40 protein-coding genes and 1 pseudogene (1 of these 41 cut by a window edge) are annotated in these 57,671 nt (G+C 71.1%); 27 read left to right on the forward strand and 14 right to left on the reverse strand.

Annotated elements, in window-relative coordinates; genetic code table 11:
* Positions 1-140: 140 nt before the first annotated feature.
* The gene (locus tag ACFWJX_RS02525; RefSeq protein WP_383235620.1) at positions 141-2,810 is read right to left on the reverse strand and encodes a cellulose binding domain-containing protein; all 2,670 of its coding nucleotides are present in this window, start codon (positions 2,808-2,810) and stop codon (positions 141-143) included.
* A gap of 195 nt (positions 2,811-3,005) precedes the next feature.
* Entirely contained in the window at positions 3,006-5,921 is a 2,916-nt protein-coding gene (locus tag ACFWJX_RS02530; protein ID WP_383235622.1) for a glycoside hydrolase family 48 protein, read from the reverse strand.
* Positions 5,922-6,186: 265 nt separating this feature from the next.
* On the opposite strand from ACFWJX_RS02530, the gene ACFWJX_RS02535 reads away from it, so the two are divergent.
* From ACFWJX_RS02535 to ACFWJX_RS02550, 4 genes are all read left to right on the forward strand, one after another.
* Positions 6,187-7,713 carry a cellulase family glycosylhydrolase gene (locus ACFWJX_RS02535; RefSeq protein WP_383235625.1) on the forward strand — a complete coding sequence of 509 codons (1,527 nt, stop codon included), beginning with the start codon at positions 6,187-6,189 and terminating at the stop codon, positions 7,711-7,713.
* A 136-nt stretch (positions 7,714-7,849) separates the two neighbouring features.
* On the forward strand, positions 7,850-9,574 hold the full coding sequence (locus ACFWJX_RS02540; RefSeq protein ID WP_383235627.1) for a glycoside hydrolase family 6 protein: 1,725 nt from the start codon (positions 7,850-7,852) through the stop codon (positions 9,572-9,574).
* A gap of 194 nt (positions 9,575-9,768) precedes the next feature.
* Positions 9,769-10,698 carry a class I SAM-dependent methyltransferase gene (locus ACFWJX_RS02545; protein ID WP_383235630.1) on the forward strand — a complete coding sequence of 310 codons (930 nt, stop codon included), beginning with the start codon at positions 9,769-9,771 and terminating at the stop codon, positions 10,696-10,698.
* A 73-nt stretch (positions 10,699-10,771) separates the two neighbouring features.
* Positions 10,772-11,509: an SDR family oxidoreductase gene (locus ACFWJX_RS02550; protein ID WP_383235633.1), complete on the forward strand. Its 738-nt coding sequence runs from the start codon at positions 10,772-10,774 to the stop codon at positions 11,507-11,509.
* 90 nt (positions 11,510-11,599) lie between these two features.
* Here the strand turns inward: ACFWJX_RS02550 and ACFWJX_RS02555 are convergent, their stop codons facing one another.
* From ACFWJX_RS02555 to ACFWJX_RS02565, 3 genes are all read right to left on the reverse strand, one after another.
* Complete coding sequence (locus tag ACFWJX_RS02555; protein WP_383235636.1) at positions 11,600-12,436, reverse strand: aldo/keto reductase; 837 nt, start codon at positions 12,434-12,436, stop codon at positions 11,600-11,602.
* A 112-nt stretch (positions 12,437-12,548) separates the two neighbouring features.
* Entirely contained in the window at positions 12,549-14,375 is a 1,827-nt protein-coding gene (locus ACFWJX_RS02560; RefSeq protein WP_383235639.1) for an AMP-dependent synthetase/ligase, read from the reverse strand.
* 336 nt (positions 14,376-14,711) lie between these two features.
* Entirely contained in the window at positions 14,712-15,626 is a 915-nt protein-coding gene (locus ACFWJX_RS02565) for a LysR substrate-binding domain-containing protein (RefSeq protein ID WP_383235642.1), read from the reverse strand.
* A 151-nt stretch (positions 15,627-15,777) separates the two neighbouring features.
* Here ACFWJX_RS02565 and ACFWJX_RS02570 point away from each other — a divergent pair, with 151 nt between their 5' ends.
* Positions 15,778-16,794, forward strand: a complete 1,017-nt coding sequence (locus tag ACFWJX_RS02570; RefSeq protein ID WP_383235645.1) for a bile acid:sodium symporter family protein — start codon at positions 15,778-15,780, stop codon at positions 16,792-16,794.
* Between the two features lie 72 nt (positions 16,795-16,866).
* Here ACFWJX_RS02570 and fdhD read toward each other — a convergent pair whose 3' ends face one another.
* The 5 genes from fdhD to ACFWJX_RS02595 are packed head-to-tail and all read right to left on the reverse strand — an operon-like array spanning position 16,867 to position 23,322.
* Positions 16,867-17,715 carry a formate dehydrogenase accessory sulfurtransferase FdhD gene (gene fdhD / locus ACFWJX_RS02575; protein WP_383235648.1) on the reverse strand — a complete coding sequence of 283 codons (849 nt, stop codon included), beginning with the start codon at positions 17,713-17,715 and terminating at the stop codon, positions 16,867-16,869.
* 4 nt (positions 17,716-17,719) lie between these two features.
* Positions 17,720-18,580 (reverse strand): 2Fe-2S iron-sulfur cluster-binding protein, encoded by an 861-nt coding sequence (locus ACFWJX_RS02580; protein WP_383235651.1) that lies wholly within the window; start codon positions 18,578-18,580, stop codon positions 17,720-17,722.
* Positions 18,577-20,400 (reverse strand): NADH-ubiquinone oxidoreductase-F iron-sulfur binding region domain-containing protein, encoded by a 1,824-nt coding sequence (locus ACFWJX_RS02585; RefSeq protein WP_383235654.1) that lies wholly within the window; start codon positions 20,398-20,400, stop codon positions 18,577-18,579. Before ACFWJX_RS02585 ends, ACFWJX_RS02580 begins: the two co-directional genes overlap by 4 nt.
* Positions 20,401-20,404: 4 nt before the next feature.
* On the reverse strand, positions 20,405-22,354 hold the full coding sequence (locus tag ACFWJX_RS02590; RefSeq protein ID WP_383235657.1) for a molybdopterin oxidoreductase family protein: 1,950 nt from the start codon (positions 22,352-22,354) through the stop codon (positions 20,405-20,407).
* Positions 22,351-23,322, reverse strand: a complete 972-nt coding sequence (locus ACFWJX_RS02595; RefSeq protein WP_383235660.1) for a 2-dehydropantoate 2-reductase — start codon at positions 23,320-23,322, stop codon at positions 22,351-22,353. Before ACFWJX_RS02595 ends, ACFWJX_RS02590 begins: the two co-directional genes overlap by 4 nt.
* Before the next feature lie 218 nt (positions 23,323-23,540).
* Between ACFWJX_RS02595 and ACFWJX_RS02600 the strand changes: the two genes are divergently transcribed.
* The 19 genes and pseudogenes from ACFWJX_RS02600 to ACFWJX_RS02690 all read left to right on the forward strand — a co-directional run bounded on the left by ACFWJX_RS02600 (position 23,541) and on the right by ACFWJX_RS02690 (position 47,928).
* Positions 23,541-24,935: an OFA family MFS transporter gene (locus ACFWJX_RS02600; protein WP_383235663.1), complete on the forward strand. Its 1,395-nt coding sequence runs from the start codon at positions 23,541-23,543 to the stop codon at positions 24,933-24,935.
* Positions 24,936-25,223: 288 nt separating this feature from the next.
* A complete protein-coding gene (locus ACFWJX_RS02605; RefSeq protein WP_383235666.1) occupies positions 25,224-26,171 on the forward strand; it encodes a beta-ketoacyl-ACP synthase III in 948 nt (315 codons plus the stop codon).
* Between the two features lie 150 nt (positions 26,172-26,321).
* Complete coding sequence (locus ACFWJX_RS02610; RefSeq protein WP_383235668.1) at positions 26,322-26,999, forward strand: GntR family transcriptional regulator; 678 nt, start codon at positions 26,322-26,324, stop codon at positions 26,997-26,999.
* Positions 27,000-27,234: 235 nt separating this feature from the next.
* Positions 27,235-28,416, forward strand: coding sequence for an ROK family protein (locus ACFWJX_RS02615; protein WP_383235671.1), 1,182 nt, complete (start codon positions 27,235-27,237; stop codon positions 28,414-28,416).
* Between the two features lie 224 nt (positions 28,417-28,640).
* Positions 28,641-30,167: a sugar ABC transporter ATP-binding protein gene (locus ACFWJX_RS02620; RefSeq protein WP_383235674.1), complete on the forward strand. Its 1,527-nt coding sequence runs from the start codon at positions 28,641-28,643 to the stop codon at positions 30,165-30,167.
* Positions 30,164-31,180 (forward strand): ABC transporter permease, encoded by a 1,017-nt coding sequence (locus ACFWJX_RS02625; RefSeq protein WP_383235677.1) that lies wholly within the window; start codon positions 30,164-30,166, stop codon positions 31,178-31,180. The genes ACFWJX_RS02620 and ACFWJX_RS02625 overlap by 4 nt, the downstream gene beginning before the upstream one ends.
* A gap of 29 nt (positions 31,181-31,209) precedes the next feature.
* Complete coding sequence (locus ACFWJX_RS02630; RefSeq protein WP_383235680.1) at positions 31,210-32,259, forward strand: substrate-binding domain-containing protein; 1,050 nt, start codon at positions 31,210-31,212, stop codon at positions 32,257-32,259.
* Between the two features lie 354 nt (positions 32,260-32,613).
* Positions 32,614-33,849, forward strand: a complete 1,236-nt coding sequence (locus ACFWJX_RS02635; protein WP_383235683.1) for a Gfo/Idh/MocA family protein — start codon at positions 32,614-32,616, stop codon at positions 33,847-33,849.
* A gap of 13 nt (positions 33,850-33,862) precedes the next feature.
* The gene (locus ACFWJX_RS02640; protein WP_383235685.1) at positions 33,863-34,861 is read left to right on the forward strand and encodes a sugar phosphate isomerase/epimerase family protein; all 999 of its coding nucleotides are present in this window, start codon (positions 33,863-33,865) and stop codon (positions 34,859-34,861) included.
* Positions 34,862-34,949: 88 nt separating this feature from the next.
* A complete protein-coding gene (locus ACFWJX_RS02645; protein WP_383235688.1) occupies positions 34,950-37,478 on the forward strand; it encodes a PQQ-dependent sugar dehydrogenase in 2,529 nt (842 codons plus the stop codon).
* 12 nt (positions 37,479-37,490) lie between these two features.
* Entirely contained in the window at positions 37,491-38,834 is a 1,344-nt protein-coding gene (locus tag ACFWJX_RS02650) for a ThuA domain-containing protein (RefSeq protein ID WP_383235691.1), read from the forward strand.
* Positions 38,835-39,009: 175 nt separating this feature from the next.
* A complete protein-coding gene (locus ACFWJX_RS02655) occupies positions 39,010-40,140 on the forward strand; it encodes an inositol-3-phosphate synthase (RefSeq protein ID WP_383235694.1) in 1,131 nt (376 codons plus the stop codon).
* The gene (locus ACFWJX_RS02660) at positions 40,137-41,192 is read left to right on the forward strand and encodes an SCO3242 family prenyltransferase (protein ID WP_383235697.1); all 1,056 of its coding nucleotides are present in this window, start codon (positions 40,137-40,139) and stop codon (positions 41,190-41,192) included. Before ACFWJX_RS02655 ends, ACFWJX_RS02660 begins: the two co-directional genes overlap by 4 nt.
* Positions 41,189-42,124 (forward strand): annotated as a pseudogene (locus ACFWJX_RS02665) (sugar phosphate isomerase/epimerase family protein); the annotation flags it as partial. The gene ACFWJX_RS02660 and the pseudogene ACFWJX_RS02665, both read left to right, overlap by 4 nt.
* A 296-nt stretch (positions 42,125-42,420) precedes the next feature.
* Positions 42,421-43,179: an EboA domain-containing protein gene (locus tag ACFWJX_RS02670; protein ID WP_383235700.1), complete on the forward strand. Its 759-nt coding sequence runs from the start codon at positions 42,421-42,423 to the stop codon at positions 43,177-43,179.
* Positions 43,179-44,027: a TatD family hydrolase gene (locus tag ACFWJX_RS02675; RefSeq protein WP_383235703.1), complete on the forward strand. Its 849-nt coding sequence runs from the start codon at positions 43,179-43,181 to the stop codon at positions 44,025-44,027. The genes ACFWJX_RS02670 and ACFWJX_RS02675 overlap by 1 nt, the downstream gene beginning before the upstream one ends.
* 3 nt (positions 44,028-44,030) lie before the next feature.
* Complete coding sequence (eboE, locus tag ACFWJX_RS02680; RefSeq protein ID WP_383235705.1) at positions 44,031-45,200, forward strand: metabolite traffic protein EboE; 1,170 nt, start codon at positions 44,031-44,033, stop codon at positions 45,198-45,200.
* Positions 45,197-46,633 (forward strand): alkaline phosphatase family protein, encoded by a 1,437-nt coding sequence (locus ACFWJX_RS02685; RefSeq protein ID WP_383235708.1) that lies wholly within the window; start codon positions 45,197-45,199, stop codon positions 46,631-46,633. The genes eboE and ACFWJX_RS02685 overlap by 4 nt, the downstream gene beginning before the upstream one ends.
* Before the next feature lie 101 nt (positions 46,634-46,734).
* Entirely contained in the window at positions 46,735-47,928 is a 1,194-nt protein-coding gene (locus ACFWJX_RS02690; RefSeq protein ID WP_383235711.1) for a sugar phosphate isomerase/epimerase family protein, read from the forward strand.
* 74 nt (positions 47,929-48,002) lie between these two features.
* Here ACFWJX_RS02690 and ACFWJX_RS02695 read toward each other — a convergent pair whose 3' ends face one another.
* The 4 genes from ACFWJX_RS02695 to ACFWJX_RS02710 all read right to left on the reverse strand — a co-directional run bounded on the left by ACFWJX_RS02695 (position 48,003) and on the right by ACFWJX_RS02710 (position 54,586).
* The gene (locus tag ACFWJX_RS02695; protein WP_383235714.1) at positions 48,003-49,391 is read right to left on the reverse strand and encodes an OFA family MFS transporter; all 1,389 of its coding nucleotides are present in this window, start codon (positions 49,389-49,391) and stop codon (positions 48,003-48,005) included.
* Positions 49,392-49,512: 121 nt separating this feature from the next.
* Positions 49,513-51,657 (reverse strand): acetate--CoA ligase family protein, encoded by a 2,145-nt coding sequence (locus ACFWJX_RS02700; protein ID WP_383235717.1) that lies wholly within the window; start codon positions 51,655-51,657, stop codon positions 49,513-49,515.
* Positions 51,658-51,661: 4 nt separating this feature from the next.
* Positions 51,662-52,891 (reverse strand): formyl-CoA transferase, encoded by a 1,230-nt coding sequence (frc, locus tag ACFWJX_RS02705; RefSeq protein WP_383235719.1) that lies wholly within the window; start codon positions 52,889-52,891, stop codon positions 51,662-51,664.
* A 12-nt stretch (positions 52,892-52,903) separates the two neighbouring features.
* Complete coding sequence (locus ACFWJX_RS02710; RefSeq protein WP_383235722.1) at positions 52,904-54,586, reverse strand: thiamine pyrophosphate-binding protein; 1,683 nt, start codon at positions 54,584-54,586, stop codon at positions 52,904-52,906.
* A 176-nt stretch (positions 54,587-54,762) separates the two neighbouring features.
* On the opposite strand from ACFWJX_RS02710, the gene sucC reads away from it, so the two are divergent.
* The 3 genes from sucC to ACFWJX_RS02725 all read left to right on the forward strand — a co-directional run.
* Positions 54,763-55,893 (forward strand): ADP-forming succinate--CoA ligase subunit beta, encoded by a 1,131-nt coding sequence (sucC, locus tag ACFWJX_RS02715; protein WP_383235938.1) that lies wholly within the window; start codon positions 54,763-54,765, stop codon positions 55,891-55,893.
* A gap of 9 nt (positions 55,894-55,902) precedes the next feature.
* The gene (gene sucD, locus ACFWJX_RS02720; RefSeq protein WP_383235725.1) at positions 55,903-56,787 is read left to right on the forward strand and encodes a succinate--CoA ligase subunit alpha; all 885 of its coding nucleotides are present in this window, start codon (positions 55,903-55,905) and stop codon (positions 56,785-56,787) included.
* 90 nt (positions 56,788-56,877) lie between these two features.
* A protein-coding gene (locus tag ACFWJX_RS02725) for an aldehyde dehydrogenase family protein (protein ID WP_383235728.1) crosses the window boundary here: on the forward strand, positions 56,878-57,671 show its 5' portion. The gene runs 748 nt beyond the window's last position; the window shows 794 of its 1,542 coding nt (coding positions 1-794); it begins with the start codon at positions 56,878-56,880; its stop codon lies off the right edge, out of view.

A 57,671-nucleotide genomic window follows, 5' to 3' on the forward strand; every position in this document is an offset into this window, starting at 1 on the left:
GTTGTTTCTTCTTCGCAAAGGGATGGGCGCCGCCCCCCGGCCCCCGGTTAAACCCGCCCTCCCCGGTTAGGGGGCGACGGGGGGGGGCCGCGGGCGCCCCGCGCCCCACGGGGTTCGGTGACTGCTCGGCCCGGGGCCGCTCAGTTCACCGCGCAGTTCTGGTCACCGAGCTTGAACGCGGCCGGTTTCGTGTTGGTGCCCGACCAGTTGCCCGTGAAGCCGAAGCTCACCGAGGAGCCCGCCGCCACATTGCCGTTCCAGCCGATGTTCTTGGCGGTCACCGTGGCACCCGACTGGGTGTGCTCGGCGTTCCACAGCTGGGAGACCGTCTGGCCGTTGGCGAAGGCCCAGTTGAGCGACCATCCCGACCAGGCGCTCGTCCCCGTGTTGGCGAGTCTCACGTCCGCCTGGAAGCCGCCGGACCACTGGTTGGTGATCGTGTACGTCACCGCGCAGGCGCCCGTCGGCGTCGGGTCCGTACCGCCACCGCCGCCCCCGCCGCCCCCGCCTCCGGTGTCCGAGCTGTCGCCGTAGATCACGCCCCGGCCGTTGGTCGAGACGTAGACCCGGCCGTAGACCCGCGGGTCACCCGTGATCGCGGCGCCGGTCCAACCCCACTGGTGGGCGTCGTCGTTGATCCGCGTCCAGGTCGCGCCCTTGTCCGTGGAACGGAAGATGCCCCGCACACCGGCGATCTGCGCGCTGGTGTAGAGCGTCTGGTACGAGGCGCCCGTGGCCGCCTTGCCGAAGCCGATGGTGTCGGCCTGTTCGACGCCGGGCAGCTTGGTGAAGCTCGCGCCGCCGTCCGTCGAGTGCCACAGCCCGTACGCCCCGTCGCTCGCACCGCCCGCCAGCCAGATGTCTCCCTTCGTGCCGGGCAGCGCCTGGAACCGCACGCTGTCCCCGCTGGGCAGTCCGGTCGCCGAGGAGGCGGTGAAGGTCGCGCCGCCGTCCGAACTGACGTAGAACCTGCCCGACTTGAAGCCGTAGAACGTCTTGGCGTCGACACGGTCGGACTCCACGATCGCGCCGGCCGGGATGCCGCTCGACGCCGACCAGGAGGTGCCGAAGCCCGTCGTGTGGTGCACGCCCGCGCCCGCCGGGCTCCACACGAAGCGGCTGCCGTCCGCCGCCGCGGCCACGGTCCCGCCGCCGCTCACCCCCGAAGGATCGGTGCCCGCGAACCAGTTGGCGCCGTTGTCCGTCGAGAACGCCACATGCGGGCCCGAGTCGAGATTGCCGGTCCGCACCACCGTGTTCGGGTTCGACTCGGCGAAGTCCAGGCTCGTCGTCGTGGTGAAGTTCGGCGAACCGAACATCATCGACGGGACCTTGGTCAGATCCGTGTGCCGGAAGCCGCCGATGTCACCGAGGGCGCTGAGCAGCGGGGCGCCGGCCGGTGGAGCGGCCAGGTCGTTGACCGCGGTCTCCTCCAGGCCCTGCACCATCGGCTTGATGGTGAACTGGGTGCCGGAGTCCCAGTTGGTGAGGTTCTCCGTGCCGTAGACCGTCGCGCCCGTGCCGTACATCATCCGGTTCGAGTCGAACGGGTCGATCTCCAGCGACTCCGTCATCCAGCCCAGCTTCGGCGTCTGCTCGGGCGGCGACGGGTTCGCTCCCCAGGTCAGCCAGGGGGAGGACGAGACGTCCATGGTGTACCGGTTCTGGCGGGTGGGATACGACGAGTAGTCCCAGGCCTTCGTCCAGGTGCCGCCGCTGTCCGTGGAGCGGAAGATCTGGGTGTCCGGCCACCAGGAACTGTAGGCGGTGGCCATCACCGTGCCGGGACGCTGCCGGTCGAGCGTCAACCCGCTGAAGCCGTAGTAGGTGTCGGCCTCGGCCACCGGGCTGATGTCCGTCCAGGTGCCGGTCGCCGTCGTGTACCGGTACAGCCGGCCCTTGCCGCCGTCGTACGGGCCGCCCTTGTCGCTGTATGCGATGTACAGCTGGCCGTTGACGGTATCCAGTACACCCTTGTGCGCCAGATATCCCGTCGGCTGTCCGGCCACCCGCGACCAGGTCGCGCCCGCGTCCGTCGAGCGGTACACCGCGTTGCCGGTGTCCGCGACACCGACGTAGATCGTCTTCGTCGCGTTGCCCGACGTGCCCGTGGACTCGTCGAAGGTGACCCAGACGATGCCCTGGTTGTCGGAGGAGTAGCCGCTCGTGTCGCTCGGGTCCTGCACGTAGTTGCCCACGTTGGGGAAGTTCGCCACCTGCGACCAGGTGACACCCGAGTCCGTCGACCGCCACAGCCCCTTGCCGCTCGGTGCGCCCAGATACAGCACACTGTTGCGGTTCGGGTCGACGGCGAGCCGCTCGCCCATGCCCCGGCCGGGCATGTTGCCGCCCAGCTTGAACGGCAGATCCGTCTTCCGCCAGCTCGCGCCCCGGTCCGCGGAGCGCATCACGGCCCCGTTCCCCGGGTCCCAGCTGTTGGTGTACGTGCCCACGGCCGCGTACACCTTGTCCGGGTCGACGGAGTCGGAGGCCAGGCTCACCACGCCCGTGTGCCCCCAGTCCGCCCAGCCCACCGAGTCCAGCAGCGGCGTCCAGGTCTTGCTGTTCTGCTGCCAGCGGTAGGCGCCGCCGATGTCGGTGCGGGCGTAGGCGAGGTCCTTCTCCTTGCGGTTGAAGACGATGCCCGGGACGAAACCGCCGCCGTCGATCCGGGCGTTCTTCCAGGTGTACGACTCCGCCGCCAGGGTCGTCGTGGGGGGAGCGCCGTCGGCGGCCAGTGCGGGCGGGGTGCCGGCGAGCAGGCCGGCCGCGAGTGCCAGCGCGGCCGTGAGGATACGGGTTCTTCGCACGGTGGGGGTCCTTCCTCGCGAAGCCATGTGAGCCCGGATGAGGCCGGGGAGGCCAGGGGGCAGAGGTCAGAGGTCGGGTGAGGGGATCGTGCGGGAGGTGTCCTGTGGGAGGTGTCCTGCGGGAGTGCGACGACCGGGCGGTCCCCTGTGCGGGTGGGGACCGCCCGGCGCGGTACGCGGAGCCTTAGCGGGGGCTTATTCGAGAAGCTCCGCGTACGAGCCCATGGCCATGGCGATGTCCGCCTGGGCCCAGAACCGGTGGTACGTGAACACGGGCGCGGCTCCGCCCGCGAGGTAGCTCTCGATCTTCGACCAGGACGGGTCGTCCTCGTAGAAGGACCTGATCGAGTCGAAGGTCGAGGAGCCGTTGATCGGGTCGCCGTTCGGCATCGTGCCGGTCCAGCCGCTCGGGACGTACACGCCGTCGTCGAAGCGGTTGTAGTCGGCGCGGGTCTCGGGGACCGCGATGCCGAGGGCGTCCTGGTTGTTGTTCCACATGCCGTCCAGGAGCGCCTTGGCCGTCGACTTGGCCTCCGCGTCACCGGACTTGGCGGCGTAGTACGTCAGGGTCCTGGCGTACGCGGCGGCCACACCGACGTCGTTGGTGTAGTCGGCGACGGTGACATGGAGGCCCGTGTTGGCACCGGGACTCGACGCGTTCCAGGTGTCGGGCTGGCCCGACCACTGGAGGGTGGAGGGGATGAGGAAGGAACCGTCCGGGTTGACCGTGGTCTTGGACAGGGCCCAGTCGACCCATTTGTCCAGGACGACCTTGGCGTCGGCGTCACCCGTCTGCTGGTAGTACTCGGCCACCCGCTCCATCGACCACGCCTGGAAGCCGAACCACTGGTTGGACGGCGGGTCGTGGTAGACGGGCTGCTGGTCGTAGTACATGCCGTAGAAGGTCGACTTCCCGGCCGGGGGAGTCGCGTAGCGGCCCGCCCAGCTGTTCGTCGCGCCGCCCGCGATGGCGCCCTCGCTGGACTGGAGCCACCGGTAGAACTCCAGTTGCCGGTCCAGCGACTTGGCCCAGTCCGCCTGTCCCGTCGCCGACTTGGGCTTCAGGTCGGCGTAACTGCTGAGCGCGTAGGCGGCCAGGGGGTTCTGGTAGCCGCCGTGCGCGTGGCTGGAACCGATGCGCCAGGCCCAGCCGGCACTGGTGTCGGTGGCGCCGCCCCACGCGTAGTACCAGGACAGCAGGTAGTGCGAGGAGTCCTTGCCGGTGCCCGCGGGGCAGGCCGACGGACCGACGCAGTTGCCGACCTTCTTGAAGTACTTGTCGTACATCGCGTAGCGCAGGTAGTCGCCCATCTTGGCCGCCTTGGCGAGGGTGGCCGAGACCTGGCTGCCCTTGCCCTGCTGCTCCGCCCAGATGTCCGCCCAGTACGCGGCCTGCACGGCCCGCGCGTCGGCGTCCGGGGCGTTGGTGAACTTCCACTGCTTGGCGTAGGAGGCGTCACCGGTGAACAGGTCCAGGTAACCGTTCTTGCCGCCGTACGTGAAGTTGTCGCAGGTCGGCTGGGGCACCGTCTCCCACACCGACTCCTGCGCACCGCGCTGGAAGGTGTTGATGTACGACGGGCCGGTGTCGGACGGGCCGGCCTCGCACTTGCCGGGGGAGTTGCCGTAGCCGTAGACGTTGTCGACGTCCTGGAGCCAGTGCATGGCGTAGACGTCGTCCGTGCCGTACGCGGACTTCAGTTCACCGGCGATCGGATCCGGCCCCACCGACACCGCGGCGTCCAGCTTCGCCGGATACTCGTTGGGCGTGTCCAGTTCCGGCGCGTACGTCGCCGGCTTGGACGCGTTGTAGAAGGAGTTCGTCGGCTGGTCGGCGTGGGTGGGGATCATGTACTTCTCCATGATCTCCCAGGCGCCGTTGAACTTGGTCCAGTCGCCCGTGACCTTGCCGTACATCGCCTGCAGCCAGAGCAGATAGCTGTAGGCCTCCGAAGTGGTCTCGTGCCCGTGGTCCGGAGCCTCGACGATCAGCGTCTCCACCGAGTGGTACGGAATGCCCTCGGGGGAGAAGTAGCCGTTCGCCGGGTTGGTGATCTTGCCGTACAGCTCCAGGAAGCGCGCGTCGTACGCCTTCGACGCGGCGATCTGGGTGACCGTGACCGCGGCCTTCGCGTGCCCGGTCGCCGACGACTCGAAGGTCGCCGCGCCCGTGCCGGAGCTGTCGCCCGTGACGGTCACCCGCTGTGCGGTGTTCCAGTTGGACGGGGTGAAGGTCAGGCTCGCGCCGCCGGTCACCGTGAGTCCCGTGTTGCCGCTCGTCCGGGCGGTCGTCACGGTCACATTGGCCGACGGCTGGGTGGAAAGCCTTATCTCGTACGTTCCCGTCTTGCCCTGCTGGACGGCGAGCTGGGTGGTGGAGGCCACCACGGCCGGTCCCGAGGCGACCGTGATGCCGACGGGCGTGGACGACGCGGAGGCGCCCAGGCTGTCGTAGGCCTTCGCCACCAGCGAATGACTGCCCACGGTCAATCCCGAGGCGGACAGCGAGTACGGCGCGCTGGTGTCGGTGCCCAGCAGGGCCGTGTCGTCGTAGAACTCGACCTTGGTGATGGTGGCGCTGTCGGCGGCCGCCGCGGTGGCCGCGAGCGGCACCGCGGCACCCTGGGTGTAGACCGCGCCGGCGGCCGGGCTGGTCAGCACCGTGACAGGCGGCTGGTGGGCGCCGGTGCACGGAGTGCCGTTGACCGAGAAACTCGCGGGAGCGGCGTTGCTGCCGCTGTAGGTGAACTGCGCCCCGGTGCTGACCGCCGCGCCGGCGGCGATCGTCCCGTTGTAGGAGGCGTTGGTCACCGTGATCTGCTTGCCCGACTGCGACCAGCTGCCGTTCCAGCCGTTCGACAGCTTCTGGTCACCGGCGTAGGAGTACGCCAGGGTCCAGCCGCTGATCGGGTCCGTGCCGCGGTTGGTGAGGGTCAGATCCGCGGTGAAGCCGGAGCCCCAGTCGTTCGTCCTGTAATCCACGCTGCACTGAAGTGCAGCGGCCTGGGCGGGAGTTGTGCTCGTGCCCAGCATGGTCAGGGGGAGCGCGAGGGCCGCCACGACGGCGGTCCACAGTCGCCGCGCCCTGCGGCGTCTGCGTGAGGGATCCATGGTGCTGGTTCCTCCTTGCGGCTCGGAGAAGGGGGGGAGGAGCAACAAGCCTTGAACCAGTGGGAGCGCTCCCATAGTGGGGACGAGGGTGTGGGCGGTCAAGGTGCTTGAAGAGTCGAAAAGATTCGACAGGCGATGTTGAGGGAAAGTCAGTGACTCCCCTGTTCTTTGCCGACACTTGGCGCTAGCTTCGTTGACACCAGTGGGAGCGGTTCCATCAGTCGACGCGTCCGTACCGACGCGCCCGAGCTGTGAGGAGTCGCTCATGCGACACCCCCCGCGTTCAGTACTTTTAGCCGTCGCCGGCACGGTCGCCCTCGCCCTGGGCGCGACCCTGCCGGTGGTGACGGCACAGGGAGCCACACCCGCTTGCACGGTGGAGTACTCCGTCACCGGGCAGTGGGACGCCGGCTTCCAGGGGGCCGTGAAGGTCACCAACCACACGGTCGCCATGAGTGGTTGGACCCTGAGCTTCGACTTCGCAGCCGGGCAGAAGGTCACGCAGGGCTGGAACGCCAAGTGGTCCCAGTCGGGTACGGCCGTCACCGCGGTGAACGAGAGCTACAACGGCACCCTCGGCACGGGCGCGAGCGTCAGCGCCGGATTCATCGCCACGAAGTCGGGTGCCAACGCCGTACCGACGACGTTCGAGCTGAACGGCACGACGTGCAACGTCGACGCCGACCCGACTTCTCCGCCGACCCCTACCCCTACTCCCACACCCACTCCCACGCCGACGCCGACGCCGACGCCGACCGGACCGTCGGAGCCCGGTGACGAGCCGCCCGCGCTGCGGGTCTCCGGGAACAAGCTCGTGGACGCCGACGGCACCACCCGTCGCCTGCTCGGCGTCAACCGCTCCGGCGGCGAGTTCATGTGCGTGCAGGGCCGCGGCATCTTCGACGGCCCGGTCGACGACGCCGCCGTCCGGGCGATCGCCGACTGGAACGTCAACACGGTCCGCATTCCGCTGAACGAGGAGTGCTGGCTCGGCCTGTCCCACATCCGGCCCGCGTACGGCGGTCCGGACTACGTCGACGCGGTCAAGGATCTGGTGGCACGTGTCGAGGCGCACGGCATGACGCCGATCGTCGAACTGCACTGGACGTACGGCCGGTACACGGGCAACTCGGCCGGCTGCTCCGACGTGCACGCGAGCTGCCAGAAGCCGATGCCGGACATGCAGTACACACCGGCGTTCTGGAAGTCGGTGGCCGACACCTTCAAGAACGACCCGGCCGTGGTGTTCGACCTGTTCAACGAGCCCTACCCGGACCGCGCGACCTCCACGGCCACCCAGGCGTGGCAGTGCTGGCGGGACGGCGGCACCTGCGCCGGCATCGGGTACGAGGTCGCCGGTATGCAGGATCTGGTCGACGCCGTACGGTCCACCGGAGCCAGGAACGTGATCCTCGCCGCCGGGCTCGCCTACTCCAACGACCTCAGCCAGTGGCTGACGTACAAGCCGACCGACCCGACAGGCAACCTCGCCGCCGCCTGGCATGTGTACAACTTCAACTCCTGTGCCAACGAAAACTGTTGGAACTCCACACTCGCCCCCGTCGCCGCCCAGGTTCCGCTGGTGGCAGGGGAGATCGGCGAGAACACCTGCTCGCACGGATTCGTCGACCAGGTCATGAAGTGGTTCGACGACCGCGGACTGTCGTACCTGGGCTGGACCTGGAACACCTGGGACTGCTCCACCGGTCCGTCCCTGATCTCGCACTACGACGGGACACCCACCGCGTACGGCATCGGGCTGCGTGATCATCTGCGCGCCCTGAACGGCTGACACCGGCACCACCGGAACACCCGCCACCACGAGGGAAACGCGCATCACAACGCACCACTGCCACAACTGCACCACTGCCACCACTAGGGAAACGCGCACCAATCGACACCCGCAACCGAGAAGGAAACCCGCACTCATGAGCCGTAGCAGAACAGCGATACTCGCCGCGCTGGCGCTGGTCGCCGGTGCCTCCGGGACGGCCCTCGCCGTCGTCCCCGGTGACGCCGGCATCACCGCCGTGCCGTGCACCGTCGACTACAAGGTGCAGAACGACTGGGGAACCGGTTTCACCGCCAGCGTCACCGTCACCAACAACTCGGCCGCCAAGTCGAGTTGGGCCGTGAAGTGGTCGTACGCCGGGAACCAGAAGGTCACCAACGGCTGGAACGCGAAGGTCACCCAGTCCGGCACGGCAGTCACCGCCGCCAACGAGAGCTACAACGGCGCACTGGCGACCGGCGGTTCGGCCAGCTTCGGGTTCCAGGGCACCTACAGCGGCAGTAACGCGCTCCCGACGACGTTCACCCTCGACGGCGTCACCTGCAACGTCGACGGCGGCGGCCCCACCGGCCCCGGTCCGACGGATCCCGGCCCGACCGGTCCGGGCACCAAGGTCGACAACCCGTACGCCGGCGCCAAGGTGTACGTGAACCCCGAGTGGTCGGCGAAGGCCGCGGCCGAACCGGGCGGCAGCCGCATCTCCAGCCAGCCCACCGGCGTATGGCTCGACCGCATCGCCGCGATCAACGGCGTCAACGGCGGCATGGGCCTGCGCGACCACCTCGACGCGGCGCTGACACAGAAAGGCTCCGGCGAACTCGTCGTCCAGCTGGTCATCTACAACCTGCCCGGCCGTGACTGCGCCGCCCTCGCCTCCAACGGCGAGCTGGGCCCGACGGAGATCGACAAGTACAAGACGCAGTACATCGACCCGATCGCGTCGATCCTCGCCGACTCGAAGTACGCCGGGCTGCGCATCGTCAACACGATCGAGATCGACTCGCTGCCCAACCTCGTCACCAACACCGGCAGCCGGCCCACCGCCACCCCGCAGTGCGACGTGATGAAGGCCAACGGCAACTACCAGAAGGGCGTCGGCTACGCCCTGAACAAGCTCGGTGACGCGCCCAACGTCTACAACTACATCGACGCCGGACACCACGGCTGGATCGGCTGGGACGACAACTTCGCCCCCAGCGCCGCCCTGTTCAAGGAGGCGGCCACCACCGAGGGCGCCACCGTCAACGACGTCCACGGCTTCATCACCAACACGGCCAACTACAGCGCCCTGAAGGAGAACAACTTCACCATCAACGACAACGTGGCCGGCAAGTCGGTCCGCGAGTCGAAGTGGGTCGACTGGAACCGCTACGTCGACGAGCTGTCCTTCGCCCAGGGCTTCCGCAACCAGCTGGTGACGGCCGGCTTCAACTCCGGCATCGGCATGCTGATCGACACCTCCCGCAACGGCTGGGGCGGCACCGCCCGACCCGCCGGACCGGGCGCCACGACCACCGTCGACACCTACATCGACGGCGGCCGCTACGACCGCCGCATCCACATCGGCAACTGGTGCAACCAGGCAGGTGCCGGTCTCGGCGAACGTCCGCAGGCGGCCCCCGCGGCCGGGATCGACGCCTACGTCTGGATGAAGCCGCCGGGCGAGTCCGACGGCTCCAGCAGCGCCATCCCGAACGACGAGGGCAAGGGCTTCGACCGGATGTGCGACCCGACGTACACGGGCAACCCGCGCAACGGCAACAACCTGTCGGGCGCCCTGCCGAACGCGCCGGTCTCCGGGCACTGGTTCTCCGCCCAGTTCCAGCAGCTGATGCAGAACGCCTACCCGCCCCTGTCGTAACCGTCCGGCCCGCCGGGGACCATCGCCCCGCCCCTCCCCGGCGCAGTACCCGGCCGCTCCCGTTCACCGGGAGCGGCCGGGCCGCGTCATCCGGGAAACCGCATACGAATTTTTTGCTGCACCGGCAACAGAGGTGGCCTCCGGCCGGTGCGTCGGCGCACGCTGTCGGCATCCCGGACGAGAGGCTGACCACCATGGCGCACGAACAGCACCAACAGCACGGACAGCACCAGCACGGCGGTCAGGCCCACGAGGGCCACCACGGCCACGGGCACGGCGCCGAGATCGACTGGGCCGCGATGGCCCCGCATCTGGAGGCCCAGGCCGAACTGTTCATGCCCCTGTACGAGAAGGCCTTGTCCTGGCTCGGCAAGGAGGTGACCGAGCCGGGCCTGATCGTCGACGCCGGCAGCGGACCAGGCGTGGTGTCCTGTCTGTTCGCCGAGGTGTTCCCGGGCGCGCGGGTCATGGCCGTCGACGGCTCCGGACCGCTCCTGGAGCGGGCGCAGGCACGGGCCGGCCGGCTCGGACACGGCGACCGTTTCGGCACGCTGACCGGTGAACTCCCCGATGTGCTCGATGAGTTGGACTACCCCGCCGACCTGATCTGGGCCGGCCGCAGTCTGCACCACCTGGGCGACCAGCGCGCCGCCCTCGCGGCGTTCGCCGAGCGGCTGGCGCCCGGCGGCACCCTGGCGATCATGGAGGGCGGCCTGCCGAGCCGGTTCCTGCCGCGCGACCTCGGGTTCGGCCGCCCCGGCCTGGAGGCGCGGCTCGACGCGCTGGAGGCGGAATGGTTCGCCCGGATGCGGGCCGACCTGCCCGGAGTCGTCGGGGAGGCCGAGGACTGGGCCGCGATGCTGAGCGCCGCGGGCCTGAAGCACGCCCGCAGCCGCAGCTTCCTGCTCGATCTGCCGGCCCCCGCCTCCGACCGGGCCCGCGCCTACATCGCCGACTACCTCGGCCGGCTCCGTGACATCTTCGGCGACACCCTCGACCCGGGTGACCGGGCCGTGCTCGACCGGCTGCTCGACCCGCAGGACCCGGCGGGCGTGCACCGCAGGCCGGACGTGTTCGTCCTGGCCGCCCACTCGGTGCACACGGCCGTCAAGCCGCTCCAGTAGCAAGGGACTTGACTTGGAGAGCGCTCCAAGTGATGGACTCCGTGCCGTTCACGCAACGCACAGGGGGTACACCATGAGCAGTTCTCCGGAGACGTCAGGCGCACCGGACGCGACGGCCGCACCCGTCGCCCTCATCACCGGCGGCGGCAGCGGCATCGGCGCCGCCGTCGCGCGGCGCCTGCTGGACGCCGGGTACCGGGTCACCGTCACGGGCCGCGGCGAGGAGCGGCTGCGCGCCTTCGCCGCGGAACTCGGTGAGCCGGAGGGGCTGCTGACGGTCGTGGGCAGCACCTCCGACTACGACCACGTACAGTCGGCGGTCGACCGTACGCTCAAGGAGTTCGGCCGACTGGACACAGTCGTCGCCAACGCCGGCACCGCCACCCACGACTCCGTCGCCGAAGGCGACCCATCCGGCTGGACCGACATGGTCCTGACCAACGTGCTGGGCCCCGCCTTCCTTGTCCGCGCCTCCATCGACGCGCTCAAGGAGACCCGCGGCCGGATCGTTCTGATCGGCAGCGTCGCCGGCTTCGTGCCCACCCCGGGCAACATCTACGGCGCGACGAAGTGGGCGGTGACCGGGCTCGCCGAGAACACCCGCCGGCAGGTCACCGAGTGGGGCGTCGGCGTCACCCTGATCGCCCCCGGCCGGGTGGAGACCCCCTTCTGGGACAGCTACGGCAGCCTGCCGACCGGGCATCTGCTGACCGCCGACCAGACAGCCGACTCCGTCGTGTGGGCGATCCGCCAGCCCGAGGGAGTCGACATCAACACCGTCGTCGTACGCCCCGTCGGACAGCCCAACTGACGTCCGCGGGACAGCCCGACCGGCGCGCGAAGGGGCACCCCTCGGCCGGAGGGGCGCCCTTCGTGTGCTGTCCCGCTGCCGTCCGGGGACTCAGCCGGCGCCGAACGTGGCCGGGTCCGGGCCGATCCGCCGGTCCTCGTTCAGCGCGCTGATCGCGGCCAGGTCCTCGGTGTCCAGGCTGAAGTCGAACACCTCGATGTTCTCCTTGATCCGCGACGGCGTCACGGACTTGGGGATCACGATGTTGCCGAGCTGGAGGTGCCAGCGCAGCACGACCTGGGCCGGGGTGCGGTTGTGCTTTCGCGCGATGGCGACGATCGCCGGCACTTCCAGCAGCCCCTTGCCCTGGCCCAGCGGGGACCAGGCCTCGGTGGCGATGCCCCGCTCCGCGTGGTACTCCCGCGAGGCGTGCTGCTGAAGGTGCGGGTGCAGCTCGATCTGGTTGACCGCGGGGATGACCGAGGTCTCGGCGATCAGCCGCTCCAGGTGCTCCGGCAGGAAGTTGGAGACGCCGATGGCCCGGGTGCGGCCGTCCGCGAGGAGCTTCTCGAACGCCTTGTACGTGTCGACGTAGGCACCGCGGGCCGGCAGCGGCCAGTGGATCAGGTACAGGTCGAGGTAGTCCAGGCCCAGCTTCTCCAGCGAGGCGTCGAACGCGCGGAGCGTCGCGTCGTACCCCTGGTCGCTGTTCCAGAGCTTGGTGGTGACGAAGAGGTCCTCGCGGGCCACGCCCGAGGCGGCGAGAGCCTTGCCGGTGCCCTCCTCGTTGCCGTAGATCGCCGCTGTGTCGATGCTGCGGTACCCGGCCTCCAGCGCGGTGGCCACCGCCTGTTCGGCCTCGTCGTCCGGCACCTGCCAGACACCGAAGCCCAGCTGGGGCATCTCGACGCCGTTGTTCAGGATGATCGGGGGGACCTTGCTGCTCACGAGCTCTTGATCCTTCGGTTGTCCGTCATGTGGTACTCCCATGGTCAACGATCACGGGGCGTGATGCATTCCTGACCCCGGAATCCGCGGCCCGGTATGCCGGGTCCGGGACTCACTTCCGGTACAGCGCGTCGACCTCGTCGGCGTACGTGTTCTCGATGGCCTTGCGCTTCAGTTTCAGGGACGGGGTGAGCAGGCCGTGCTCCTCGGTGAACGGCTGGGCGAGGATGCGGAAGGTGCGGATCGACTCGGCCTGCGAGACGAGCGTGTTCGCCGCCACGACGGCCCGGCGCACCTCGGCCTCCAGGTCCGGGTCGCCTACCAGTTCGGCGGGCGGCAGCTGTGGCTTCCTGCGCATCTGGAGCCAGTGTTCGACGGCTTCCTGGTCGAGGGTGACCAGGGCGGCGACGAACGGCCGGTCGTTGCCGACGAGGATGCACTGGTGCACCAGTGGGTGGTCCCGGACGCGTTCCTCCAGCAGCGCGGGTGAAACGCTCTTGCCGCTCGAGGTGACGAGGATCTCCTTCTTGCGGCCGGTGATGGTGAGGTAGCCGTCCTCGTCGAGGGAGCCGAGGTCGCCGGTGGCGAGCCAGCCCTCGTGCAGGGTCTCGTCGGTGGCCTTGGGGTTGTTGAGGTACCCCTGGAAGACGTTGTCGCCGCGCAGCCAGATCTCGCCGTCGTCCGCGATGTGCACGGTCAGGCCGGGGATGGCCTGGCCGACGGTGCCGTAGCGGGTGCGTCCGGGCGGGTTGGCGGTGGCGGCCGCGGTGGTCTCGGTCAGGCCGTAGCCCTCGTAGATCTGCACGCCCGCGCCGGCGAAGAACAGGCCGAGCCTGCGGTCCATCGCCGAGCCGCCGGACATGGCGTGCCGGACGCGGCCGCCCATGGCCGCGCGCACCTTGGAGTAGACGAGCTTGTCGAACAGCTGGTGCTGCATGCGCAGACCCGCCGTGGGGCCCGGTCCGGTGCCCCACGCCTTCGCTTCCACGGCCTCCGCGTAGTTGACGGCCACCTCGACGGCCTTCTCGAACGGCCCGGCCCTGCCCTCCCGCTCGGCCTTGCGGCGCGCCGCGTTGAAGACCTTCTCGAAGATGTACGGCACCGCGAGGAAGAAGGTCGGCCGGAACGCGGCCAGGTCGGGGAGCAGGGCGGCGGCGTGCAGCTGGGGCTGGTGGCCGAAGCGGACCCGGCCGCGGATCGCGGCGATCTGCACCATCCGGCCGAAGACGTGCGCGAGCGGCAGGAACAGCAGGGTCGCCGCCTCGTCGCCCTTCTTGGAGTGGAACACCGGCTCCCAGCGCTCGATGACGGTGTCCGCCTCGAACATGAAGTTGCCGTGCGAGATGACACAGCCCTTGGGGCGGCCCGTCGTACCGGACGTGTAGATGATCGTCGCGGTCGAGTCCGGGGTGACGGCCTCCCGGTGCCGGTGCACCACCTCGTCCTCGATGTGGGCGCCGGCGTCGTACAGCTCCTGCACACACCCCGCGTCCAGCTGCCACAGCCGGTGCAGCCGGGGGAGGCGGTCGATGACGGTGGCGATCGTCATCGCGTGGTCCTCGTGCTCGACGATCGCGGCGGTGGCCTCGGAGTCGTACAGCATCCAGAGGCACTGCTCGGCCGAGGACGTGGAGTACACGGGGACGACCTGAGCGCCGATGGTCCACAGGGCGAAGTCGAAGAGGGTCCACTCGTAGCGGGTGCGGGACATGATCGCGACGCGGTCGCCGAACCGGATGCCCTGGGCGAGGAGGCCCTTGGCGAGGGCGAGGACCTCGTCGCGGAACTCGGCGGAGGTCACGTCCCGCCACTCGCCCCGCTCGTCCTTGCGGCCCAGCGCGATGTGGCGCGGGTCGTCCTGGGCGTGCTGGAACACGACGTCGGCCAGACCGCCCACCGGCGGTGCCGACGCCAACGGAGGGTTGGTGAACTCGCGCAAACCCCGCACCCCGCTTCTCATGGCCGCACAGCGCCGTGAAAGCTACCCCACCCCCGCGCGGGGCGGGAGGGGTCCGGAAAGCGAGCGATGCTCTCGTCCGCGCCGGTCGGTGCGGGAAAATGGGCTCACATGCGGAAGGGTCGGACAGAAAACTGACCGAAGAGTAAGTTTCGGTGCCGTAATCTCCACCGAATCTGCCCGACCCGCTTACGCTGCCCGACCCCGGCGCGAAAAGTCGGCGGCGCGTCGGTGCCCTCCCTCGGTCCAGCGCCGGAGCAATCGATTCCGTTACGCCGTCGTCCCCGCCGCGCTCCCCACCCCGGCCGGGGTCGATGGTCAGGGCTGCCGGCCGGGGCCGCTCGTCCGGTCCGTGTCCGCCGGGCGCGAGCCGCCCCGGTGCAGCCGGTCGCCGCCCGCCAGGATCGCCGCCGCCAGCGCGTCCGCCGCCCCCTGCGCCGCCGTACGCCGCCGCCCGTGCACCAGGACGAACTCGACCCGGCCCAGCTCGGGCAGGCCCGCCCGTTCCGGGACGCGCACCAGGCCCGGCGGGATCAGGCCGCGCGAGTGCGCCATCACGCCCAGGCCCGCGCGGGCCGCCGCGATGAGCCCGTTCAGGCTGCCGCTCGTGCACACGATCCGCCATGCCCGCCCCTGCCGCTCCAGCGCCTCCAGGGCGAGGGCGCGGGTGATCCCCGGCGGCGGGAAGACGATCAGCGGCACCGGCCGGTCGGCGTGCAGCCGCAGCCGGTCCGCGCCGATCCACACCAGCTCGTCGTGCCGGACCAGCTCGCCGCGCGGGTCCGCGGGGCGCCGCTTGGCCAGCACCAGGTCCAGCTTCCCGGCCGCGAGCTGCTCGTGCAGCGTGCCGGACAGCTCCACGGTCAGTTCCAGGTCGACCTCGGGGTGGTCGTGCCGGAAGCCCTCCAGGATCTCCGGCAGCCGCGTCAGCACGAAGTCCTCGGAGGCGCCGAAGCGCAGCCGGCCGCGCAGCCGGGTACCCGTGAAGAACGCCGTCGCCTGCTCGTGCACCTCCAGGATCCGGCGCGCGAATCCGAGCATCGCCTCGCCGTCCTCGGTCAGCTCCACCGAGTGCGTGTCACGGGTGAACAGCGTCCGCCCGGTGGCGTCCTCCAGCCGGCGTACGTGCTGGCTGACGGTCGACTGGCGCAGCCCGAGCCGCCGGGCGGCCTGCGTGAAGCTCAGGGTCTGGGCGACCGCAAGGAAGGTGCGCAGCTGGGACGGCTCGTACACACCGGCCACCGTACCGGCTATCACGCGGCGCGATGACAGTGAGAGCGGTATACCGGATTCCCGATCACGAGGCCGAGGAGGACGATGGACGGGGGCCCTCCGGCCCCACGGCACATGGACGAACGAGCAAGAACGAGCAAGTGGAGCACCGTTGAAACGCCTGCGCTGGCCGAGCTGGATGCCGATCGACCCCTACATCCTGCTGCTGCTCGGGACGGTCGGTCTCGCGGCGCTCCTGCCGGCCCGCGGCGGCGCCGCCGACGTGGCCTCCGGCGCCTCCACGGCCGCGATCGCCTTCCTGTTCTTCCTGTACGGGGCCCGCCTGTCCACCCGGGAGGCGATGGACGGGCTCAGGCACTGGCGCCTGCACGTCACCGTCCTCGCCTGCACCTTCGTGATCTTCCCGCTGCTGGGCATGGCCACCCGCGGCCTCGTCCCGGTGATCCTCACCGACCCGCTCCACCAGGGACTGCTGTTCCTGACCCTGGTCCCGTCGACCATCCAGTCCTCGATCGCCTTCACCTCGATCGCCCGCGGCAACGTGCCCGCCGCGATCTGCGCCGGCTCCTTCTCCTCGCTGGCCGGCATCGTCGTCACGCCGCTGCTCGCGGCCGCCCTGCTCGGCGGCAGCGGCGGCTTCTCCGCGGACTCCGTCGTCGAGATCGTGCTGCAACTGCTCGTGCCGTTCATGGCGGGGCAGCTGCTGCGCCGCTGGATCGGCGGATTCGTCGCCCGCCACAAGAAGGTCCTCGGCCACGTCGACCGCGGCTCGATCCTCCTCGTCGTCTACACCGCGTTCAGCGAGGGCATGGTCCAGGGCATCTGGCACCAGGTCAGCCCGGCCCGGCTGGCCGGTCTGCTGGCCGTCGAGGCCGTCCTGCTCGCCGTGATGCTCGCGCTGACCTGGTACGGCGCCAAGGCGCTCAGGTTCGACCGGGCGGACCGCATCGCGATCCAGTTCGCCGGCTCCAAGAAGTCACTGGCCTCGGGACTGCCCATGGCCAGCGTCCTGTTCGGCGCGCACGCCTCCCTCGCCGTACTGCCCCTGATGCTGTTCCACCAGATGCAGCTGATGGTGTGCGCGGTCATCGCCAAGCGCCGGTCGCACGACCCGGAGGCGGGGCCGGAGACCGGGGCCAAGGCGGAGACGGAGGCGGCCAGGGTCTGAGGCGGGGCCCCTACGACGCAGGGGGCGCTCCCCGCCGGTCGGAGCCCCGCCGCCGTGCCGCGGGCAGCCGCGTCAGCCCCGCGCGGCCGCGGTCCGCAGGGCGATACGGTCCTCACCCGCGTACACGTTCATGGAAGCGCCCCGCAGGAAACCCACCAGCGTCAGTCCCGTCTCCGCCGCCAGGTCCACCGCCAGCGAGGACGGCGCCGACACCGCCGCGAGCACCGGGATGCCCGCCATCACGGCCTTCTGCGCCAGCTCGAACGAGGCCCGGCCCGACACCAGCAGGATCGCCCGGGACAGCGGCAGGCCGCCGTTCTGCAGGGCACGGCCGACCAGTTTGTCGACCGCGTTGTGCCGGCCGACGTCCTCGCGGACGTCCAGCAGCTCGCCGTCCTCGGAGAACAGGGCCGCCGCGTGCAGACCGCCGGTGCGGTCGAAGACGCGCTGGGACTCGCGCAGCCGGTCGGGAAGGACCGCGAGGAGTTCGGGCGCGATGCGGAGCGGGGGAGTGTCGGCGATGGGCCAGCGGGTCGTCGTACGGACCGCGTCGAGGCTGGCCTTGCCGCACAGCCCGCAGGAGGAGGTCGTGTAGACGTTCCGCTCGAGCGTGATGTCCGGGACGGTGACGCCGGGTGCCGTGCGCACGTCGACGACGTTGTAGGTGTTCGAACCGTCCGCCGTCGCCCCGGCGCAGTAGACGATGTTCTGCAGATCGGATCCCTCGGCCAGTACGCCCTCGCTGACCAGGAATCCGGCGGCGAGCGCGAAGTCGTCACCGGGCGTGCGCATGGTGATGGCGAGGGGCTTGCCGTTGAGCCGGATCTCCAGCGGCTCCTCCGCGACCAGCGTGTCCGGACGGCTGGACACCGCCCCGTCCCGGATGCGGAGCACCTTGCGTCGTTCGGTGACTCGTCCCATGTCGTCAGCCCCGGTTCTGTACGTGCTGGTAGCCGAAACGGCCCTTGATGCAGAGATTGCCGTGGGTCACCGGGTTGTCGTGCGGCGAGGTGACCTTGACGATCTCATTGTCCTGCACGTGCAGGGTCAGGTTGCAGCCCACACCGCAGTACGCGCACACGGTCGTCGTCCGGGTCTGCGCCGACTCGTCCCAGGTACCCGCCGCCCGCCGGTCGAACTCCGACCGGAACGACAGCGCGCCCGTCGGACACACCTCGATGCAGTTCCCGCAGTACACGCAGGCCGAGTCGGTCAGCGGCGCGTCGTGCTCGACGGCGATCCGGGCGTCGAAGCCACGGCCCACGACGGAGATCGCGAAGGTGTTCTGCCACTGGTCACCGCAGGCGTCGACGCACTTGTAGCAGAGGATGCACTTGTCGTAGTCGCGGACGTAGAGGTCGTTGTCGATCCTGGGCTCCTCGTTCACGCGGGCCGCGTCGGGGCCGAAGCGGTCCGGTTTCGCCTCGTACTCCTTGATCCACTCCGCGACCGTCGGTGTCGTGGACAGATCGACCGAGGACGCGAGGAGTTCGAGGACGATCTTGCGGCTGTGCCGGGCGCGTTCGGTGTCGGTGCGGACCTCCATGCCCGGCTCGGCCCTGCGGGAGCAGGCCGGGACGAGCGTGCGCGAGCCCTCGACCTCCACGACGCAGAGGCGGCAGGCGTTCTTCGGGGTGAGCGTGTCGCCCTGGCACAGCGTCGGCACGTCCTTCCCGGCGGCGCGGCAGGCGTCCAGGATCGTCGAGCCCTCCGGCGCGCGCACCGGTTCCCCGTCGATGGTGAACTCCAGCAGACGGCGGGGGATCCCCAGCGGTGTCACGGTCATTCGTACGCCCCCAGACGGTCGATCGCTGACTCCACGGCGTTCCACGCGGTCTGCCCCAGACCGCAGATCGAGGCGTCCCGCATCGCGCGGCCGACCTCTCTGAGCAGGGCGATGTCCTCGGCGGCCGCCGCCCCCGTGCGCTCCGCGATCCGGTACAGCGCCTCCTCCTGACGGACCGTCCCGACCCGGCACGGCACACACTGCCCACAGGACTCGTCGCGGAAGAACTCGGCGATCCGCAGGAGGAGCCGGGGGAGCGGGACGGTGTCGTCGAAGGCCATCACGACCCCCGAACCGAGGGTGGTGCCCGCCTCGCGCGTGCCCTCGAAGGCGAGCGGGAGGTCCAGCTCGTCGGGGCGTACGAAGCCGCCGGCCGCCCCGCCGAGCAGAACCGCGCGCAACCGGTTTCGGACGCCCGCCGACCCGAGCAGTTCGCCCAGCGTCGCGCCGAACGGCAGCTCGTACACGCCGGGCCGCTCGACCGCGCCCGACACGCAGAACAGCTTGGGGCCGGTGGACCTCGCGGTGCCGATCACCGCGTACGCCGGGGCGCCCATCGTCAGGATCGGCAGGACGTTGACCAGCGTCTCCACGTTGTTCTCGACCGTCGGCTTCCCGAACAGGCCCTTCTCCACCGGGAACGGCGGCTTCGAGCGCGGCTCGCCCCGGTAGCCCTCGATCGAGTTGAACAGGGCGGTCTCCTCACCGCAGATGTAGGCGCCCGCGCCGCGCCGGATCTCGATGTCGAAGGAGTAGCCCTGACCGAGGATGTCGTCGCCGAGCAGCCCACGGGCGCGTGCCTGGTCGACGGCATGGTGCATACGGGATATCGCCCGCGGATACTCGCCGCGCAGATACAGATAGCCCCGGTGCGCGCCGACCGCGTACGCCGCGATCGTCATCGCCTCGACGAGCGCGTACGGATCGCCCTCCATCAGCACCCGGTCCTTGAACGTGCCGGGTTCCGACTCGTCCGCGTTGCACACCAGGTAGTGCGGACGGTCGGGCTGGGACGCCGTCGCCTGCCACTTGCGGCCGGTGGGGAAGGCGGCACCGCCCCGCCCGACCAGCCCGGAGTCGGTGACCTCCCGGATCACACCGGCCGGGCCGAGGGCGAAGGCCTCGCGCAGTGCCGTGTAACCGCCGTGGGCCCGGTAGTCGTCGAGCGAGGAGGGGTCCACCACACCCACCCGGCGCAGCAGGACCAGCCCGTCCTCTCCCGCCTGCGGGACCGCCGACACCGCGGGCGGCTCCGCCGCCGCCGAGTCCGGCGCGCTCGCGGCGAGCACGGCCTCGCGCACGGTCGCCGGCGCCGCCACCGCCGTACGCACCGGGTCGCCCGCTCTGACCGCGAGCGCGGCCGGGGCGCGTTCGCACAGGCCGAGACAGGGGCCGCGCTCGACGTGGACGCCGCTGCCGGGGCCCAGCCCCGCCTCGATCCCGGCGGCCAGGTCCTGCGCGCCGGCGGCCGTGCACGCCAGGTCCGTGCAGACGTGCAGGACGGTCGCGGGGCGGGGCCTGACGGAGAACATCGCGTAGAAGGTGGCGACCCCGTACGCCTCCGCAGGCGGCACGGTCAGCCGGCGGCACAGGTAGTCGAGGGCACCCTCGCTGATCCAGCCGACCCGGTCGTTGACCGCGTGCAGCCCCGGCAGCAGCAGGTCGCGCCGGTCCCGCGCCTCGCGTCCGCCGCGCGCCCACCTGAGGTCGGCATCGCTGCGGTCGGCGCCCTCCCAGGAGGACCGCGGGGGGCCCAACAGGGCGTCGACGGCCGCCCGTTCCTCGTCGGTCGGTTTGCTGTCGCCGAAGTGCAGGTCCACACCGTCACCTCACGTAGGTCGGGACGTAGGCCGGGACGGAGGCCGGGGCCGGGAGCTTCTCGATCCGGATCGCCGAGGCCTTGAACTCCGCCGTCCCCGCGATCGGGCAGTTGGCCTCGATCGTCAGCTGGTTGGTGTCCACCTCGTCGGGAAAGTGCATCGTCATGAACGCCAGGCCGGGCCGCAGCGCGGTGTCGATCCACACCGGCGCCGTCACCGACCCGCGCCGGGACGACACCCGTACCTCCTCGCCGACCACCACCCCGAGGTGCTCGGCGTCCTCCGGGCACAGCTCGACGAACTCGCCGCGCCGTAGCGGGGAGGCGTAACCACCGCTCTGCACCCCGGTGTTGTAGGAGTCGAGGCGCCTGCCGGTGGTCAGCCGGATCGGGTACTCCTCATCCGTGAGGTCGACCGGCGGATCGTGCTGCACGATCCCGAACGGCGCCCGAGGGCCCCGCAGTCCCGGCTCCTTCTCCCACAACCGCCCGTGCAGATAGGTGGATTCGATCCGCTCGGTGCTCGGGCATGGCCACTGGATGCCCTGGTGCTCCGCCAGCCGCTCGTACGTCATCCCGTAGTGGTCCGGCGACACCGAGCGCAGCTCGTTCCACACCGACTCGGCGTCGGGGTACTTCCAGTCGTGGCCGAGTCGGGACGCCAGGTCGCAGAGGATGTCGATGTCCTCGCGGGCCTCGCCGGGCGGCGTCACGGCGCGCCGCACGCGCTGAACCCGTCGTTCGCTGTTGGTGGTCGTGCCCTCGGTCTCCGCCCAGCCGGCCGTCGCGGGCAGCACGACATGCGCCAGCTCGGCCGTCTTCGTGAGGAAGATGTCCTGTACGACGAGGAAATCCAGCGACGTCAGCCGCCGTACCGCCTGCTCGCTGTCGGCCTCCGACTGCGCCGGGTTCTCGCCGATGCAGTAGACGGCCTTCAGCCCGCCCTCCTCCATCGCCTCGAACATCTCCGTCAGGTTCATCCCGTGGTGCGGCTGGATGACGGTGTCCCAGGCCGACTCGAACTTCAGCCGGGTGTCCGGGTCGAGGATGTCCTGGAAGCCGGGCAGCCGGTTGGGGATGGCGCCCATGTCGCCGCCGCCCTGCACGTTGTTCTGCCCGCGCAGGGGCTGGAGCCCGGAACCGTACCGGCCGACGTGACCGGTGAGCAGGGAGAGGTTGATCAGTGCGCGCACGTTGTCGGTGCCGTTGTGGTGCTCGGTGATGCCGAGGGTCCAGCAGAGCTGCGCGCGCTCGGCGCGGGCGTAGGCGTGGGCCAGCTCCCGGATGGCGGCGGCCGGTACCCGGGTCACCTTCTCGGCCAGCGACAGCGTCCACGGCTCGACCAGTGCCCGGTACTCCTCGAAGCCGCTGGTCGCCCGCTCGATGAAGGCGTGGTTGGCGAGGCCGGCGTGGATGATCTCGCGGCCGAGGGCGTGGGCCATGGGGATGTCCGTGCCGACGTCGAGGCCGAGCCAGCTCTCCGCCCACTCGGCGGTCGACGTCCGTCGCGGGTCGACCGCATACAGTCGACCGCCGTTGTGGATCCCCTTCAGCACATGCTGGAAGAAGATCGGATGCGCGAACCGGGCGTTGGACCCCCACATCACGATGACGTCCGTGTGCTCGATCTCCTCGTACGACGACGTCCCGCCACCGGAGCCGAACGCCGCCGACAGACCGGCCACGCTCGGGGCGTGACAGGTGCGGTTGCAGGAGTCGACGTTGTTGGTGCCCATGACGACCCGGGCGAACTTCTGTGCCACGTAGTTCATCTCGTTGGTGGCGCGGGCGCAGGAGAACATGCCGAACGCGCCGCGTGCGGCCGCCAGGCCCCGCGCCGTCCGGTCCAGTGCCTCGTCCCAACTCGCCTGGCGGAACGGCTCGTCCAGGGCGTCGCGGACGAGCGGGTGGGTGAGCCGTGTGTAGGTCTTCGGGGTCCGGTCGCGTTTCCTCATGCGGCGCTCCTCAGCGCGAGCAGGTCCGAGATGGCGTGCACGGTGCGCAGGGTGGGCACCTCGACGCCGGTGATCTCCGCCAGTTCGACGACCGCCGCGAGGAGGACGTCGAGTTCCAGTGGCTTGCCACGCTCCAGATCCTGGAGCGTGGAGGTGCGGTGGTCGCCGACCCGCTCGGCGCCCGCGAGGCGGCGCTCGATGGAGACGCCCACCTCGCAGCCGAGGGCCTCGGCGACGGTGAGCGTCTCGCGCATCATCGTCTCGATGACCTGTCGGGTGCCGCCGTGCAGGCACATCTGCCGCATGGTGGCGCGGGCCAGCGCGCTGATCGGGTTGAAGGAGATGTTGCCGAGCAGCTTGAGCCAGATGTCGTTGCGCAGGTCGGCCTCGACCGGGCACTTCAGCCCGCCCGCCCGCATGGCCTCGCCGAGGGCCGTACAGCGCGCGGACACGCTGCGGTCGGGTTCGCCGACCGAGAACCGGGTGCCTTCCAAGTGCCGTACGACGCCCGGCCCTTCGAGTTCGGTGGCCGCGTACACCACACAGCCGACGGCCCGTTCGGGCGCGAGCACCGCGCTGACCGTGCCGCCGGGGTCCACGCTCTCCAGGCGGTGACCGTCGTGGGGGCCGCCGTGCCGGTGGAAGTACCACCAGGGGATGCCGTTCTGGGCGGCGACGACCGCCGTGGTGTCGTGCAGCAGTGGCCCGATCAGCGGCCCGCACGCCGCGTACGAGTGGGCCTTGAGGCCGAGGAAGACGTAGTCGACCGGGCCGATCTCGGCCGGGTCGTCGGTGGCGTGCGCGCGGGCGGTGAAGTCGCCGCGCGGACTGAGCACCCGCACCCCGTCCCGCCTCATGGCCGCCAGGTGCGGTCCACGGGCGACGAGGTGCACATCGGCGCCGGCGCGGTGGAGCGCGGCACCGACATAGGCGCCGATCGCACCGGCGCCGAGAACTGCGACTTTCACAGGAGCACTCCGTTCGGTTTGAGGGATACCGCGGAGGTGGGGAGGCCGGTCGCAACCAGGCCGAATTCTGTCGACGGAATATTGTCTACAGTATGGAGGAGGGTCCAGCAAGGGTTCGCGCGCGTGCCTACCGTTCGCCGCATCCTGCATACCGCTCACCGCATACGCGGGATGCGCCGACTTTCCAACTCCCCCGCGGCTGCCTACCGTCCGGGATCATGAGTCCCCCGGTCGCACCCCTGGGCTGGAGCCGCTGGCTCGTCCCGCCCGCCGCCCTGTCCGTCCACCTCTCCATCGGGCAGGCCTACGCCTGGTCCGTCTTCAAACCGCCGCTCGAATCCGCGCTCGGCCTCAGCGGCACGCAGAGCGCGCTCCCCTTCCAGCTGGCGATCGTCATGCTCGGTCTGTCCGCCGCGTTCGGCGGCACCCTCGTGGAGCGCAACGGGCCGCGTTGGGCGATGACCGTCGCCCTGATCTGCTTCTCGTCCGGCTTCCTCATCTCCGCGCTCGGCGCCGCCACCGAGCAGTACTGGCTGATCGTCCTCGGCTACGGCTTCGTCGGCGGCATCGGCCTCGGCATCGGATACATCTCGCCCGTGTCCACGCTGATCAAGTGGTTCCCGGATCGGCCCGGCATGGCCACCGGCATCGCCATCATGGGGTTCGGCGGCGGCGCGCTCATCGCCTCGCCCTGGTCGGCACAGATGCTGGAGTCGTTCGGTTCCGACCACTCCGGGATCGCGCTGGCGTTCCTCGTCCACGGGTTGTCGTATGCCGTATTCATGACCCTCGGCGTCCTCCTGGTGCGCGTGCCGCGTCCCGTCGAGCCGGCCGCGGTGGGCGGTCCCGGTGCCGCGGCGGGCGTGCAGGTCTCCGCCCGCACCGCCGTGCGCACCCCGCAGTTCTGGTGCCTGTGGGTGGTGCTCTGCATGAACGTGACCGCCGGCATCGGCATCCTGGAGAAGGCCGCCCCGATGATCACGGACTTCTTCGCCGACACCTCGACCCCCGTGTCCGTCACCGCCGCCGCGGGCTTCGTCGCCCTGCTGTCGGCCGCCAACATGGCCGGCCGCATCGGCTGGTCGTCGACCTCCGACCTCATCGGACGCAAGAACATCTACCGCGTCTACCTGGGCGTCGGCGCCCTCATGTACGCGCTGATCGCCCTGGTCGGCGACTCCTCCAAGCCCGTGTTCATCCTGTCCGCGCTGGTGATCCTCTCCTTCTACGGCGGCGGCTTCGCCACGATCCCCGCCTACCTGAAGGACCTGTTCGGCACCTACCAGGTCGGCGCGATCCACGGGCGGCTGCTCACCGCCTGGTCGACGGCCGGCGTCCTCGGCCCGCTGATCGTCAACTGGATCGCCGACCGGCAGGAGGAGGCCGGCAAACACGGCTCGTCCCTCTACACCGCGTCCCTGGTCATCATGATCGGGCTGCTCGTCGTCGGCTTCGTCGCCAACGAACTCGTCCGCCCCGTCCACCCCCGCCACCACCACGTCCCCGCCCCGAGGGAGGCCGCCGATGCCGCAGCCGACACCGCAACCGGTTCCACAACCGGTTCCGCAACCGACGTCGCAGGCGCCGAGCCCCAGCAGCCCGAATCCGCCTGACCGGCGACCGCTGATCGCCTTCGCCTGGCTCTGGGTGGGCGCACCGCTCGCCTACGGGCTGTACGAACTCGTACGGAAGGCCACGCAGTTGTTCACCGGATAGCTTGCGGGGCGTCCGTCCGCCGTGGCCCGGTGGCCACGGCGGACGGATGTCCGGGCGTGAGAGGGATAGCGGGAAGCCGACAACCCCGGCGCGGGTTTCCTGTCGCTTCACGTGCCCGCCTACCCGTGGGTCACTGATCAGACTGGAGGATCCCGCTACCCAAGGCAACGAGGGGGACCCCCCAGATGAACGGCTCGCGCATCGCCGCCGTCGGTCACTACCAGCCCGCCAAGGTACTCACCAACGAGGACCTGGCGGAACTGGTCGACACCAGTGACGAGTGGATCAGGAGCCGGGTGGGTATCCGCACGCGCCACATCGCCGGGCCCGACGAGCCGGTGGACGAGCTGGCCGCGCACGCCGCCGCCAAGGCGCTCGCGGCGGCCGGTCTCACTCCCCAGGACATCGACCTGGTCCTCGTCGCCACCTCCACCGCCGTGAACCGCTCGCCCAACATGGCCGCCCGGGTCGCCGCCCGCCTCGGCATCCCGGGGCCGGCCGCGATGGACGTCAACGTGGTGTGCGCCGGGTTCACCCACGCGCTCGCCACCGCCGACCACACGGTCCGCGCGGGCGCCGCGACCCGTGCCCTGGTCATCGGTGCCGACAAGATGTCCGAGGTGGCCGACTGGACCGACCGCACCACCTGCGTCCTGGTCGGCGACGGAGCGGGCGCCGCCGTGGTCGAGGCCTGCCCCGTCGGCACCGAGCCCGGGATCGGGCCCGTGCTGTGGGGGTCGGTGCCCGAGATGGGCCATGCGGTGCGCATCGAGGGGCAGCCGGCCCGGTTCGCGCAGGAGGGGCAGAGCGTCTACCGGTGGGCGACCACCCGGCTGCCGCCGCTCGCGCGGGAGGCCTGCGAGCGGGCCGGCCTCGCCCCCGAGGACCTCGCCGCCGTCGTCCTGCACCAGGCGAACCTGCGCATCATCGAGCCCCTCGCCGCGAAGATCGGCGCCGTCAACGCCGTGGTCGCGCGCGATGTCACCGAATCGGGCAACACCTCCGCGGCGAGCATCCCGCTCGCCTTCTCCAAGCTGGTGGAACAGGGCGCGATCACCAGCGGCGATCCGGTCCTGCTGTTCGGTTTCGGCGGCAACCTGTCGTACGCCGGGCAGGTCGTACGCTGCCCGTGACGGGCGGTGTCACGGATCCGGGCGACAGGTGTGACGCGGTCGACTGCGCCCGGCTCTGGCTACAGTGAGCCGTAGACTGTAGACGAAAGACAATCGATACTGGCTTTCCGGCTGCCGGCGCCCGGCGCTGCCCAGGAGGGGGACCGACCGATGTTGTCGACAGGACTGCCGCAGGGTGCGGTGCCCAGGCTCGAACGCCCCGGCCCGCTGCGCGAGCGCGTCTACGAGGCGCTGCTGGAACTCATCACCACCCGCGCTCTCCAGCCCGGCCAGCATCTCGTCGAGAGCGAACTCGCCGGTCATCTCGGCGTCTCGCGGCAGCCGGTGCGTGAGGCGTTGCAGCGGCTGAACACCGAGGGCTGGGTCGATCTGCGGCCCGCCCAGGGCGCGTTCGTGCACGAGCCGACCGAGGAGGAGGCCGACCAACTCCTCACGGTCCGTACGCTGTTGGAGGCCGAGGCGGCCCGGCTCGCCGCCGCGAACGCCGACAAGGCGGGCCTCGACGCTCTGCAGGATCTCCAGGCGCAGGGCATGCTGGCGGTGGCCTCCGACGACGTGGACCGGGCCGTTCTCCTCAACGCCATGTTCCACGCGAAGATCATGGAGCTGGCAGGCAACACGGTCCTCGCCGAGCTGGCGGGCCAGGTCGACCGGCGCGTGCGCTGGTACTACACGCCCATCGCCCGGCAGCGCGGTCACCAGTCCTGGATCGAACACCGGGACCTGATCACCGCGATCGCGGAAGGCGACGAGCAGCGCGCCACCCAGCTCATGCGCGAACACACCGAACACACGCGCCGCTCGTACCACGCCCGCCAGGGGGCGTAGCGCGGCGCCGAACCGTCACGGCACCGCTGTCGTCGCCCCTGCCGCCGCCCCGTCGCCGCCCACTCGTGCCCTGCGTGCCTTCGACGTGCGCAGGGCACGCCTTTGTCCTGTGAGTGGAGAAAGTTGACGGCAATCCGTGCACGACTTCTTCCCACTCCCGGCAACCGCTGCTACGTTCCCCTCGAAAGCACGACAGCAGGCGGCCGATCGAGGCGGGGAGGGGTTCGTGAGACGCATGACGGCACGACCCGCGAACGCCCACCAGGCCCGGCTGCTACGGCTGTTGCGTGACGGAGGTCCCAACTCCCGCGCGCAGCTGGGCGATCAGGTCGACCTCTCCCGGTCCAAGCTGGCGGTGGAGGTGGACCGGCTGCTGGAGACGGGGCTGGTCGTGGCCGACGGACTCGCCGCCTCGCGCGGCGGCCGTCGCTCCCACAACGTCCGGCTCAATCCCCAACTCCGTTTCCTCGGTGTCGACATCGGCGCGACCTCGGTCGACGTCGCCGTCACCAACGCCGAACTGGAGACGCTCGGACACCTCAACCAGCCCCTCGACGTACGTGAGGGACCGGTCGCGGTCTTCGAGCAAGTGCTCGCCATGGCCGCGAAGTTGAAGGCGACGGGACTCGCCGAGGGCTTCGACGGCGCCGGCATCGGCGTCCCCGGCCCGGTCCGCTTCCCCGAAGGCGTACCGGTCGCGCCGCCGATCATGCCCGGCTGGGACGGCTTCCCCGTACGGGAGGCGCTCAGCCAGGAACTCGGCTGCCCGGTCATGGTCGACAACGACGTGAACCTCATGGCGATGGGTGAGCAGCACGCGGGCGTCGCCCGCACCGTCGCCGACTTCCTCTGTGTCAAGATCGGCACCGGCATCGGCTGCGGCATCGTCGTCGGCGGCCAGGTCTACCGCGGTACCACCGGCAGCGCGGGCGACATCGGGCACATCCAGGCCGTGCCCGACGGCCGTCCCTGCGCCTGTGGCAACCGCGGTTGCCTGGAGGCCTACTTCAGCGGCGCGGCCCTGGCCCGTGACGCCATGGACGCGGCCCAGCAGGGGCTTTCGGCGGAACTCGCGGCACGGCTGGCGGCGAACGGCGGCCTCACCGCCGTCGATGTCGCCGCCGCGGCGGCCGCGGGCGACGCCACCTCCCTGGACCTGATCCGGGAGGGCGGCAACCGCGTCGGCCAGGTCATCGCCGGGCTCGTCTCGTTCTTCAACCCCGGCCTGGTGGTGATCGGCGGCGGGGTGACCGGCCTCGGCCACACCCTGCTCGCCGCCATCCGCACCCAGGTCTACCGCCAGTCGCTGCCCTTGGCGACCGGCAACCTCCCCATCGTCCTGGGCGAGTTGGGCCCCACCGCCGGCGTGATCGGCGCGGCCCGCCTCATCAGCGACCACCTGTTCTCACCCGCGTAGCCACCCCGTTCGTACCGGCGACCCGTACTCACCCGCGTAGCCACCCGTTCGTACCGGCCATCCGCCTCAGCGCTCTCACCAACCCTCCACCCCACCTCGTACGGCCCCACCGGCACAGCGCCCTGCTCTGCCCTGCCCCGCTCCACCCTGCTCCGCCCCAAGACCGCCCGATTCCTGGCGTTCTGCCCTGACTCCGGCCCGCACGTCCGCCGAGGGGAACCCACATGGCACCAGAACCACCGCTGCTCAGCATGTCCGGCATCACCAAGTCGTTCCCCGGCGTCCGGGCCCTGGACGGCGTCGACCTCGACGTCCAGGCCGGTGAAGTGCACTGCCTGCTCGGCCAGAACGGGGCCGGCAAGTCGACCCTCATCAAGGTTCTGGCGGGAGCCCACCAGCCCGACGGCGGCACGATCCGCTGGCGGGGCGAACCCGTCGTGCTGCGCTCCCCGATCGCCGCCATGCGCCTGGGCATCGCCACCATCTACCAGGAACTCGACCTGGTGGAACACCTGTCGGTAGCGGAGAACGTCCACCTCGGCCACGAACCCACGGCCGCGGGCTTCGTCGTCCGGAGAAAACTGGCTCGTGAGTCAACTGCCCTACTGCTGAGGCGACTCGGACATGGCGAAATCGATCCGGCCCGTCTGGTGGGGGAGTTGTCGGCGGCCCAGCAGCAGGTGGTCTCCATGGCGCGGGCCCTCTCCCACGACGTCCGGCTGATCGTGATGGACGAACCGTCCGCCGCCCTCGACCCGGACGAGGTCGACAACCTCTTCCGGATCGTCGGCGACCTCACGGCGGACGGTGTCGCCGTCGTCTACATCTCCCATCGCCTGGAGGAGATCCGCCGCATCGGTGACCGCGTCACCGTGCTGAAGGACGGCCGGGCGGTGGCCGGCGGGCTGCCCGCGAAGACGACTCCCACCCGCGAGGTGGTCGCCCTGATGACGGGCCGCAACGTCGAGTACGTCTTCCCCGAGCGGCCGGCGGACGGCGTGCCGCCGACCGGCGTGAAGCCTGTGCTGGAGGTGCGCGGACTGGCCAGGAACGGCGAGTTCGCACCGCTCGACCTCGATCTGCGGCCGGGGGAGATCGTCGGCCTCGCCGGGCTGGTCGGCTCCGGACGCTCCGAGATCCTGGAGACGATCTACGGCGCACGCAAACCCACCGCCGGTCAAGTGATCGTGGACGGACGGCTGTTGAGGCCGGGCAGTGTGCGGGCCGCCGTACGCGCCGGACTGGGTCTCGCCCCCGAGGAGCGCAAAGCCCAGGCCCTGCTGATGCTGGAGTCCGTCACCCGCAACGTCTCCGTCTCCTCCCTCTCCCGCTTCTCACGCGTCGGCTGGATCGACCGCGGCGCCGAACAGGGCGCCGCCCGCACCGCGACCCGCGAACTGTCCCTGCGCCCCGACAACCCGTCCGTGCCGGTACGGACCCTGTCCGGCGGCAACCAGCAGAAGGCCGTCCTGGCCCGCTGGCTGCTGCGCGGCTGCCGCGTCCTGCTGCTCGACGAGCCCACCCGCGGGGTCGACGTCGGCGCCCGCGCCGAGCTGTACGCGGTCGTCCGTCGACTGGCCGACGAAGGCCTCGCCGTGCTGATGGTCTCCAGCGAGGTGCCGGAGGTCCTCGGCCTCGCCGACCGTGTCCTGGTGCTCCGTGAGGGACGCGTGGTCCACACCGCGCCAGCCCGTGAGCTGGACGAACACCGTGTACTCGACCTCGTCATGGAAGGAAGTCCGGCGTCATGACGCAGCCCGTGTCCCCGCCGCGGGGCAGCACCGACAAGGTGCCCCAGGTCCAACCCCCCGCCTGGCGCGGCCTCGTGGTCCGCGCCGACATCCGCACCCTCTCCCTGCTCGGCGTCCTCGCCGCGCTCGTCCTGATCGGCGGCATCACCAAGCCCGACGAGTTCCTCGACACCCGCAACCTGCAACTCGTCCTCACCCAGGGCTCGGTGATCGGCGTCGTCACGGTAGGGATGACCTTCGTCATCACCTCCGGGGGCATCGACCTCTCCGTCGGCGCGATCGTCGCCCTCGCCTCCGTCTGGGCGACCACACTCGCCACCCAGGAGTACGGCTTCGGCGGCATCCTCTTCACCTCCGTCCTCGTCGGCCTCGGCTGCGGCCTGGTCAACGGCCTGCTCATCGCCTACGGCGGCATGGTCCCGTTCATCGCCACCCTCGCGATGCTCGCCTCCGCCCGCGGACTCGCCCTGCAGATCACCGACGGCAAGACGCAGATCGTCACCTCCGACAGCATCCTCGACCTCGGCGAGCGCGACTCCTACGTCCTCGGCGTACCGCCCCTCGTCATGGTCTTCGCAGTCGTGACGATCATCGGCTGGCTCGTGCTGAACCGCACCACCTTCGGCCGGCGCACCGTCGCCGTCGGAGGCAATGCGGAGGCCGCCCGCCTCGCCGGCATCGACGTACGCCGCCAGCGGCTGTACCTCTACCTGCTGTCCGGGCTGTGCTGCGGCATCGCCGCCTTCCTGCTGATCATTTTGTCCGGATCGGGCCAGAACACCAACGGCAACCTCTACGAACTCGACGCCATCGCCGCCGCGATCATCGGCGGCACCCTGCTCAGCGGAGGCCGGGGCACCATCGTCGGCTCCGTGCTGGGCGTCCTGATCTTCACCACGATCACCAACATCTTCGCCCTGAACAACCTGCAGAGCGACGTCCAGCAGATCGCCAAGGGCGCGATCATCGTCGCCGCCGTGCTGGTCCAGCGCCGTACCGCGAGCACGACCTGAGGAAAGGGTTCACCGCCATGCCAGAGCCGATGAGACTTCCGAGCCGCTTCACCAGTCGCCGAGGCCTGCTCCTCGGTACCGCCGCCGTCTCGGCCGGTGCCCTGGTGACCGGTTGCACGAGCAATGATCCCAAGGACGATGAGCCCGCGGCCGACACCCGGCCGGCGGCCGACGACAAGCCCGGCAAGCAGGTCACCATCGGCTTCGCCGGACCACAGGCGGACCACGGCTGGCTCAACGCCATCAACGACAACGCCCAGAACCGGGCCAAGAAGTACTCCGACGTCACCCTGGAGATCACCGAGGGCTCGAACGACACCGCTCAGCAGATCGGCCAGATCGAGACCCTCATCAACAAGAAGGTCGACGTCCTGGTCGTCCTGCCCGCCGACGGCAAGGCCCTCACCCAGGTCGGTCTCCAGGCGATGCGCGCGGGCATCCCGGTCATCAACCTCGACCGGATCTTCAACACCCCTCAGGCGTACCGCTGTTGGATCGGTGGCGACAACTACGGCATGGGCCTCAGCGCCGGTCACTACATCGGCGAGAAACTCAAGGGCAAGTCCGACGCCCGGGTCATCGAACTGGCCGGCCTGGACAACCTGGAACTCACCAAGCAGCGCACCCAGGGCTTCGACGACGCGCTGAAGAACTACCCCAACATCAAGAAGGTGGCCCGCCAGGCCGCCGACTTCACGGTCGAGTCGGGGCAGGCCAAGATGGCCCAACTCCTGCAAGCGCAGTCGAAGTTCGACGCGCTGTGGAACCACGACGACGACCAGGGCGTGGGCGCGCTGCGCGCCATCGAACAGGCCGGCCGCGACGACTTCATGATGGTCGGCGGCGCGGGCGCCCTCTCCGCCTTCCAGGCGATCAAACAGGACAACGGCGTCCTCAAGGCCACCGTCCTCTACCCGCCCACCATGGCCGCCTCCGCCATCGACCTCGCCCGCGCCCTCGGCCAGAGCAAGGGCGTCGGCGGCCTCGCCGAGTACGAGATCCCCGCCTCGATCACCCTCTACTCGGCGGTGGTCGACAAGGAGAACGTCGACCAGTACATGTCCACCGGCTTCCGGTGAGACACGGGCTCCGCCCGGCCGGCCCGCGCCGGTCACCGGGCGGAGGCCACCGGGGTGCACCGACCGGGGAAACCGCTTCCAGGCCCGTTTCCGCCTCCACTCCCGTCGACTCCTGCCGGGCGGAGGCCGCTCGCAACAGCGAGGCGCCATCCGGCGAGAGGCGTTCCGAGCGGGAAGTGTCCGGGGCGGGGCGTGTCCCGGCGAGGAGGCGCGTTGTCGCCGCGGGCCGTACCGGGCCGGGGCCCGACGAGTGACCCGACCGCCGAGGCGCACCCCGGCCGACGGCCCGCCCCGAGCCACCCGCCCGGCAGGCCCCACCCCCCACCGTGCCACGACGACGAGGAGGACACCTGCATGGAACAGCCGCAGCAGTCAGCGGGACCGGAGGAGGCCGGAGCGGAGGCCGGCAAGCCCCCGCTCCGCGTCGGCATGGTCGGCTACGCGTTCATGGGCGCCGCCCACTCCCAGGGCTGGCGTACCGCGGGCCGCGTCTTCGACCTGCCCCTGAGCCCGGTGCTCACCGCGCTCTGCGGCCGCGACGCCGCCGCCGTCCGCGCGGCGGCCGACCGGCACGGCTGGGCGACGACGGAGACCGACTGGCGGGCACTGATCGCACGCGACGACGTGGACCTCGTCGACATCTGCACACCCGGCGACAGCCACGCCGAGATCGCGCTCGCCGCGCTGGCCGCCGGGAAGCACGTCCTGTGCGAGAAGCCCCTCGCGAACACGGTCGAGGAGGCCGAGACCATGGCACGCGCGGCCGAGACCGCTTTCGCAACACGCGGTCAGCTGGCGATGGTCGGCTTCAACTACCGCAGGGTCCCCGCCACCGCGCTGGCCCGGCGCATGGTGGCCGAGGGCCGGCTCGGCCCGCTGCGGCACGTCCGGGTGACGTACCTCCAGGACTGGCTGAACGACCCGGGGTTCCCGCTGACCTGGCGGCTGCGCAGGGAACGGGCGGGCTCCGGCTCCCTCGGCGACCTCGGCGCGCACATCGTCGACCTCGCGCAACACCTGGTGGGGGAGCCGCTGGCCGGGGTCTCCGCGCTCACCGAGACGTTCGTACGGCAGCGGCCGCTGCCCGGCGGCCCGAGCAGCGGCCTGGCCGGGGGCGCCGGCGGGACCGGGACCGCCACCGGAACGGTCACCGTCGACGACGCCGCAGTGTTCACCGGCCGTTTCGCCTCCGGCGCCCTCGCCTCCTTCGAGGCGACCCGCTACGCCACCGGCCGCAAGAACGCCCTGCGCCTCGAACTCAACGGTGAGCGCGGCTCGTTGGCCTTCGATCTGGAGCGGCTCAACGAGCTGTGGTTCCACGACGCCACCGAGCCCGCCGTCCACGCCGGCTTCCGCCGCATCCTCGTCACCGAACCCGACCACCCCTACCTGGACGGCTGGTGGCCCCCCGGCCACGGCCTCGGCTACGAGCACACCTTCGTCCACCAGGCGCGCGACCTCGTCCACGCGATCGCCGAGGGCCGCGTGCCGGAACCCTCCTTCGCCGAGGGACTCCAGGTCCAGCGCGTCCTCGCGGCCGTCGAGGAGAGCGCCGAGAAGAACGCCGTCTACACCCCGATCGCCGACTGAGGAGGCTCGCAGCATGCCCCGCAGATTCACACTCTTCACCGGTCAGTGGGCAGACCTCCCCCTGGAGGAGGTCTGCCGCCTGGCCCGCGACTTCGGCTACGACGGCCTCGAACTCGCCTGCTGGGGGGACCACTTCGAGGTCGACAAGGCCCTCGCCGACCCGACGTACCTCGATTCCAGGCGGGCCCTGCTCGACAAGTACGGCCTGCGCTGCTGGGCCGTCTCCAACCACCTCGTGGGCCAGGCCGTCTGCGACGCCATCATCGACGAACGCCACCAGGCCATCCTGCCCGCCCGGATCTGGGGCGACGGCGAACCGGAGGGAGTCCGGCGACGGGCCGCCGCCGAGATCGCCGACACCGCCCGCGCGGCGGCCGCGTTCGGCGTCGACACCGTCATCGGCTTCACCGGCTCCGCCATCTGGCATCTGGTCGCGATGTTCCCGCCCGCCCCGGAAACCATGATCGAACGCGGTTACGAGGATTTCGCTCGGCGCTGGAACCCGATCCTCGACGTCTTCGACGCGGAGGGCGTGCGGTTCGCCCACGAGGTCCACCCGAGCGAGATCGCCTACGACTACTGGACGACCGTACGCGCACTGGACGCCGTCGGCCGCCGGCCGGCCTTCGGCCTCAACTTCGACCCCAGCCACTTCGTCTGGCAGGACCTCGACCCGGTCGGCTTCCTGTGGGACTTCCGCGACCGCATCTACCACGTGGACTGCAAGGAGGCCCGCAAGCGCCTCGACGGCCGCAACGGCCGCCTCGGCTCCCACCTGCCCTGGGGCGACCCGCGCCGCGGCTGGGACTTCGTGTCCGCCGGCCACGGCGACGTCCCCTGGGAGGACGTCTTCCGGATGCTGCGCTCGATCGACTACCGCGGCCCGGTCTCCGTGGAGTGGGAGGACGCCGGCATGGACCGGCTCCAGGGCGCCCCCGAGGCACTGAAGCACCTCAAGGCCTACGACTTCGAGCCGCCGTCGGCCTCCTTCGACGCGGCGTTCGGCAACTGATCCCAGGCTCACCCCAGGCTCTCCGGGATGACGGCGCATCCCGGCGCAAGCACCCGCACGTACAACCGGCCCCATCCTGGAGGCACCCGTGCACGGGAACGACCGCACCACCCGCACCGCCAGACACCAGATCAGCAGACGACGTCCCTCGTTGCACAGGGCGATCGCCCTGTTCGGCGGCGCCCTGCTGGCCGGGGCGTCACTCGGCCTCACCGCACCCCAGGCCGGCGCAGCCGTCGCCGGCCGGACGGCCCCGGCCTCGACCTCGGCCTCGGCCTCGACCGTCGCCGCGGAGGACTTCCAGCAGGTCACCCTCGCCAAGGGAGAGGCGGAGGTCGGCGAGCCCATGTCGCTCGCCGTCCTCCCCGACCGCTCCGTCCTGCACACCTCGCGCGACGGCGAACTGCGCCTCACCGACGCCGCCGGCAACACCCGCCTGGCGGGCAAGCTCGCCGTGTACTCCCACGACGAGGAGGGCCTCCAAGGCATCGGCGTCGACCCGCAGTTCAGCACCAACCGCTTCATCTACCTCTACTACGCACCCCCGTTGGACACCCCGGCGGGTGACGCACCCGAGACCGGGACGGCCGCCGACTTCGCGCCCTTCGACGGCGTCAACCGCCTCTCCCGGTTCGTCCTGAAGACCGACGGCACCCTGGACGCCGCCAGCGAGACGAAGATCCTCGACGTGCCGGCCTCCCGCGGGCTGTGCTGCCACGTCGGCGGCGACATCGACTTCGACGCGGCGGGCAACCTGTACCTGTCGACCGGCGACGACACCAACCCCTTCCAGTCGGACGGCTTCACACCCATCGACGACCGCCCGAACCGCAACCCCGCCTTCGACGCCCGGCGTTCCTCCGGCAACACCAACGACCTGCGCGGCAAGATCCTGCGCATCAAGGTGAACGCGGACGGCTCGTACACGGTCCCCGACGGCAACCTCTTCGCACCCGGCACGGACAGGACGCGGCCCGAGATCTACGCGATGGGTTTCCGCAACCCGTTCCGGTTCAGCGTCGACAAGGAGACGGGCATCCTCTACGTCGGCGACTACGGCCCCGACGCCGGCGCCGCCGATCCGGCCCGCGGCCCGGCCGGACAGGTCGAGTTTGCACGTGTCACCCGCCCCGGCAACTTCGGGTGGCCGTTCTGCACGGGCGACAATGACCCGTATATCGCATACGACTTCGCGACCGGTGTATCCGGTGCGCCGTTCGACTGCGCCGCCCCGAAGAACACCTCGCCGCACAACACCGGCCTCACCGACCTGCCGCCGGCCCAGCCCGCCTGGATCCCGTACGACGGCGGTTCGCTGCCCGAGTTCGGCAGCGGCTCGGAGTCGCCGATGGGCGGCCCCGTCTACCACTACGACCCGGCGCTCGACTCGCCGGTGAAGTTCCCCGAGGCCTACGACGGCGACTTCTTCGCCGGTGAGTTCGGCCGCCGCTGGATCAAGCGGATCACCAGCGACGCCGACGGCACGGTGCAGGCGATCAACGACGTACCGTGGACCGGCACCCAGATCATGGACATGGCCTTCGGCCCCGACGGCGCGCTCTACGTCCTCGACTACGGCGTCTCCTGGTTCGGCGGCGACGAGCACTCCGCCCTGTACCGCATCGAGAACGCCACCGACGGACACTCCCCGGTCGCCCAGGCAGCGGCCGACCGCACCTCCGGTCAGGCGCCGCTGAGGGTGAGCTTCTCCTCGGCCGGCACGACGGACCAGGACGGCGACGCGCTCACCTACCGGTGGGACTTCGGCGACGGCTCCACCTCCACCGCGGCCGACCCCACGCACCGCTACCGCAAGAACGGCACGTACACCGCCACGCTCACCGCCAAGGACCCGAGCGGACGCACCGGCAGCGCGAGCGTGCAGGTGGTCGTCGGGAACACCGCGCCGAAGGTGACCCTCGAACTCCCCAAGGACGGACAGCTGTTCAGCTTCGGCGACGCCATCCCGTTCAAGGTGCGCGTCACCGACCCGGAGGACCGCACGATCGACTGCTCCAAGGTCAAGGTCACCTTCATCCTCGGTCACGACAGTCACGGCCACCCCGTGACCTCGGCGAACGGCTGCACGGGCACCGTCCAGACCAGCGCCGACGGCGGCCACGACGACGACGCCAACATCTTCGGCGTGTTCGACGCCGAGTACACCGACGGCGGAGGCGGCGGCCAGGCGGCGCTCACCACCCACGACCAGAACCTGCTCCAGCCCCGCCACCGCCAGGCCGAGCACTTCGGGAACTCCTCCGGCGTCACCGTGACCACGCGCGAGTCGGCGCACGGGGGCCGGACCGTCGGCGAGATCTCCTCCGGCGACTGGATCTCCTTCACGCCGTACGTCCTCGCCGACGCCAAGAAGATCACCGCCCGCGTCGCGTCCGCCGGTTCCGGCGGAACGCTCGAGGTCCGCGCCGGCTCGCGCACGGGCACCCTGCTCGGCAGGGCGACCGTGCCGGCCACCGGAGGCTGGGACACCTACAGGGACGTCAGCGCCGGACTGTCCCGCGCCCCGAGGGGCACGACCACCCTCTATCTGGTCTTCAAGGGAAGCGGTTCCGGAGCCCTGTACGAGCTGGACGACTTCACCTTCACCACAGGCTGAGAGGAGGCTCTCATGCGCTCAACCGGCCGACTGGCCACGTCACTTGTGGGAGCCGCCCTGCTCCTCGGCGGCTTCACGCCACCCGCCGCCTCGCACCCCCCGTCCCCCGCGGAGGCACGGGTCCTGGTCTTCTCCAAGACGGCAGGTTTCCGGCACGACTCGATCCCCGACGGCATCACCGCGCTGAAGGAACTGGGCGGCACCGAGGGCTTCACCGTCCACGCCACCGAGGACGCGGGCGCCTTCACGCCCACGAACCTGCGGCGCTACGACGCGGTGGTCTTCCTCTCGACCACCGGAGACGTCCTCGACGACACCCAGCAGCGCGCCTTCGAGGACTACATCCACCGCGGCGGCGGATACGTCGGCATCCACGCGGCAGCCGACACCGAGTACGACTGGCCCTTCTACGGCGGCCTCGCCGGCGCCTACTTCCAGTCGCACCCGGCGATCCAGCCCGCCACGGTCGACGTCGAGGACCACGCCCACCCGGCGACCTCGGGACTCCCGCGGTCCTGGATCCGCACCGACGAGTGGTACAACTACCGCTCCAACCCCCGCGACCGGGCGCACGTCCTGGCCTCGCTCGACGAGTCCTCGTACACCGGCGGCACCATGCAGGGCGACCATCCGATCGCCTGGTGCCAGGACTACCAGGGCGGCCGCGCCTTCTACACCGGGGGCGGCCACACGAAGGAGTCCTACACGGATCCGGTATTCCGTGGACACCTGGTCGGCGGAATCCTGTATGCGGTCGGCGAGATCCAGGCCGACTGTCGACCGGAGAACGGATACCGTCCACTCTTCGACGGCAGCTCGCTGGACGGCTGGCGGCAGGCCGGCCCCGGCTCCTTCACCCTCGACGACGACGGCACCCTCACGTCGTCGGGCGGGATGGGCCTGCTCTGGTACGCCGCCTCGGGCTTCTCCTCGTACTCCCTGAAGCTCGACTGGAAGATGACAAGCGCTTCCGGCGACGACAACTCCGGTGTGTTCGTGGGCTTCCCGCCCTCCGGCGACCCCTGGTCGGCGGTGAACAACGGCTATGAGATCCAGATCGACGCCACCGACGTACCCGAGAAGACCACGGGGTCCGTCTACGGCTTCCGGTCCGCCGACCTGAAGAAGCGCGACCGTGCGCTGAACCCGCCGGGGGAGTGGAACACGTACGAGATCCGCGTGGAGGGCGAACGCCTGCGCGTGTGGCTCAACGGCGTGAAGATCAACGATTTCACCAACACCGACCCGGCCCGCAGCCTGCGCGACGGTCACCTCGGCCTCCAGAACCACGGAGCCGACGACCAGGTGTCCTTCCGCGACGTCCGGATCAAGGAACTGCCCGTCAAGGGCTCCTGAACGGCGGCGGGCGGAGGACGCCGGACCTCCGCCCGCCGTCACCACCCCTCTGATCAGCGCGCTCCACCGCCGCTCACCCCTCCGCCGCTCACCTCTGCGCGCTCATCTCCCTCCGCCCCGTCTCCCCGCGCTCACCTCTCCGCGCCCAGCTTCGTGCACGACAAGGAGGCCGCCCATGTCCGCGCCCCGCCAACTCCCCCCTCGTGTCGGCGTCTGGCTGATCGGGGCCCGTGGGTCCGTCGCCACCACCGTCGTGGCGGGCTGCGCCGCCCTGACCGCCGGACTGCGCCCGCCGACGGGCCTGGTCACCGAGACCCCCGCCTTCGCCGACAGCGGACTGCCCGCGCTGTCCTCCCTCGTCTTCGGCGGACACGACACGCTCGACTGCCCGCTGCCCAAGCGCGCCGAGCAGCTCGCCGCCGGCGGCGTCCTCCCGCCCGGCCTCCCCGCCGCCGTCGGGGCCGAACTCGCCGCCGCCGACCGGGAGATCAGACCGGGCGGACCCCTGCCCGGCGACACCCGCGACGAGGAGGAGCTGATCTCCGCCTTCGTCACGGACCTGCGCGACTTCGTACGACGGCACGGCCTGGCCCGCGCGGTCGTGGTGAACGTCGCGTCCACCGAACCCGCCCCCGCCGGACCGGCCCTTCCCGCCAGCTCCCTCTACGCCGCGGCGGCCCTGCGCGCCGGCTGCCCCTACGCCAACTTCACCCCCTCCACCGGCCTGCACCACCCCGGCCTGGCCGGCCTCGCCGCGTCGAGCGGCCTGCCGCACGCCGGGCGCGACGGCAAGACCGGGCAGACGCTGCTGCGGTCCGTCCTCGGGCCGATGTTCGCCCAGCGGGCCCTCGCGGTGCGGGCCTGGTCCGGCACCAATCTCCTGGGCGGCGGCGACGGAGCCGCCCTGGCCGACCCGGCGGCCGCCGCGGCCAAGAACGCCGGCAAGGAACGCGTCCTCGCCGACACCCTCGGCACGGTCCCCGAGGGCCAGGTGCACATCGACGACGTGCCCGCCCTCGGCGACTGGAAGACCGCCTGGGACCACATCGCCTTCGACGGTTTCCTCGGCACCCGCATGGTCCTCCAGACCATCTGGCAGGGCTGCGACTCGGCCCTCGCCGCCCCCCTCGTCCTGGACCTGGCCCGTCTCCTCGCCCGCACCCACGAGCGCGGCCTGTCGGGCCCCCGCCCCGAACTCGCCTTCTTCTTCAAGGACCCCGTGGGAGACGCCCCGGCGTCCCTGGCGGAGCAGTACGCGGAACTGGAGAGGTTCGCCCGACGGCTGAGCGAGGAGGACGGACGATGAGCGGCAGAGAGGCGGTGAGCGGGGGAGAGGCGGTGAGCGGGCGGGAGGCGGTGATCGCAGCACCGGCGGTACATCCGGGAGGCGCCCCGGCGTCCACGACGGACCAGGCCCGCACCACCGATCCCCGCACTCCCGATCTCCGCAGCCCCGCCCCCCGCACCCCCGACCTGCGTGCCTGGGCCGAACTCCTGCGCCTGCCCGCGCTGTTCACCGTTCCCGGCGACGCCCTCGCGGGAGCGGCCGCGGCCACCGCCCGTCCCGACCGCCGCACCGTCCTCGCGATCGCCTCCTCCCTCTGTCTCTACGAGGCCGGTATGGCCCTCAACGACTGGGCGGACCGTGAAGAGGACGCCGCCGAGCGCCCGCACCGCCCCCTGCCGTCCGGTCGGGTGCGGCCCGCCGCCGCCCTCGGCGCGGCGTGCGCCCTCACCGCCGCGGGCCTGGCCCTGGCCGCCCGAGCGGGCCGGCCCGCGCTGACGGTCGCGGCCCCTCTCGCGGCGACCGTCTGGTCCTACGACCTCCTCCTGAAACGCACCCCTGCCGGTCCGTTCGCCATGGCCGCCGCGCGCGGCCTGGACCTCCTGCTCGGCGCCGCGGCCACCGGCGGCCGCATCCGCCCGGCCCTCCCCTCGGCGGCGCTCCTGAGCACGCACACCCTCGCGGTCACGACCGTCTCCCAGCACGAGACCCGCGACAGCACACCCGCCGCCCCCCTCGCCGCCCTGGCCACCACGGGCGCCCTGGCCTGGCTCCTGCACCACCGGCCACCGCGCGACCGGTCACCGCTCCGACGACGGCCCCCCGGCCTCACCGCCGCGGCGACCACGGCCCTCACCGCCGCCTACGCCGCGACCGTCGCCCGCCCCTACGTCCACGCCGTCCTCAACCCGTCACCCCCTCTCACCCAACGGGCCGTCGGAGCCGGCATCCGCGCCACGATCCCCCTCCAGTGCGCCCTCGCCGCCCGCTCCGGAGCCGTCACCACAGCGCTGTTCACAGCCGCCCTCGCCCCGGTCGCCCAGCGGTTCGCCCGGCGGGTGAGCGTCACGTGAGCCCACGGCACCCCACCCCCGCCGTCCCCCCGGAGGGCGTCCCGGAAGGCACCCGACCCCACCCCCTCCGCTTCGGCTACGGCACCAACGGCCTCGCCGACCTCCGCCTCGACGACGCCCTCACCCTCCTCGCCGACCTCGGCTACGACGGCGTCGGACTGACCCTCGACCACATGCACCTCGATCCGCTCGCGCCCGATCTCGCCACCCGCACCCGGCGCGTGGCGCAGCGGCTGGACGCGCTCGGGCTGGACGTCACCGTGGAGACCGGCGCCCGCTACGTCCTCGACCCGCGCCGCAAGCACGGACCCTCGCTCCTGGACCCCGACCCGGCCGACCGGGCCCGCCGTGCTGACCTGCTGATCCGTGCCGTCCGGATCGCCGGCGACCTCGGCGCCCACGCCGTGCACTGCTTCAGCGGCACCCTGCCACCCGGCACCGACCCGGACACGGCCTGGAAGCGCCTCGCGGAGACCCTCGCCCCCGTCCTGGAGGCCGCCGCCACCGCCGGCATCCCCCTCGCCGTCGAACCCGAGCCGGGTCACCTCCTCGCCACCATCGCCGACTTCCACCATCTGCGCCTCCTCCTCGGTGACCCCGAGCCGCTCGGCCTCACCCTCGACATCGGTCACTGCCAGTGCCTGGAACCGCTCTCTCCCGCCGACTGCGTGCGCGCCGCGGCGCCCTGGCTGCGGCACGTGCAGATCGAGGACATGCGCCGCGGTGTCCACGAGCACCTCCCCTTCGGGGACGGTGAGATCGACTTCCCGCCCGTCCTCGCCGCGCTCCGCGCCACCGGCTACCAGGGCCTGACGGTCGTCGAACTGCCCCGCCACTCACACGCCGGACCCCGACAGGCCGAACTCTCCCTCCCGTTCCTCCACCGCGCGGCAACACCCACCCCACCCGACGACCGGGCGACCGCCCCCGAGGCTGTCGGGCACCGCGCGACCGCCCCCGAGGCTGCCGGGCACCGCGCGACTGCTACCGAGGCTGCCGGCCACCGAGCCGAGGGCCAGGCACCCGACGGCCGCGCGAGCGCCCCCGAGGAGGCCGGCCACCGCGCCGGGTACCGGTCGCCCGACGGCCGCGCGAGCGCCCCCGAGGAGGCCGGTCACCGAGCCGAGCGCCAGGCATCGCGGCCCACCCGGCTGCCGCCCCTGCCGTCCCCGGCCCCCTCTTCCGCCCCGCCCGGCGAGCCCTCCGCCACCCAGGAAGGGAGCACCCCATGACCCACCGCCACACCACCCCGGCGCCGTCACCCGGGGGCACCACCCCTGCCCCCGGCAGCACGCCTTCCGCCCCGGCCCTCACCCCCCTCGACGTCCTCCACGACCGCCTGGCATCCCAACTGCCCGAACCGGCCCGCGCCTGGTTCCGCCAGGCACTCGACGAGGCCGCCGCCCATCCCGGCACCCACGGCCCGATCTCCGTGTGGGAGCTGCGGCTCGCCGAGGCCGGCCGCCGGTGCGGCGGCCGGCACGCGGACGCCGCCCGGCTGCTCATCCTGCGCGCCGCCCGCGCCGACCCGGGAGCCCTCGGCCGGGTGTACTTCCAGGGCACCGCCGACGAACGCCGGGCCGTGCTGCTCGCCCTGCCGCACCTCGTGCCCGGCCCGGACGCCCTGCCGCTGGTGGAGGACGCCCTGCGCACCAACGACACCCGGCTCCTGGCGGCCGCCGTCGGTCCCTACGCCGCCCGCCACCTCGACGCCCACGCCTGGCGCCACGCCGTCCTGAAGTGCCTGTTCACCGGCGTGCCCGTCGACGCGGTGGCGGACCTGGCGGACCGGGCCCGCGCCGACACCGAACTCGCCCGCATGCTCGGCGACTACGCCGCCGAGCGCACGGCCGCGGACCGTCCCGTGCCCCGGGACCTGCACCGCGTCCTCGCCCTGACCGACTCGGCCGGCCCCGCCGGTCCCGTGCCCCCGCCGCACGGGACGCACCCCCACGGCACGGGCCACCCCCACGGCAAGGAGTCCTGATGCGCATCTTCGACCCCCACATCCACATGACCTCCCGGACCACCGACGACTACGAGGCCATGTACGCCGCCGGTGTCCGCGCCGTCGTCGAACCCTCCTTCTGGCTCGGCCAGCCCCGCACCTCGCCCGCCTCCTTCCTCGACTACTTCGACTCCCTCCTCGGCTGGGAACCCTTCCGGGCCGCCCAGTACGGCATCGCCCACCACTGCACCCTCGCTCTCAACCCCAAGGAGGCGAACGACCCGCGCTGCGTCCCCGTCCTCGACGAACTGCCCCGGTATCTCGTCAAGGACCACGTCGTGGCCGTCGGCGAGATCGGCTACGACTCGATGACCCCCGCGGAGGACACCGCCCTCGCCGCCCAGCTCCAGCTCGCCGCCGGCCACGGGCTGCCCGCGCTGGTGCACACCCCGCACCGCGACAAGCTCGCCGGGCTGCGCCGCACCCTCGACGTCGTCCGCGAGTCCGCGCTGCCCGAGGAGCACGTCCTGATCGACCATCTCAACGAGACCACCGTGAGGGAGGCCAGGGACAGCGGCTGCTGGCTGGGCTTCTCGGTGTATCCGGACACCAAGATGGACGAGCGCCGGATGGTCGGGATCCTGCGCGCGTACGGGCCGGAGCGGGTCCTGGTGAACTCCGCCGCCGACTGGGGCCGCAGCGATCCCCTGAAGACCCGCGGCGTGGCCGACCTGATGCTGGAGGAGGGCTTCACCGAGGACGACGTCGACCGGGTCCTGTGGCGCAACCCGGTCGCCTTCTACGGCCTCAGCGGCCGGCTGAACGTCGAGGTGACCGCGCCCGACACCACCCACGAGGGCAACTCCGTGCTGCGCGGCGGGGAGTGAGCGATGCGCTTCCGCCACCCCGACGGCACCACCGTCCATCTCGCCTACTGCACCAACGTGCACCCCGCCGAGACCCTCGACGGCGTGCTCGCGCAACTGCGCGACCACTGCGAGCCCGTCCGCCGCCGCCTGGGCCGCGACCGGCTCGGCATCGGCCTGTGGCTCGCCAAGGACGCCGCGCGGGCCCTCGACACCGACCCGGCCGCCCTGCGCGCCCTGCGCGCCGAACTCGACCGGCGGGGCCTGGAGGTCGTCACCCTCAACGGCTTCCCCTACGAGGGATTCGGCGCCGAGCAGGTCAAGTACCGCGTGTACAAGCCCGACTGGGCCGACCCCGAGCGCCTCGAGCACACCACGGCCCTGGCCCGCGTCCTCACCGGTCTCCTCCCCGACGACCTCACCGAGGGCAGCATCTCCACCCTGCCCCTGGGCTGGCGCACCACCTGGACCGCCGCCCGCGCCGACGTCGCGCACGCCGCCCTGCTCACCCTCGCCGAACGCCTGGACGCCCTCGCGGACCTGACCGGCCGCTCGGTCCGGGTCGGCCTCGAACCGGAGCCCGGCTGCATCGTCGAGACCACCGGCGACGCCCTCGCCCCGCTCACCGCCGTCGGCCACCCCCGCATCGGCGTATGCGTCGACACCTGCCACCTCGCCACCTCCTTCGAAGACCCGCACACCGCCCTGGACGCGCTCGCCGCCGCCCACGTCCCCGTCGTCAAATCCCAGCTGTCGGCCGCCCTGCACGCCGAACACCCCCGCCTCCCCTCCGTCCGCGAGGCCCTCGCCGCCTTCGACGAACCCCGCTTCCTGCACCAGACCCGCGCTGTCGACAGCACCGGCCGGCACGGCACCGACGACCTCGGGCAGGCCCTCGCCGGCGACGCCCTGCCCGACACCTCGCCCTGGCGCTCCCACTTCCACGTACCGCTGCACGCGGCCCCCGCCGCGCCCCTCACCTCCACGCTCCCCGTCCTGAAGGACGCCCTGACCCGCCTCGTCGGCGGACCGCACCCGCTCACCCGCCATCTCGAGGTCGAGACCTACACCTGGCAGGCCCTCCCGCCCGAGCTGCGCCCCCGCGGCAGGACCCAGCTCGCCGACGGCATCGCCGCCGAACTCGCTCTGGCCCGCGACCTGTTGACCGACCTCGGACTGAAGGAGCTGCCATGACCTCTGCCACCCCGGAGGCCAGCGCGACGGCCACCCCGGAGGCCGCCGCGGTCCCGGAACGTCCCGTCCCCCTCCTGGTCCTCGACGTCGTCGGTCTCACCCCCCGTCTCCTCGACCACATGCCCCACCTCAAGTCCCTCGCCCAGGCCGGCTCCTCGGCGCCGCTCGGCACCGTGCTGCCCGCCGTCACCTGTGCCGCCCAGTCCACCTTCCTCACCGGCACACACCCGTCCGAGCACGGCATCGTCGGCAACGGCTGGTACTTCCGTGAACTCGGAGACGTCCTGCTGTGGCGCCAGCACAACGGTCTCGTCGCCGGGGACAAGCTGTGGGACGCCGCCCGCCGGGCCTGTCCCGGCTACACGGTCGCCAACATCTGCTGGTGGTACGCCATGGGCGCCGACACCGACTTCACCGTCACCCCCCGTCCGGTCTACTACGCCGACGGCCGCAAGGAGCCCGACTGCTACACCCGGCCACCGGCGCTGCACGACGAACTCACCGACGAACTCGGCACCTTCCCCCTCTTCCACTTCTGGGGACCGGGTGCGGACCTGGTCTCCAGCCGCTGGATCATCGACGCCACCCGGCACATCCTGCGCACCCGCCGGCCCGACCTGGCCCTGTGCTACCTCCCTCACCTCGACTACGATCTGCAGCGCTTCGGCCCCGACGACCCACGCTCCCTGCGGGCGGCCGCCGACCTCGACGCCGCCATGGCCCCGCTGCTGGACGAGGCACGCGCGCAGGGCCGTACCGTCGTCGCGCTGTCCGAGTACGGCATCACCCCGGTGAGCCGGCCCGTCGACATCAACCGCGCCCTGCGCCGTGCCGGACTGCTCGAGGTGCACACCCAGGACGGCATGGAGTACCTCGACCCGACGGCGTCCCGTGCCTTCGCGGTCGCGGACCACCAGATCGCCCACGTCTATGTGCGCCGCCCCGAGGACCTGGACGCCACCCGGGCCGCCCTCGCCGACCTGCCCGGCATCGCCGAACTCCTCGACGACGAGGGGAAGAAGGCGCACCACCTCGACCACCCGCGCTCCGGCGAACTCGTCGCCGTCGCCGAGCCGGACGCCTGGTTCACGTACTACTACTGGCTCGACGACGCCCGCGCACCCGACTTCGCGCAGCTCGTCGAGATCCACCGCAAACCCGGCTACGACCCGGTCGAGCTGTTCATGGACCCGCTCGACCCCTATGTGAAGGTCAAGGCGGCCACCGCCCTGGCCCGCAAGAAGCTCGGCATGCGCTATCGCATGGCGGTCGTGCCCCTCGATCCGTCACCTGTTCGGGGCAGCCACGGCCGCCCACCCGCGAGCGACGACGACGGTCCGCTCCTCATCTGCTCCACCCCCCGCGCCGTCGGTGACCGAGTCGCGGCCACCGATGTCAAGCAACTCCTGCTCCGTCTCGCCGGACTCGACTGACATCCGGCCGCCGAGATCGAGCCGCTTTCAGTGAAGCACGCACCACTGACAACGGGCCGTCCCGCATCTCCGGGGCGGACCACGACAGAAGGCAGGCACCCGTGACCCCGCACTCCGACACGCCCCGCACCGACGCCACCGAGGGCCCCGAGGAGGCCTTGCGCCGCAGCCTCGGCGTCGGCCGCCGCCGCTTCCTCAGCACCTGCACCGCCGTCGCCGGCGCGGCGATCGCCGCCCCCGTCCTCGGCGCCTCACCGGCCTTCGCCCAGGACCGGGACAGAACCCACGGCCACGGCGACCACGGACACGGCGGTGACGTGCTCGTGCCGGCCCACAGGCGCGGCATCATCCTCTACACCGTCCGCGACGCGATCGGCCGCGACCCGCTCGCCACCGACCTGCCCTCGGGCTTCCGCGAGGTCTTCGGGCAACTGGCGCGCTTCGGCTACCGCCAGGTCGAGTTCGCCGGCTACGGCCAGCACGCCAACGCGCCCGGCGGCGCCGCGCTGGAGTCCGTCGAGGGCGCCAGGCAGCTACGGCGCTGGCTGGACGAGTACGGCCTGCGCGCCCAGGGCAACCACGGCTTCATACCGCCCTCCTGGCCGCTGACCACCGCCGACCTGGACACCTTCAAGAAGCACCTGGAGATCGCCAACATCCTGGGCATGGACCACATGGGAACGGGCGGCGACCCCACCAACAGCTCCTACCGGACCGACTGGGACGTCGCCGCCGACAAGTGGAACGCCCTGGGGAAGATCGCCCACCGCGAGGGCATCAAGCTCTACACCCACAACCACGACGCCGCCTACGGCTTCCTCCTCGACGGCGGCCCGCTGGACGACCTGGGCCGGCCCACCCGCAGCTCCGGAATCCGCAAGCTGGAGTACTTCCTGAAGGCCACCGACCCGAAGTACGTCTGGCTGGAGATGGACATCTTCTGGGCGCACGTGGCCCGGTACAAGTTCCACACCTACACCGCGCACGACGGTGCCGCCCGGGAGAAGGTCTTCGACCCGGCCGGTCTCGTCGCCCGCCACAACAAGCGCTACCCGCTGTTCCACGCCAAGGACGGCACGGTCAACACCACCAACGGACAGGGCTACGACATGGTGCCCTTCGGGACGGGCGTCATCGACTACGCCACGTTCTTCTCCCGGGTCGGGGAGCGCAATTACCACAACCCGATGGTGGAGCAGGACAACGCGCCCAGCTCGACCGATCCCGGGCAGTCCCTCCGGCATGCCAGGACCGGCTACGACAACCTCGCGGCGCTGCGCAGGCGGCGCCGCTGACCGCACCCGCACACCGGGCGGCCCTCCCCGCACCTCGCGGGAAGGGCCGCCCGGTTCGCTCCGTCCAGGTCACGTCACGCCGTCTCCTCACCGAGCGGGTGCGGGTTGGGGACGACGTTCCGGGGCTTCGGCCGGTCCGGAGCCTTCAGGAAGAGCGCCAGGACCGCGGAGGCCAGCCCGACGGACCCCGCGATGACGAACGCCCCCTCGTAGTCCCACGCGGCGACCACGACCGCGCCCATCCCCGAGCCGACCAGGCCCGAGATCAGCTTCGAGCTGTAGACCATCCCGTAGTTGGAGGCGTTGTTGTTCTCGCCGAAGTAGTCCGCCGTCATGGCCGCGAACAGCGGGAAGATCGCGCCGCCGCCGAAGCCGGAGACCATGGAGCAGAACAGGAAGAACGGCATGCTGCCCATCTGGCCGGAGACCAGCACCCCGAACTGGGCGGTCCCCAGCACCAGGCACACGATGATCAGTGTGTGGCGGCGGCCGAACCTGTCGGAGATCCAGCCGATCACGCCGCGTCCGGTGCCGTTGACGATGGCCTTCAGCGACATCGCCGTGGCGACGATCCCGCCCGCGAAGCCCATGTCCTTGCCGAACGGCACCTGGAAGGCGATGCCGAAGATGTTGATGCCGGCGGTGCACAGCAGACAGAACCACATCATCCACAGGACGGGTGTGCGGGCGGCCTCCTTGGGGGAGTACTGCTTGGCCGCCGGCGGGTTCTTCTCCAGTGCCCGGCGGATCTTCGGGTCGTCGGTCTGCCGCAGCGGGTCGACGTTCGCGGGCCACCAGTTCTTCGGCGGGTCCTTGAAGAACCAGCCGGCGAAGGCGACGACCGAGCAGCAGACCACGCCCACCATCACCAGGACGACCTCGTAGTTGCTCAGGTCCATGTACGAGGTGAACAGGAACACGAAGGGCACCGAGCCGTAGGCGAAACCGCCGTTGACCATGCCGGTCTTGCCGCCCTTGCGTTCCGGATACCACTTGCCGACCATGTTCACGCAGGTCGCGTAGACGAGGCCGGCGCCGATGCCGCTGAACATGCCGAACCCGATGTAGGCGACGATCACGTGCGGCGCGAACGCCAGCGAGAGATAGCCGCAGATCGTGCCCACCGCGCCGAGCATCATCGCGTAGCGCGCGGGGAGCCTTCCGCTCTCGCGCAGCTGCCCGGCGGGGAAGGCCACGGCGGCCTGGAAGAAGACCCAGACCCCCATCAGCCAGAAGATGTGCCCGCTGTCCCACAGGTGGGCCTCGTGCAGGGTGTCCTCGGCGGAGGTGAACGCGTACTCGGAGGAGCTGATGCCCATCATGCCGATCCACGGGAAGAGCACCATGGTCCAGCGTGGTCGCCCCATGATGTCCCGGTCGGTCTCGCCGATCCGGTACAAGCGGCCGTTGCGGTCCGTCACCTCCCGGTACGGGAGGGACGTGGAGAAGTCGGTGGCTGTCATGTGTGTCGTACCCCTTGCGTCGAAAGATCTGGCCAGCGCCCCCTGTCCCATGCCTTTCGTGCGCGCGCGGGTCCCGGAGCCGGCCGACGCGCACCGTCGGCCGGCCCCGCGCCGGGTCACCTCATGAACGGCCCCCCAGCAACCCGGCCGCCCGCGCCCAGCGGTACTTCGCGCCGAGCACCTCCACCGGCCTCTCGGTCGTGTACGGGTAGGCGACGACCCCCCGCTCGTACAGGTACTGGCAGGCCTCCTCGACCTCCACGTCACCGGCGAGCGAGGCCACCACGGGCTTCTCGATGCCGCGCGCGCGGAACTCGGCCACCACGCGCGCGGTGAGTTCCGCGAACACCATCGGGGGAGTGACGATGGTGTGCCAGTAGCCGAGGACGAGCGCGTGGATGCGCGGGTCCTCCAGGCCGAGACGGATCGTCGCCTCGTACGTCGACGGCGGTTCGCCCCCGGTGATGTCGACGGGGTTGCCGGCCGCGCCGAACGGCGGGATGAACTCCCGGAAGGAGGCGTCCAGGTCGGGCGGGATCTCCATCAGCGTCAGGCCGTTGTCGGTCACCGCGTCCGACAGGAGCACGCCGCTGCCGCCGGCCCCCGTGATGATCACGATGTTGTCGCCCTTGGGGGTGGGAAGGACCGGCAACGCGCGCGCGTACTCGAGCATTTCGTTCAGCCCGGGGGCCCGGATCACCCCGGCCTGGCGCAGGATGTCGTCGTACACGGCGTCGTCGCCCGCGAGGGCGCCCGTGTGCGAGCCGGCGGCCCTGGCACCGGCCGCCGTGCGTCCCGCCTTGAGCACGACGACGGGCTTCCTCGGTACGGTCGCCCGTGCGGCCTCGACGAAGGCGCGCCCGTCCTTGAGGTCCTCCAGGTGCATCGCGATGCACCGGGTGTGCGGGTCCTCGCCGAACCAGGTCAGCAGGTCGTCCTCGTCCAGGTCGGACTTGTTGCCGAGCCCCACGATCGCCGACACGCCCGTCTTCGTGGTCCGGGCGAATCCCAGGATGGCCATGCCGATGCCACCGGACTGCGAGGTCAGCGCGACCCCGCCCTTGACGTCGTACGGCGTGCAGAACGTGGCGCACAGGTCCTGCCAGGTCGAGTAGTAGCCGTAGATGTTCGGCCCGAGCAGCCGGACGCCGTGCCGCTCGGCGATGGCCACGATCTCGTCCTGGAGCGCGTGCTCGCCGGTCTCCGCGAAGCCGGAAGGGATGAGCACGGCGTTGGGGATCCTCTTGCGTCCCACCTCCTCCAGGGCCGAGGCCACGAACTTGGCGGGGATCGCGAAGACCGCCACATCCACCTCGCCGGGAACGTCGGTGACACTCTTGTACGCCTTGCGGCCGAGGATGTCATCGGCCCGGGGATTCACCGGATGGATGTCCCCGGCGAAACCGCCGTCGATCAGGTTGCGCATCACCGAGTTGCCGATCTTGCCCTGCTCGTTGGAGGCGCCGATCACGGCGACGGAGACGGGCTCCATGAGCCGTCGCATCGAGGTGAGGATCTCCGCGCGCGTGTAGCGCCGGCGTTCCTTCACGGGCGTGTCGGACAGGATCACGCGGATGTCCGCGGCGACCGCGCCCTCCGGGGTGGCGATCACCGGGTTGAGGTCCACCTCGGCGATCTCCGGGAAGTCGGCGACCAGTTGGGACACCCGGCGGATCTGCTCGGCGACGGCCCACCGGTCCACCGCCGCCTGTCCGCGCACCCCGCGCAGGATCTCCGCCGCCCGGATCGAGTCGAGCATCGACAGCGCCTCGTCGGCGTCCACGGGTGCCAGCCGGAAGGTGACGTCCTTGAGCACCTCCACCAGCACCCCGCCGAGCCCGAACGCCACGACCTTGCCGAACGTCGGATCGGTGACCGCGCCGACGATGACCTCCTGCCCCTTCGGCAGCAGCTCCTGTATCTGTACGCCCGTGATGCGCGCGTCGGCGTCGTAGGCACGCGCGTTGGCGACGATCTCGTGGAACGCGGCCCGTACGTCCGCCGCGCCCTCGACGCCGACGACCACTCCGCCGGCGTCGGTCTTGTGCAGGATGTCCGGCGAGACGATCTTCATCACGACCGGTCCGGCGAAACGCGCCGCGTACGCCACGGCCTCGTCGACGTCGGCCGCCAGTTCCTCGCCCGGTACGGCGATCCCGTAGGCGTCCGCGACCACCTTGCCCTCGGGCGCGGTCAGCGCGGTCCGGCCCTCGGCGCGCACCGCGTCGAGCAGCGCGCGCACTCTCGGTGTGCGGTCCTCGGCCATCACGTCAGATCACCCCGTTCGACTTGAGCAGGCGCAGTTCCTCGTCGCCGAGGCCGAGTTCGCCCACGTAGACCTCCGCGTTGTGCTGGCCGAGCAGCGGGGAGCCGGTCACCTCGACGGGGGAGTCGGAGAGCTTGAGGGGGCTGCCGACGGTCACGAACTCGCCGCGCTCGGGGTGCGGTACGCGGACCACCATCTCGTTGGCGACCAGCGACTCGTCCTCGATGATCTCCTTGGTGGACAGGATCGGGCCGCACGGGATGTTGTGCGAGTTGAGCCGCTCCAGCACCTCCCACTTGGGCAGGGTCGAGGACCACTCCTCGATCAGCTGGAACATCTTGCCCAGCTTGGGCAGCCGGGCCGCGGGCGTCGCCCACTCGGGGTCGTCGGCCAGCTCGGGCCGGCCGATCAGCTCGCTCATCGGCCGCCAGCCGACGGGCTGCACGATGACGTAGACGTAGTCGTTCGGGCCGCCCGGCGCGCACTTGACGGCCCAGCCGGGCTGGCCGCCGCCGGACGCGTTTCCGGAGCGGGGAACCTCGTCGCCGAAGTCGTCGTTGGGATATTCGGCGAGCGGTCCGTGTGCCAGGCGTTGCTGGTCCCGCAGCTTCACCCGGCACAGGTTGAGCACGGCGTGCTGCATGGCCACGTTGACCCGCTGCCCGCGCCCGGTGTTCTCGCGCTGGTACAGCGCCGCGAGAATCCCGGCCACCGCGTGCACGCCCGTCCCCGAGTCCCCGATCTGGGCCCCCGTCGCCAGCGGCGGCCCGTCCTCGAAACCGGTGGTCGACATCGACCCGCCCATGGCCTGGGCGACGACCTCGTACGCCTTGAAGTTGGTGTACGGGCCGTCCCCGAACCCCTTGATGGAGGCATAGACGATCCGCGGATTGATCTCCTGGATGCGGTCCCAGGTGAAGCCCATCCGGTCGACCGCGCCCGGACCGAAGTTCTCGACCATGACGTCGGAGCGCCGGATCAGCTCGGTGAGGATCTCCTTGCCGCGCTCGGTCTTGGTGTTGAGGGTGATGCTCCGCTTGTTGCAGTTGAGCATCGTGAAGTAGAGGGAGTCGACGTCCGGGAGATCGCGCAACTGCGTGCGCGTGATGTCACCGGAGGGCGCCTCCAGCTTGACGACGTCGGCGCCGAGCCAGGCGAGCAGCTGGGTCGCCGAGGGCCCGGACTGGACGTGCGTCATGTCCAGGACGCGGATGCCTTCGAGTGCCTTGGTCATGACCGGCGCTCCTCACTTGTACATGGTCTGGTTCATGGTTCCGGGGGCGTACGCGTCGGGGTCGACCCAGACGTTGATCAGCGAGGGCTTCCCGGACTCGCGGGCGCGCCGGAGCGCCGGGCCGATGTCGGCGGGGTCGCGGACCTCCTCGCCGTGACCGCCGAGCATCTGGGCGAACTTGTCGTAGTGGACGTCGCCGAGGGTGTTGCCGATCCGCTCGCGCTCCTTGCCGTACTTGGCGGCCTGGCCGTAGCGGATCTGGTTCATGGAGGAGTTGTTGCCGACGATGCCGACGAAGGGCAGGTCGTAACGGACGAGGGTCTCGAAGTCCCAGCCGGTGAGGGAGAACGCGCCGTCGCCGAAGAGGGCGACGACCTCCTTGTCGGGCCGCGCCTGCTTGGCGGCGAGGACGAAGGGCACGCCGACGCCGAGGGTGCCGAGCGGGCCCGGGTCCATCCAGTGGCCCGGCGACTTGGGCTGCACGACCTGTCCGGAGAAGGTGACGATGTCGCCGCCGTCGCCGATGTAGATGGAGTCCTCGGTGAGGAAGTCGTTGATCTCGCTGACGAGGCGGTAGGGGTGGATGGGTGAGGCGTCCGAGCGCAGTTGCGGAAGCCGTTTCTCCAGGGCGCTCTGCTCGGCGGCGCGCAGCTCGTCGAGCCACTCCTTGCGCTGGGACGCGCCCCCGTTGAGGCGCCCCGAGGCGGCCTCGGTCACCGACTTCAGCACCAGGCCGGCGTCGCCGACGATGCCGAGGTCGATGTCCCGGTTCTTGCCGACGGTCCGGTAGTCGAGGTCGATCTGCACGACGGTCGCGTCCGGGGACAGCCGTTTCCCGTAGCCCATGCGGAAGTCGAAGGGCGTGCCGACGATGACGATGACGTCGGCGTTCGAGAAGGCGTAACGGCGTGAGAGCTGGAAGTGGTGCGGGTCGCCCGGCGGGAGGGTGCCGCGGCCGGCGCCGTTCATGTAGGCCGGGATGTTCAGGGTGCGGACCAGTTCGACGGCCGCCTCCGTACCGCGGGTGGTCCACACCTGGCTGCCCAGCAGGATGGCGGGCTTGGAGGCGTGGGTGAGGAGGTCGGCGAGCCTCTCGACGGCGTCGGGGTCGCCGGCCGAGCGGGTCGAGGCACGGTAGGCGCCGGCCTGCGGCACCCGGGCCTTCGTGACAGGCACCTTGGCGTCGAGGACGTCGCGCGGGATCTCCAGGAAGGAGGGGCCGGGCGCGCCGTGGTAGCACTCGCGGAACGCCATGGAGACCATGTCCGCGGCGCGTGCGGTGTCGGGCACGGTCGCCGAGAACTTGGTGATCGGCGCCATCATGTCGACGTGCGGCAGGTCCTGGAGGGACCCCATCTTGTGCTGGCTCAGGGCGCCCTGACCACCGATCAGCAGCATCGGGGACTCGGCGCGGAAGGCGTTGGCGACACCGGTGACGGCGTCGGTGGTGCCGGGGCCGGCCGTGACGACCGCACAGCCGGGCTTGCCGGTGATGCGGGCGTAACCGTCGGCGGCGTGGGCGGCGACCTGCTCGTGGCGGACGTCGACGACTTCTATGCCCTCGTCGACGCAGCCGTCGTAGATGTCGATGATGTGGCCGCCGCACAGGGTGTAGATGCGCTCGACGCCCTCGGCTTTGAGTGCCTTGGCAACGAGATGACCACCGGAAATGGCGTCCTGGGTGTCGTCGGGCATGGCGAAGTCCCGTCCCTTCGTAGGGGGGTGGAAAGCTCTCGCGGTACATTGCATACAGTCGACGAATACTGTATGAAGCTTGTTATCCCGCATCCGGTGGGTGGTGTCCAGGGGGCGTGCGGCACTTTCAGTCATCGGAGTTCGGCCTCGCGATGACTTCGCAGACGGGAGCCGAGATGGACCTGTACGAACACCAGGCAAGGGAACTCTTCGAGGAACACGGCATCGCGGTGCCGCGGGCCGAGGTGACCGACTCACCCAAGGAGGCACGCGAGATCGCCCGCAGGCTGGGCGGCCGCGCCGTCGTGAAGGCGCAGGTCAAGACGGGCGGGCGCGGCAAGGCGGGCGGCGTCAAGCTCGCCGCGGACCCCGCCGCCGCCGAACTGACCGCCCGGCAGATCCTCGGCATGGACATCAAGGGCCACACGGTGGGCACCGTGATGCTGGCCCAGCCGGTCGACATCGAGAGCGAGTTCTACGTCTCCTACGTCCTCGACCGCGCGGCCGGCCGCTTCCTGGCCATGGCCTCCGCCGAGGGCGGCACGGAGATCGAGGAGGTCGCCGCCCGTCGCCCGGACGCCGTCGCCCGTATCCCCATCGACCCGGCCCGGGGCGTCACCTCGGCGAAGGCGGGCGAGATCGTCGCCGCGGCCGGTCTGCCGGCGCAGGCCGTCGACATCCTGGTCCGGCTCTGGCAGGTGCTGGTCCGCGAGGACGCCCTCCTCGTCGAGGTCAACCCGCTCGTGCGCACCCGGCAGGGCCGGCTGATCGCCCTCGACGGCAAGGTCACCCTCGACGACAACGCCTCCTTCCGGCAGGCCCGCTGGGGCGGGGCCGCCGCCGGGCACGGCGACCCGCTGGAGGAGGCGGCCGCCGCGAAGGGCCTCAACTACGTGAAGCTGGACGGCGAGGTCGGCATCATCGGCAACGGCGCGGGCCTGGTCATGTCGACGCTCGACGTGGTCGCCGGCTGTGGCGCCCGCCCCGCCAACTTCCTCGACATCGGCGGGGGAGCATCGGCCGGCGTCATGGCCGACGGACTCGCGGTCGTCCTGTCCGACCCGGCCGTGAAGTCGGTCTTCGTCAACGTCTTCGGCGGAATCACCGCCTGCGACGCGGTCGCCGAGGGCATCGTGCGCGCCCTGGACACCGTACGGCTGACCAAGCCGCTCGTCGTCCGGCTCGACGGCAACAACGCCGCCCGGGGCCGGGCGATCCTCGACGAGTACCGGCATCCCCTGGTCGAACAGGCCACCACCATGGACGGCGCCGCCCGCCGCGCCGCCCGACTCGCCACCGCAGCCTGAGGAGACACCATGGCCGTTTACCTCACCAAGGAGAGCAAGGTCCTCGTCCAGGGCATGACCGGCGGCGAAGGCATGAAACACACCCGGCGCATGATCGCCGCCGGCACCGACGTGGTCGGCGGCGTCAACCCCCGCAAGGCGGGCCGCACCGTCGACTTCGACGACCGCGCCGTACCGGTCTTCGGGTCGGTCGCCGACGGTATGCGGTCGACCGGCGCCGACGTCACCGTCGTCTTCGTCCCGCCCGCCTTCGCCAGGCCGGCCGTCACCGAGGCCGCCGACGCCGGCATCGGGCTCGCCGTCGTCATCACCGAGGGCATTCCGGTCCACGACTCCGTCGCCTTCACCACGTACGCCAAGGAGCGCGGCACCCGCCTCATCGGCCCCAACTGCCCCGGCCTGATCAGCCCGGGACAGTCCAACGCCGGCATCATCCCCGCCGACATCACCAAACCCGGCCGCATCGGCCTCGTCTCCAAATCGGGGACGCTGACCTACCAACTCATGTACGAACTCCGCGACATCGGCTTCTCCACCTGTGTCGGCATCGGCGGCGACCCGGTCGTCGGGACCTCCCACATCGACTGCCTGGCCGCCTTCGAGGACGACCCGGACACCGATCTCGTCGTCCTCATCGGGGAGATCGGCGGCGACGCGGAGGAACGGGCAGCCGCCCACATCCGCGACCACGTCACCAAACCCGTCGTCGGCTACCTCGCCGGCTTCACCGCGCCCGAGGGCCGGACCATGGGCCACGCCGGCGCGATCGTCTCCGGCTCCTCGGGGACCGCGCAGGCGAAGAAGGAGGCGCTGGAGGCGGCCGGGGTGCGGGTGGGGAGCACACCGACCGAGACGGCGAAGCTCGTCCTCGACCTGCTCGGCAACCGGACCTGACGTCCCTGACCGCGCGGGCTCCGACCGGCGCCCGCGCCCTCCTCCTTCCCCCTTTCCTCTCGACCGTGCACCGAGAGCGGAGCAACCCGCATGCCATCCACCCTCACCCTCAAATCCGGCACCTCCTGGGCCGACGCCTGGCGACGCTGCCTCACCGCCGCCCCCGAGGCGTTCCGCGACGGCCGCGTCCTCAACCTCTGGAACGGCTCGTGGCAGGCCGACGGCCGGACCCTGCCCGCCACCAGCCCGGTCGACGGCAGCCCCGTCACCGGACCGCCCCGCCTGGACCGGGCCACCACCCACCAGGCGGTCCGCGCCTCCCTGGACCAGCACCGCGCCTGGCGGCACCTTCCCCTGGCCGAACGCCGCGCCCGCGTCGCCGCCACCCTCGACGCCCTCGCCGCCCACCGCGAACTCCTCGCGCTGCTGCTCGTCTGGGAGATCGGCAAACCGTGGCGGCTCGCGCAGGCGGACGTCGACCGGGCCGTCGACGGGGTGCGCTGGTACGTCGACGGCATCGAACCGATGCTGGCCGGCCGGGCCCCGCTGGACGGCCCGGTGTCCAACATCGCGAGCTGGAACTACCCGATGAGCGTGCTCGTTCACGCGGTACTGGTCCAAGCACTCGCGGGCAACGCGGTCATCGCCAAGACCCCGACCGACGGCGGCGTCGCCTGTCTCACCCTGGCCTGCGCCCTCGCCGCCCGTGAGGGCATCCCGGTCACCCTCGTCAGCGGCAGCGGGGGCGAGCTGTCGGAGGCGCTGGTGCGGGCGCCCGAGATCGGCTGCGTCTCCTTCGTCGGCGGCCGCGACACCGGCGCCGCCGTCGCCACCGCCGTGACGGACCTCGGCAAACGGCACATCCTCGAACAGGAAGGACTCAA

Origin of the sequence: Streptomyces sp. NPDC058335, from assembly GCF_042723915.1 — a bacterium.
Classification (GTDB): Bacteria; Actinomycetota; Actinomycetes; order Streptomycetales; family Streptomycetaceae; genus Streptomyces.

What these genes read in the sequence shown, in the direction of transcription:
- ACFWJX_RS02655 (WP_383235694.1), top strand. Translation starts at nt 39,010, where the DNA reads ATGTCCGCGCCCCGCCAACTCCCCCCTCGTGTCGGCGTCTGGCTGATC.
- ACFWJX_RS02695 (WP_383235714.1), bottom strand. Translation starts at nt 49,391, where the DNA reads ATGACAGCCACCGACTTCTCCACGTCCCTCCCGTACCGGGAGGTGACG.
- ACFWJX_RS02540 (WP_383235627.1), top strand. Translation starts at nt 7,850, where the DNA reads ATGAGCCGTAGCAGAACAGCGATACTCGCCGCGCTGGCGCTGGTCGCC.
- ACFWJX_RS02625 (WP_383235677.1), top strand. Translation starts at nt 30,164, where the DNA reads ATGACGCAGCCCGTGTCCCCGCCGCGGGGCAGCACCGACAAGGTGCCC.
- ACFWJX_RS02670 (WP_383235700.1), top strand. Translation starts at nt 42,421, where the DNA reads ATGACCCACCGCCACACCACCCCGGCGCCGTCACCCGGGGGCACCACC.
- ACFWJX_RS02685 (WP_383235708.1), top strand. Translation starts at nt 45,197, where the DNA reads ATGACCTCTGCCACCCCGGAGGCCAGCGCGACGGCCACCCCGGAGGCC.
- ACFWJX_RS02610 (WP_383235668.1), top strand. Translation starts at nt 26,322, where the DNA reads ATGTTGTCGACAGGACTGCCGCAGGGTGCGGTGCCCAGGCTCGAACGC.
- ACFWJX_RS02640 (WP_383235685.1), top strand. Translation starts at nt 33,863, where the DNA reads ATGCCCCGCAGATTCACACTCTTCACCGGTCAGTGGGCAGACCTCCCC.
- ACFWJX_RS02535 (WP_383235625.1), top strand. Translation starts at nt 6,187, where the DNA reads ATGCGACACCCCCCGCGTTCAGTACTTTTAGCCGTCGCCGGCACGGTC.
- ACFWJX_RS02615 (WP_383235671.1), top strand. Translation starts at nt 27,235, where the DNA reads ATGACGGCACGACCCGCGAACGCCCACCAGGCCCGGCTGCTACGGCTG.
- ACFWJX_RS02605 (WP_383235666.1), top strand. Translation starts at nt 25,224, where the DNA reads ATGAACGGCTCGCGCATCGCCGCCGTCGGTCACTACCAGCCCGCCAAG.
- ACFWJX_RS02700 (WP_383235717.1), bottom strand. Translation starts at nt 51,657, where the DNA reads ATGGCCGAGGACCGCACACCGAGAGTGCGCGCGCTGCTCGACGCGGTG.
- sucC (WP_383235938.1), top strand. Translation starts at nt 54,763, where the DNA reads ATGGACCTGTACGAACACCAGGCAAGGGAACTCTTCGAGGAACACGGC.
- ACFWJX_RS02650 (WP_383235691.1), top strand. Translation starts at nt 37,491, where the DNA reads ATGCGCTCAACCGGCCGACTGGCCACGTCACTTGTGGGAGCCGCCCTG.
- ACFWJX_RS02530 (WP_383235622.1), bottom strand. Translation starts at nt 5,921, where the DNA reads ATGGATCCCTCACGCAGACGCCGCAGGGCGCGGCGACTGTGGACCGCC.
- ACFWJX_RS02550 (WP_383235633.1), top strand. Translation starts at nt 10,772, where the DNA reads ATGAGCAGTTCTCCGGAGACGTCAGGCGCACCGGACGCGACGGCCGCA.
- fdhD (WP_383235648.1), bottom strand. Translation starts at nt 17,715, where the DNA reads ATGGGACGAGTCACCGAACGACGCAAGGTGCTCCGCATCCGGGACGGG.
- ACFWJX_RS02635 (WP_383235683.1), top strand. Translation starts at nt 32,614, where the DNA reads ATGGAACAGCCGCAGCAGTCAGCGGGACCGGAGGAGGCCGGAGCGGAG.
- ACFWJX_RS02545 (WP_383235630.1), top strand. Translation starts at nt 9,769, where the DNA reads ATGGCGCACGAACAGCACCAACAGCACGGACAGCACCAGCACGGCGGT.
- ACFWJX_RS02710 (WP_383235722.1), bottom strand. Translation starts at nt 54,586, where the DNA reads ATGCCCGACGACACCCAGGACGCCATTTCCGGTGGTCATCTCGTTGCC.
- sucD (WP_383235725.1), top strand. Translation starts at nt 55,903, where the DNA reads ATGGCCGTTTACCTCACCAAGGAGAGCAAGGTCCTCGTCCAGGGCATG.
- ACFWJX_RS02620 (WP_383235674.1), top strand. Translation starts at nt 28,641, where the DNA reads ATGGCACCAGAACCACCGCTGCTCAGCATGTCCGGCATCACCAAGTCG.
- ACFWJX_RS02590 (WP_383235657.1), bottom strand. Translation starts at nt 22,354, where the DNA reads ATGAGGAAACGCGACCGGACCCCGAAGACCTACACACGGCTCACCCAC.
- ACFWJX_RS02675 (WP_383235703.1), top strand. Translation starts at nt 43,179, where the DNA reads ATGCGCATCTTCGACCCCCACATCCACATGACCTCCCGGACCACCGAC.
- ACFWJX_RS02600 (WP_383235663.1), top strand. Translation starts at nt 23,541, where the DNA reads ATGAGTCCCCCGGTCGCACCCCTGGGCTGGAGCCGCTGGCTCGTCCCG.
- ACFWJX_RS02630 (WP_383235680.1), top strand. Translation starts at nt 31,210, where the DNA reads ATGAGACTTCCGAGCCGCTTCACCAGTCGCCGAGGCCTGCTCCTCGGT.
- eboE (WP_383235705.1), top strand. Translation starts at nt 44,031, where the DNA reads ATGCGCTTCCGCCACCCCGACGGCACCACCGTCCATCTCGCCTACTGC.
- ACFWJX_RS02580 (WP_383235651.1), bottom strand. Translation starts at nt 18,580, where the DNA reads ATGACCGTGACACCGCTGGGGATCCCCCGCCGTCTGCTGGAGTTCACC.
- frc (WP_383235719.1), bottom strand. Translation starts at nt 52,891, where the DNA reads ATGACCAAGGCACTCGAAGGCATCCGCGTCCTGGACATGACGCACGTC.
- ACFWJX_RS02660 (WP_383235697.1), top strand. Translation starts at nt 40,137, where the DNA reads ATGAGCGGCAGAGAGGCGGTGAGCGGGGGAGAGGCGGTGAGCGGGCGG.